This window comes from bacterium, from assembly GCA_037128595.1.
Lineage (GTDB): Bacteria > Verrucomicrobiota > Kiritimatiellia > CAIKKV01 > CAITUY01 > JAABPW01.
In genome coordinates, this window is the sequence record JBAXWB010000008.1 from 1 (window position 1) to 55,617 (window position 55,617).

At 55.8% G+C, this 55,617-nt stretch carries 65 protein-coding genes (1 of these 65 only partly in view); 11 read left to right on the forward strand and 54 right to left on the reverse strand.

Annotation, left to right across the window (positions count from 1 at the left end; all coding sequences use genetic code 11):
- Window positions 1-435: 435 nt before the first annotated feature.
- Window positions 436-1,446, reverse strand: coding sequence for a transposase (locus WCS52_06220; GenBank protein MEI6166771.1), 1,011 nt, complete (start codon window positions 1,444-1,446; stop codon window positions 436-438).
- A 517-nt stretch (window positions 1,447-1,963) separates the two neighbouring features.
- Here WCS52_06220 and WCS52_06225 point away from each other — a divergent pair.
- Window positions 1,964-2,245 carry a hypothetical protein gene (locus WCS52_06225; protein MEI6166772.1) on the forward strand — a complete coding sequence of 94 codons (282 nt, stop codon included), beginning with the start codon at window positions 1,964-1,966 and terminating at the stop codon, window positions 2,243-2,245.
- Complete coding sequence (locus WCS52_06230; protein ID MEI6166773.1) at window positions 2,242-2,499, forward strand: type II toxin-antitoxin system RelE/ParE family toxin; 258 nt, start codon at window positions 2,242-2,244, stop codon at window positions 2,497-2,499. The genes WCS52_06225 and WCS52_06230 overlap by 4 nt, the downstream gene beginning before the upstream one ends.
- Before the next feature lie 364 nt (window positions 2,500-2,863).
- On the opposite strand, the gene WCS52_06235 is transcribed toward WCS52_06230, so the two are convergent.
- Window positions 2,864-3,208, reverse strand: coding sequence for a hypothetical protein (locus tag WCS52_06235; GenBank protein MEI6166774.1), 345 nt, complete (start codon window positions 3,206-3,208; stop codon window positions 2,864-2,866).
- A 130-nt stretch (window positions 3,209-3,338) separates the two neighbouring features.
- On the reverse strand, window positions 3,339-3,542 hold the full coding sequence (locus tag WCS52_06240) for a hypothetical protein (GenBank protein ID MEI6166775.1): 204 nt from the start codon (window positions 3,540-3,542) through the stop codon (window positions 3,339-3,341).
- A gap of 137 nt (window positions 3,543-3,679) precedes the next feature.
- Between WCS52_06240 and WCS52_06245 the strand changes: the two genes are divergently transcribed.
- Window positions 3,680-4,045 carry a helix-turn-helix transcriptional regulator gene (locus WCS52_06245; protein ID MEI6166776.1) on the forward strand — a complete coding sequence of 122 codons (366 nt, stop codon included), beginning with the start codon at window positions 3,680-3,682 and terminating at the stop codon, window positions 4,043-4,045.
- A gap of 561 nt (window positions 4,046-4,606) precedes the next feature.
- On the opposite strand, the gene WCS52_06250 is transcribed toward WCS52_06245, so the two are convergent.
- The 6 genes from WCS52_06250 to WCS52_06275 all read right to left on the reverse strand — a co-directional run bounded on the left by WCS52_06250 (window position 4,607) and on the right by WCS52_06275 (window position 9,763).
- Window positions 4,607-5,200, reverse strand: coding sequence for a PEP-CTERM sorting domain-containing protein (locus WCS52_06250; protein MEI6166777.1), 594 nt, complete (start codon window positions 5,198-5,200; stop codon window positions 4,607-4,609).
- Window positions 5,201-5,285: 85 nt separating this feature from the next.
- The gene (locus WCS52_06255; GenBank protein ID MEI6166778.1) at window positions 5,286-6,023 is read right to left on the reverse strand and encodes a hypothetical protein; all 738 of its coding nucleotides are present in this window, start codon (window positions 6,021-6,023) and stop codon (window positions 5,286-5,288) included.
- A gap of 242 nt (window positions 6,024-6,265) precedes the next feature.
- Window positions 6,266-6,673: a four helix bundle protein gene (locus WCS52_06260; GenBank protein MEI6166779.1), complete on the reverse strand. Its 408-nt coding sequence runs from the start codon at window positions 6,671-6,673 to the stop codon at window positions 6,266-6,268.
- Between the two features lie 129 nt (window positions 6,674-6,802).
- The gene (locus WCS52_06265) at window positions 6,803-7,363 is read right to left on the reverse strand and encodes a hypothetical protein (GenBank protein MEI6166780.1); all 561 of its coding nucleotides are present in this window, start codon (window positions 7,361-7,363) and stop codon (window positions 6,803-6,805) included.
- Between the two features lie 934 nt (window positions 7,364-8,297).
- A complete protein-coding gene (locus WCS52_06270) occupies window positions 8,298-8,909 on the reverse strand; it encodes a hypothetical protein (GenBank protein MEI6166781.1) in 612 nt (203 codons plus the stop codon).
- Window positions 8,906-9,763 (reverse strand): nucleotidyl transferase AbiEii/AbiGii toxin family protein, encoded by an 858-nt coding sequence (locus WCS52_06275; protein ID MEI6166782.1) that lies wholly within the window; start codon window positions 9,761-9,763, stop codon window positions 8,906-8,908. The genes WCS52_06270 and WCS52_06275 overlap by 4 nt, the downstream gene beginning before the upstream one ends.
- 360 nt (window positions 9,764-10,123) lie before the next feature.
- Here WCS52_06275 and WCS52_06280 point away from each other — a divergent pair, with 360 nt between their 5' ends.
- Window positions 10,124-11,875, forward strand: a complete 1,752-nt coding sequence (locus WCS52_06280) for an extracellular solute-binding protein (GenBank protein MEI6166783.1) — start codon at window positions 10,124-10,126, stop codon at window positions 11,873-11,875.
- A 197-nt stretch (window positions 11,876-12,072) separates the two neighbouring features.
- On the opposite strand, the gene WCS52_06285 is transcribed toward WCS52_06280, so the two are convergent.
- Window positions 12,073-13,014 (reverse strand): DUF975 family protein, encoded by a 942-nt coding sequence (locus WCS52_06285; GenBank protein ID MEI6166784.1) that lies wholly within the window; start codon window positions 13,012-13,014, stop codon window positions 12,073-12,075.
- 558 nt (window positions 13,015-13,572) lie between these two features.
- Here WCS52_06285 and WCS52_06290 point away from each other — a divergent pair.
- On the forward strand, window positions 13,573-14,940 hold the full coding sequence (locus tag WCS52_06290) for a UDP-glucose 6-dehydrogenase (GenBank protein MEI6166785.1): 1,368 nt from the start codon (window positions 13,573-13,575) through the stop codon (window positions 14,938-14,940).
- A 338-nt stretch (window positions 14,941-15,278) separates the two neighbouring features.
- Window positions 15,279-16,241 carry a L,D-transpeptidase family protein gene (locus WCS52_06295; GenBank protein MEI6166786.1) on the forward strand — a complete coding sequence of 321 codons (963 nt, stop codon included), beginning with the start codon at window positions 15,279-15,281 and terminating at the stop codon, window positions 16,239-16,241.
- Between the two features lie 173 nt (window positions 16,242-16,414).
- Here WCS52_06295 and WCS52_06300 read toward each other — a convergent pair whose 3' ends face one another.
- Window positions 16,415-16,831, reverse strand: a complete 417-nt coding sequence (locus tag WCS52_06300) for a GxxExxY protein (protein ID MEI6166787.1) — start codon at window positions 16,829-16,831, stop codon at window positions 16,415-16,417.
- Window positions 16,832-17,122: 291 nt separating this feature from the next.
- On the opposite strand from WCS52_06300, the gene crcB reads away from it, so the two are divergent.
- From crcB to cobU, 4 genes are all read left to right on the forward strand, one after another.
- On the forward strand, window positions 17,123-17,503 hold the full coding sequence (gene crcB, locus WCS52_06305) for a fluoride efflux transporter CrcB (protein ID MEI6166788.1): 381 nt from the start codon (window positions 17,123-17,125) through the stop codon (window positions 17,501-17,503).
- 11 nt (window positions 17,504-17,514) lie between these two features.
- Window positions 17,515-17,856, forward strand: coding sequence for a DUF190 domain-containing protein (locus WCS52_06310; protein ID MEI6166789.1), 342 nt, complete (start codon window positions 17,515-17,517; stop codon window positions 17,854-17,856).
- Window positions 17,853-18,656 carry a cobamide remodeling phosphodiesterase CbiR gene (gene cbiR / locus WCS52_06315; protein MEI6166790.1) on the forward strand — a complete coding sequence of 268 codons (804 nt, stop codon included), beginning with the start codon at window positions 17,853-17,855 and terminating at the stop codon, window positions 18,654-18,656. Before WCS52_06310 ends, cbiR begins: the two co-directional genes overlap by 4 nt.
- A 270-nt stretch (window positions 18,657-18,926) precedes the next feature.
- On the forward strand, window positions 18,927-19,439 hold the full coding sequence (gene cobU, locus WCS52_06320) for a bifunctional adenosylcobinamide kinase/adenosylcobinamide-phosphate guanylyltransferase (protein MEI6166791.1): 513 nt from the start codon (window positions 18,927-18,929) through the stop codon (window positions 19,437-19,439).
- Between the two features lie 72 nt (window positions 19,440-19,511).
- Here the strand turns inward: cobU and WCS52_06325 are convergent, their stop codons facing one another.
- The 5 genes from WCS52_06325 to WCS52_06345 all read right to left on the reverse strand — a co-directional run bounded on the left by WCS52_06325 (window position 19,512) and on the right by WCS52_06345 (window position 24,103).
- A complete protein-coding gene (locus WCS52_06325) occupies window positions 19,512-20,207 on the reverse strand; it encodes a glycosyltransferase family 2 protein (GenBank protein ID MEI6166792.1) in 696 nt (231 codons plus the stop codon).
- Between the two features lie 282 nt (window positions 20,208-20,489).
- A complete protein-coding gene (locus tag WCS52_06330; GenBank protein MEI6166793.1) occupies window positions 20,490-21,371 on the reverse strand; it encodes a lysophospholipid acyltransferase family protein in 882 nt (293 codons plus the stop codon).
- Window positions 21,364-22,266, reverse strand: a complete 903-nt coding sequence (lipA, locus tag WCS52_06335; GenBank protein ID MEI6166794.1) for a lipoyl synthase — start codon at window positions 22,264-22,266, stop codon at window positions 21,364-21,366. Before lipA ends, WCS52_06330 begins: the two co-directional genes overlap by 8 nt.
- A gap of 30 nt (window positions 22,267-22,296) precedes the next feature.
- On the reverse strand, window positions 22,297-22,866 hold the full coding sequence (locus tag WCS52_06340) for an SIS domain-containing protein (protein MEI6166795.1): 570 nt from the start codon (window positions 22,864-22,866) through the stop codon (window positions 22,297-22,299).
- 16 nt (window positions 22,867-22,882) lie between these two features.
- Window positions 22,883-24,103, reverse strand: a complete 1,221-nt coding sequence (locus tag WCS52_06345; protein MEI6166796.1) for an LL-diaminopimelate aminotransferase — start codon at window positions 24,101-24,103, stop codon at window positions 22,883-22,885.
- 263 nt (window positions 24,104-24,366) lie between these two features.
- Here WCS52_06345 and WCS52_06350 point away from each other — a divergent pair, with 263 nt between their 5' ends.
- Window positions 24,367-25,323, forward strand: coding sequence for a histone deacetylase (locus WCS52_06350; GenBank protein MEI6166797.1), 957 nt, complete (start codon window positions 24,367-24,369; stop codon window positions 25,321-25,323).
- On the opposite strand, the gene WCS52_06355 is transcribed toward WCS52_06350, so the two are convergent.
- From WCS52_06355 to rpoB, 38 genes are all read right to left on the reverse strand, one after another.
- Window positions 25,292-27,610: an inverse autotransporter beta domain-containing protein gene (locus tag WCS52_06355; GenBank protein MEI6166798.1), complete on the reverse strand. Its 2,319-nt coding sequence runs from the start codon at window positions 27,608-27,610 to the stop codon at window positions 25,292-25,294. The genes WCS52_06350 and WCS52_06355 overlap by 32 nt on opposite strands.
- A 12-nt stretch (window positions 27,611-27,622) precedes the next feature.
- Window positions 27,623-28,759: a carboxynorspermidine decarboxylase gene (nspC, locus tag WCS52_06360; protein MEI6166799.1), complete on the reverse strand. Its 1,137-nt coding sequence runs from the start codon at window positions 28,757-28,759 to the stop codon at window positions 27,623-27,625.
- Between the two features lie 19 nt (window positions 28,760-28,778).
- Window positions 28,779-29,306, reverse strand: a complete 528-nt coding sequence (locus WCS52_06365) for a transcription termination/antitermination NusG family protein (GenBank protein MEI6166800.1) — start codon at window positions 29,304-29,306, stop codon at window positions 28,779-28,781.
- A 99-nt stretch (window positions 29,307-29,405) separates the two neighbouring features.
- Window positions 29,406-29,870, reverse strand: a complete 465-nt coding sequence (gene rplQ, locus WCS52_06370) for a 50S ribosomal protein L17 (protein ID MEI6166801.1) — start codon at window positions 29,868-29,870, stop codon at window positions 29,406-29,408.
- Between the two features lie 92 nt (window positions 29,871-29,962).
- The gene (locus WCS52_06375) at window positions 29,963-30,985 is read right to left on the reverse strand and encodes a DNA-directed RNA polymerase subunit alpha (protein ID MEI6166802.1); all 1,023 of its coding nucleotides are present in this window, start codon (window positions 30,983-30,985) and stop codon (window positions 29,963-29,965) included.
- A 51-nt stretch (window positions 30,986-31,036) separates the two neighbouring features.
- A complete protein-coding gene (gene rpsD / locus WCS52_06380) occupies window positions 31,037-31,660 on the reverse strand; it encodes a 30S ribosomal protein S4 (protein ID MEI6166803.1) in 624 nt (207 codons plus the stop codon).
- Window positions 31,661-31,692: 32 nt separating this feature from the next.
- Window positions 31,693-32,181 carry a 30S ribosomal protein S11 gene (gene rpsK, locus WCS52_06385; protein ID MEI6166804.1) on the reverse strand — a complete coding sequence of 163 codons (489 nt, stop codon included), beginning with the start codon at window positions 32,179-32,181 and terminating at the stop codon, window positions 31,693-31,695.
- A gap of 34 nt (window positions 32,182-32,215) precedes the next feature.
- Window positions 32,216-32,611 (reverse strand): 30S ribosomal protein S13, encoded by a 396-nt coding sequence (gene rpsM, locus WCS52_06390; GenBank protein MEI6166805.1) that lies wholly within the window; start codon window positions 32,609-32,611, stop codon window positions 32,216-32,218.
- Window positions 32,612-32,623: 12 nt separating this feature from the next.
- Window positions 32,624-32,737, reverse strand: coding sequence for a 50S ribosomal protein L36 (gene rpmJ / locus WCS52_06395; GenBank protein MEI6166806.1), 114 nt, complete (start codon window positions 32,735-32,737; stop codon window positions 32,624-32,626).
- Between the two features lie 87 nt (window positions 32,738-32,824).
- Entirely contained in the window at window positions 32,825-33,571 is a 747-nt protein-coding gene (gene map, locus WCS52_06400) for a type I methionyl aminopeptidase (GenBank protein ID MEI6166807.1), read from the reverse strand.
- Entirely contained in the window at window positions 33,568-34,227 is a 660-nt protein-coding gene (locus tag WCS52_06405; protein ID MEI6166808.1) for an adenylate kinase, read from the reverse strand. The genes map and WCS52_06405 overlap by 4 nt, the downstream gene beginning before the upstream one ends.
- A gap of 26 nt (window positions 34,228-34,253) precedes the next feature.
- Entirely contained in the window at window positions 34,254-35,609 is a 1,356-nt protein-coding gene (gene secY / locus WCS52_06410) for a preprotein translocase subunit SecY (GenBank protein MEI6166809.1), read from the reverse strand.
- An 18-nt stretch (window positions 35,610-35,627) separates the two neighbouring features.
- The gene (gene rplO, locus WCS52_06415) at window positions 35,628-36,071 is read right to left on the reverse strand and encodes a 50S ribosomal protein L15 (protein ID MEI6166810.1); all 444 of its coding nucleotides are present in this window, start codon (window positions 36,069-36,071) and stop codon (window positions 35,628-35,630) included.
- Window positions 36,072-36,106: 35 nt separating this feature from the next.
- Complete coding sequence (gene rpsE / locus WCS52_06420; protein ID MEI6166811.1) at window positions 36,107-36,604, reverse strand: 30S ribosomal protein S5; 498 nt, start codon at window positions 36,602-36,604, stop codon at window positions 36,107-36,109.
- 25 nt (window positions 36,605-36,629) lie between these two features.
- Complete coding sequence (gene rplR, locus WCS52_06425; GenBank protein ID MEI6166812.1) at window positions 36,630-36,983, reverse strand: 50S ribosomal protein L18; 354 nt, start codon at window positions 36,981-36,983, stop codon at window positions 36,630-36,632.
- A gap of 3 nt (window positions 36,984-36,986) precedes the next feature.
- Entirely contained in the window at window positions 36,987-37,520 is a 534-nt protein-coding gene (rplF, locus tag WCS52_06430) for a 50S ribosomal protein L6 (GenBank protein MEI6166813.1), read from the reverse strand.
- A 68-nt stretch (window positions 37,521-37,588) separates the two neighbouring features.
- The gene (rpsH, locus tag WCS52_06435) at window positions 37,589-37,987 is read right to left on the reverse strand and encodes a 30S ribosomal protein S8 (GenBank protein MEI6166814.1); all 399 of its coding nucleotides are present in this window, start codon (window positions 37,985-37,987) and stop codon (window positions 37,589-37,591) included.
- Window positions 37,988-37,999: 12 nt separating this feature from the next.
- Window positions 38,000-38,185 (reverse strand): type Z 30S ribosomal protein S14, encoded by a 186-nt coding sequence (locus WCS52_06440; GenBank protein ID MEI6166815.1) that lies wholly within the window; start codon window positions 38,183-38,185, stop codon window positions 38,000-38,002.
- Window positions 38,186-38,208: 23 nt separating this feature from the next.
- Window positions 38,209-38,754, reverse strand: a complete 546-nt coding sequence (gene rplE, locus WCS52_06445) for a 50S ribosomal protein L5 (protein MEI6166816.1) — start codon at window positions 38,752-38,754, stop codon at window positions 38,209-38,211.
- An 8-nt stretch (window positions 38,755-38,762) separates the two neighbouring features.
- Window positions 38,763-39,074 carry a 50S ribosomal protein L24 gene (gene rplX / locus WCS52_06450; protein ID MEI6166817.1) on the reverse strand — a complete coding sequence of 104 codons (312 nt, stop codon included), beginning with the start codon at window positions 39,072-39,074 and terminating at the stop codon, window positions 38,763-38,765.
- Window positions 39,075-39,086: 12 nt separating this feature from the next.
- The gene (gene rplN, locus WCS52_06455) at window positions 39,087-39,449 is read right to left on the reverse strand and encodes a 50S ribosomal protein L14 (protein MEI6166818.1); all 363 of its coding nucleotides are present in this window, start codon (window positions 39,447-39,449) and stop codon (window positions 39,087-39,089) included.
- 14 nt (window positions 39,450-39,463) lie between these two features.
- A complete protein-coding gene (gene rpsQ, locus WCS52_06460; protein MEI6166819.1) occupies window positions 39,464-39,745 on the reverse strand; it encodes a 30S ribosomal protein S17 in 282 nt (93 codons plus the stop codon).
- Window positions 39,745-39,942 (reverse strand): 50S ribosomal protein L29, encoded by a 198-nt coding sequence (gene rpmC, locus WCS52_06465; GenBank protein ID MEI6166820.1) that lies wholly within the window; start codon window positions 39,940-39,942, stop codon window positions 39,745-39,747. Before rpmC ends, rpsQ begins: the two co-directional genes overlap by 1 nt.
- 32 nt (window positions 39,943-39,974) lie before the next feature.
- Window positions 39,975-40,388 carry a 50S ribosomal protein L16 gene (gene rplP, locus WCS52_06470; protein MEI6166821.1) on the reverse strand — a complete coding sequence of 138 codons (414 nt, stop codon included), beginning with the start codon at window positions 40,386-40,388 and terminating at the stop codon, window positions 39,975-39,977.
- On the reverse strand, window positions 40,372-41,040 hold the full coding sequence (rpsC, locus tag WCS52_06475) for a 30S ribosomal protein S3 (GenBank protein ID MEI6166822.1): 669 nt from the start codon (window positions 41,038-41,040) through the stop codon (window positions 40,372-40,374). Before rpsC ends, rplP begins: the two co-directional genes overlap by 17 nt.
- Before the next feature lie 36 nt (window positions 41,041-41,076).
- Entirely contained in the window at window positions 41,077-41,412 is a 336-nt protein-coding gene (gene rplV / locus WCS52_06480; protein MEI6166823.1) for a 50S ribosomal protein L22, read from the reverse strand.
- A 10-nt stretch (window positions 41,413-41,422) separates the two neighbouring features.
- Window positions 41,423-41,929 carry a hypothetical protein gene (locus WCS52_06485; GenBank protein ID MEI6166824.1) on the reverse strand — a complete coding sequence of 169 codons (507 nt, stop codon included), beginning with the start codon at window positions 41,927-41,929 and terminating at the stop codon, window positions 41,423-41,425.
- Window positions 41,930-41,932: 3 nt separating this feature from the next.
- Window positions 41,933-42,214 (reverse strand): 30S ribosomal protein S19, encoded by a 282-nt coding sequence (rpsS, locus tag WCS52_06490; protein ID MEI6166825.1) that lies wholly within the window; start codon window positions 42,212-42,214, stop codon window positions 41,933-41,935.
- 3 nt (window positions 42,215-42,217) lie between these two features.
- Entirely contained in the window at window positions 42,218-43,042 is an 825-nt protein-coding gene (rplB, locus tag WCS52_06495; GenBank protein ID MEI6166826.1) for a 50S ribosomal protein L2, read from the reverse strand.
- A 10-nt stretch (window positions 43,043-43,052) separates the two neighbouring features.
- Entirely contained in the window at window positions 43,053-43,334 is a 282-nt protein-coding gene (gene rplW, locus WCS52_06500) for a 50S ribosomal protein L23 (protein MEI6166827.1), read from the reverse strand.
- Window positions 43,331-43,972, reverse strand: a complete 642-nt coding sequence (rplD, locus tag WCS52_06505; GenBank protein ID MEI6166828.1) for a 50S ribosomal protein L4 — start codon at window positions 43,970-43,972, stop codon at window positions 43,331-43,333. Before rplD ends, rplW begins: the two co-directional genes overlap by 4 nt.
- Window positions 43,969-44,616, reverse strand: a complete 648-nt coding sequence (gene rplC, locus WCS52_06510; protein ID MEI6166829.1) for a 50S ribosomal protein L3 — start codon at window positions 44,614-44,616, stop codon at window positions 43,969-43,971. Before rplC ends, rplD begins: the two co-directional genes overlap by 4 nt.
- A gap of 10 nt (window positions 44,617-44,626) precedes the next feature.
- Complete coding sequence (gene rpsJ, locus WCS52_06515; GenBank protein MEI6166830.1) at window positions 44,627-44,935, reverse strand: 30S ribosomal protein S10; 309 nt, start codon at window positions 44,933-44,935, stop codon at window positions 44,627-44,629.
- A 7-nt stretch (window positions 44,936-44,942) separates the two neighbouring features.
- Window positions 44,943-47,066 carry an elongation factor G gene (fusA, locus tag WCS52_06520; protein MEI6166831.1) on the reverse strand — a complete coding sequence of 708 codons (2,124 nt, stop codon included), beginning with the start codon at window positions 47,064-47,066 and terminating at the stop codon, window positions 44,943-44,945.
- A 77-nt stretch (window positions 47,067-47,143) separates the two neighbouring features.
- Window positions 47,144-47,617 carry a 30S ribosomal protein S7 gene (gene rpsG / locus WCS52_06525; protein MEI6166832.1) on the reverse strand — a complete coding sequence of 158 codons (474 nt, stop codon included), beginning with the start codon at window positions 47,615-47,617 and terminating at the stop codon, window positions 47,144-47,146.
- Window positions 47,618-47,631: 14 nt separating this feature from the next.
- Window positions 47,632-48,009, reverse strand: coding sequence for a 30S ribosomal protein S12 (rpsL, locus tag WCS52_06530; GenBank protein MEI6166833.1), 378 nt, complete (start codon window positions 48,007-48,009; stop codon window positions 47,632-47,634).
- A 68-nt stretch (window positions 48,010-48,077) separates the two neighbouring features.
- Window positions 48,078-52,211 carry a DNA-directed RNA polymerase subunit beta' gene (gene rpoC / locus WCS52_06535; GenBank protein MEI6166834.1) on the reverse strand — a complete coding sequence of 1,378 codons (4,134 nt, stop codon included), beginning with the start codon at window positions 52,209-52,211 and terminating at the stop codon, window positions 48,078-48,080.
- A 76-nt stretch (window positions 52,212-52,287) separates the two neighbouring features.
- Window positions 52,288-55,617, reverse strand: partial view of a DNA-directed RNA polymerase subunit beta gene (gene rpoB / locus WCS52_06540; protein MEI6166835.1) — the 3' portion only. The gene runs 498 nt beyond the window's last position; 3,330 of the gene's 3,828 nt are visible here — the last part of the coding sequence; its start codon lies beyond the right edge, outside the window; its stop codon occupies window positions 52,288-52,290.

A 55,617-nucleotide genomic window follows, 5' to 3' on the forward strand; every position in this document is an offset into this window, starting at 1 on the left:
AAGGTGGTGCACTTTCCGAATGCCGACTGGTGCACTTTCCGAGTGCCGCGGCCAGCTTAACAGTTTAAGCAACCCATCGAAGTCAGGCCATGGACTCGCCACAAACCCGCTAGCGGCCTGCTTTTATTGACACTATCAATCCATTCTGGCCCCTTGTCAGAGCGAGAGATTCTCAAAGGGAATCCAGGGAATCCAGGGACAGCCTAATAGAGTAGCCTCACCACTCAGCGCCTTCGTATTGGTTGTTTGAATTCTTACTCGCGTTATCCCTGATGCCCGTTTATCGAGAATCAAGCCACTCCACCCTCGCCAGATCCACTTATCAGCTCGAAATCCCGTGAAAGCAGACCATATTGCCGCAGTGCGGACAATACCCGAACAGTCCGGCATTGCACCGGCATCGGCTCATCCCCTCAATTCCTCAGAATAAATCCTTTAGGCAGGTTCTGGATCGCCCATCACATTCACCCGCAACTTCCGGGCGGTAAATAAATCGCCCCAATCCCCACCCTTCATCGTCCGCGCACCCGCTTCCCGCTTGGCGCTGAAATGCTGCCGGTGCCGCCGAAACGCATCCTCAACAAAGGCATGACTCCCAAAGATCACACCATCCGTAAAGTATCGAACCCGACAGCGTAGCATCTCATTCATCGGCAATTTCCCCTTCAGTGCCACAACCTGTTCGACCGCGTCCATACTAAAGCCGGGTCGAATCGGCTTCCCAACGGCTGTCACGCCTCGAGTTTCCCCTTTTACATACAGTAATTGACGGTACCGCCCGGCTACCTCACTCCAGACGCCAGGCTCGCCAAGTGCCACTCCAAGCCCCACCTGCGCCAGCTTCGAACCGCCCATCGCCTCCCCATAGCCAGTAAAACGATAATCCTTAGGATCACCCACCAACCCTGCTCTTACGGGATTCAAATCAATGTATGCCGCCACTGCACTTAACCCGCCAGGCGAGCCATCCACTAAAACGCTCTTATATCGCTCCTCCCACAACGTCCCCACGCGGGCATGTCGCCGATTATAAGAAATACTCACCCGCTGCTTAAGGGCCTTCATAAACTCCGCCAGGTCATACATCCGTCGAACGTAGGGCGCTTTCACCAGCTCCGCCTCCTCCTGACGCCCACCCTGCCGCAATCCAGCGATATGCGTCAGGAGATTCTCCACCACCGTCTTGTCGTAGAGGAACGACAGCCGCCTCCCAAACTCGCCATCTTCAACCGTTTGCCGTTCCGGAACATACAACAAGGCATGATAGTGGTTGGAAAGAATGGCAAAGGTCAATATCTGCACGCCAGAATACCCTTCTACAGCCCGAAGAATCTTCCTGAACCGCTCCCGCTCTGTATCATCATGGAAAACAAAGGCTCGCCCTACCACCCGCGAGATTACATGATAATAGGCTGCCCCCTCCTCAACTATCCTGGCTGTACGCATAGTCTTTCTCCCTGGGATTATTGCCCCAACTACGCATACTTCTATACTGTATTAGTTAGTTTGTAAATAACTAGCTTACTATTAGCCTGTCCCTGGAGTTTCTACAATTTGCGCCGCCCCATAGCTCACTCGCATCAGCCGGCAGGGACTCTACTACGTAGCGAAGGTCCGCTACTTCGAAGATTAGTAACGCCGGCTGCCACCAGTGCTCAACGCTCACTATCATCCGCCAAGGTGGCATTCGACGTCCTCGGCGAATGCATAAGCCCAGATCGGGCCGAAATTTCAAGGAAATGGGAACTATTTGTGTGTCCCTATTGAGTTATTAGCCTGATCCCTTGAGTTTTTTGTGGGAGGCGCGCTACGCGCGGCGATTCTTGTCCGGCTCAGACACCCCTGTGAGCCTGTCGCGGCGCGTAGCGCCCCTCCCACATGCGGATGGTCTGGGACTGTCCCTGTCGTCTTCTGTGCATTAGCTAAATATAGGACATTGACATACCGTAAGCAAAGTTGTATATTGAAGAATAATCATTTAGAGAAATTTATGACAACGCTTACGTTAAATCATCCAGGGCGGGAATTTGAAATAGCCCTCCACAAAGTCTCTTCAGGACATGAATCCGTCGTGCTGAAACGGGGCCGGAAAACGATTGCAGTCATGATGCCGCCTGATATTCTCGAAGCGATGGAAGACCTCAAGGATATACGTGACGCTGAAGCCATCTATGCGCAGCACCTAAAAGATACGACCCAATCGGTGACATTGGTCCAGGCAAAGCGCAATGCCGGATTGGCATGAAATACACCGTTATTTTAGAGAGGTCTGCGGAAAAATCCTTTCAAGGTCTTGACCGCTCACTCAAGCTTCGTATCCTGCATCAACTTGAAGCCCTTGCCGACAATCCGCGACCGCCGGGTGTTAAAAAGCTCAAAGGCCAGCATGAATACTGGAGAGTTCGGGTGGGTAATTATAGAATCATATACCACATCCATGACATGGAAGTGATTGTTTTGATCCTGAAAATCGGCCATCGCCGCGAAGTGTATCGATAACTTCGCGCCCATGGTTCCAGGGGTTTCACCCCTGGCTTTCGAATTCAACCCTTTCATGGTTGGGAAGAATCTGATTAGGGACTGGCCCAGGCGACCCGTCCTGAACGAACCCGACCACCGGCGCATCAGCCAAGGTGGCATTCGACGTCCCCGGCGTATGCATGCACCCAGATCAGACCGAAATTTCACGGAAATGGGAACTATTTGTGTGTCCCTATTGAGTTATTAGCCCGTCCCTGGAGTTTTTGTGGGAGGCGCGCTACGCGCGGCGATTCTTGTCCGGCTCAGATACCCCTGTGAGCCTGTCGCGGCGCGTAGCGCCCCTCCCACATGCGGATGGTCAGGGACTGTCCTTGGCGACTCGTTATTTCACCACGGAAGGCGCTGGCAACCTGCGGACAGGCAAAATGGTTTTCACGCCACGCTCTCTGGCGCCGATGAGAACCATCTGCAATGCAGGCGGAGAGAAATTACCACCGAGCTTCTCATACTCGGCCGGCGAGGATGCCCGCCAGTTCACGCGATGAGGATCCAGGCTATACCCATCTCCCAATTCAGCCGCCAGAGCGCGCAGGAAGACCTGATTTAAGAATTTCTTGCTGCCCGATACCTTCTTAACAGCATCCGCATTCAAAACCGCCAAGGCGTGATCAGAGTCGGCAAGAATCATGCTATCCGTCTTCTTGAGCGAAACGACCGCAATCACCATCGCATCATTTTCCGAGCGTGCCTTGGCAACGGCCTGGAAAACCGCATCTAACGACGTCTGGGAGGATAATGAGACCACTCGAACCCGGCAACGTCGCATCAGTCCGCAGGGACGCCGGCCTTACGATCTATTAGCCTGTCCCTGGAGTTTTATAGTGGTTGGAAAGAATGGCAAAGGTCAATATCTGCACGCCGGAATACCCTTCTACAGCCCGAAGAATCTTCCTGAACCGCTCCCGCTCTGTATCATCATGGAAAACAAAGGCTCGCCCTACCACCCGCGAGATTACATGATAATAGGCTGCCCCCTCCTCAACTATCCTGGCTGTACGCATAGTCTTTCTCCCTGGGATTATTGCCCCAACTACGCATACTTCTATACTGTATTAGTTAGTTTGTAAATAACTAGCTTACTATTAGCCTGTCCCTGGAGTTTCGTGGGAAAAGAACACAATCGAAATCGAGGTGTATTATGTTGGCAGTCGTGAAAAAGCCCCATATTGAAATGGCCCTTAGCGGCGAGAATCCGATTGAATTACTGAATTGGATCCAACGCAAATTTGAGGTGAATATCTTAACCCCCCATCACGACGCAAGCCTCCCCATTGATAAAACCGAATTTTGGCGAGAAATGAACCCGAACCGGACCGGCCATCTCCTGGCTGGTGCCAGACTCAAGGCAGAAATGACCCAGTCGGAACTAGCCGGGAAGGTTGGCATCCGCCAGAATATGGTAAGTGAATATGAGAGTGGAAAACGGGCATTGACCCGCGCCATGGCAAGGCGATTTGCGCAAGCCCTGAATACCGATTTGGAGCGGCTCATCACGGAGGAGTGATCCCCGTGAAGGCTTCAGGGACTGGCCCTGACAAACTGTCTGGGCGACTGTTGTGGGAGGCGCGCTACGCGCGGCGATTCTTGTCCGGCTCAGATACCCCTGTGAGCCTGTCGCGGCGCATAGCGCCCCTCCCACATGCGGATGGTCAGGGACTGTCCCCCCCGGCACCACTTTTATTTCACCACAGGAGGCGCTGGCAACCTGCGGACAGGCAAAATGGTTTTCACGCCACGCTCCCTAGCGCCGATGAGAACCATTTGCAATGCAGGTGGCGAGAAATTACCACCGAGCTTCTCATATTCAGCCGCTGTTGATGCCCGCCAGTTCACGCAATGAGGGTCCAGGCTATACCCAACACTTAATTCAGACGCCAAAGCGCGCAGGAACACCTGATTTAAGAAATTCTTGCTACACGATACCTTCTTGACGATCCGCTATTTACCTAACGTTTTCTAGTTAGTTTACTATTTGCCTGTCCCTGGAGTTTTCCTGCCGGGCGCCAAATTAAAAAGGCTCTTGGGTTTCCCCAAGAGCCTTTCACGAAGCAAATAAGTTTCAGGATTATTTGCGTAACTTACGCCGTAACGCCAGCACACCCAAGCCCAAGGCAAACAAGGCCACAGAGGAGGGTTCGGGGACGACTGTCATAGTTTGCGTAGCTGCAGTCTGCGATACTGATGAAATGTTATAGTTAATTACTGATGATGGATCCAAAGCTGAGTACGAGGTCAACGTCCCAGGCACCGAAGCACTATACACCGACTCAAAGTATTTTGTTGAACTAACCACTGTTGATGAACCAAATACTCGAGCGAAAATATAACCCGAATTAATATCTTGCGATCCTGAATACTGAGCACTGGTAGAATACACCGCAGCAGCATCCATATCAGTAAGTGACTTCCCGTATGCTAATGCCGTAGAACTCCACAACAGGTACTCCCCCGTAGCTAAATAATCTGTTGTCCCAAAAATTGCCGACGACACAGGCGCATCCTTAGACCATATCAATTGAACCAAGCGATCTGAAGTAGACCAAGGTGTAACAGTCCCATTATCAACGTTTCCGGTAAGCGTTAGGTTAATCGAAATACTCGCCATTGCAATACCGGACAAAAAAATCGACATACCAAACAGTATTATTTTTTTCATCATATAAGCCCTCTGAGTTCAATTATATTATCGACATTCCAAACAGTGTTATTTTTTTCATCATATAAGCTATCTGAGTTCAATCATATTACGGAAGAGAATATGGCGCAGATTCATTCCAGATAATGCCAGAAGCACTTGCTTCGCGACTATACCAAAAGCCCTCTCCTGTTTTCAATACCAGATTCAGATCGGACCAATTTGTTGACAGAGTAAAGAATGGAGGACCAGAATCAGACACTTGATAGTTATGAACGCCATACCCAGAACCATTCCAAACATACAGCCGATCACCAACAACGGCCTGCTTTGAAAGGGAGGTATTAGTCCAGACCGTATCAACAGGATAGGAATACCCGATCATATTTAATCCAGGTGCTACCGGAACTGAATTCGACGGCTGTCGCGCATTACCAGGCACTTCACCTGCTATCACAAAATCATACGCCGATTGCGGAGCACTCGCGGGCAATCTGACCCAAAAAGCAGAACCAGGCTTTAGTTCATTCGTACCAACTGACCAATTCGTTGACAAAGTAAAAAACGGAGGACCAGAATCTGCCGAAGAATACGTATCAATCTGATATCCCGAGCCATTCCAGAAGTACAATTGGGTACCTACAGGCAATGTATTGCCAAGCACGTTGCTTACGTTCATAACCCCACTTCCAACCGGAAGAAAATCACAACGAACCAACGACAATGAACCAGTAGCAGCCGAATACTTTTGATACCCCACCACATTAACACTCGTCACTGGTTCCGCGGCCATTACAGCCCCCGCTACCAAACTCATACCCACTAGAATTGCGCTTAGCTTTTTCATGGTAATTCTCCCCGTTAAATTTATCGCTGTTCCTTCTTGCACATACTATACGATGCCCTCTTCGAAGCATCAACTACTTTTTTCACTCTTTTTGTTTTTTTATCTCACTCAATCCAGTCAGTATATTAATCCTTTAGCCCGCTTCAAACAACTCGAATTATTTACGAGAGGAAGGAATGGAGTGCCGCATAACACTTCTATGAGGATTCCTCTTTATCGTAATCGTAATCATAATCGTAATCTTAATCGACTGATTCCGTGTTTCCTGTGCTGTAGGTCGCTTGAGTCTCATAGACGCGGCTGGGCGAAGTACTGCGAATGAGCCCCACGAGCATGGATACAATTCTTACCAAAATCGACTTGCCATCGTCGACATCCACGAGCTGTTTTCTAGTGACGAGCACGTCCAGGCAAGCGGCACACTCCAATGCAGACCCACGCGCAATATCAAAAAAACGACACCGATCCGCTGCCGTGTACTTGCCGTTACCTTCCGCAATATTCAGGGGGATGGACGTCGATGCTCTGTCTAACTGGTTATGTGCCGCAAGGTTTCTGGGAATACGTTCCAGAAGTTCATCAGCCCAGGCTACAAATGCAATCGCCTCTCGGTAAACGTCCAGCCGCTCGTGATCAAAGTTTGTTTTCATGGCGGAAGACGTTAGCGTCGTCAGCAGTTCATGACAAGAAAATCGCGGCGGAAAATCGATTATGATTACGATTAGGATTACGATTAGGATTAGGATTGAGGAGGGGGATCCCCCACATTGAAGAAAAAGCTACTCCACGCTAGGCAGAACACCCTCTTCGACTAACTTCGCATCCATCTCCGGCGTCAATGCCATTGGTAACGGCGGGCCTTTTTTGCCACCGGCACGAATCAAGTCCATCTGATAGTTTTTTAAATGTTCCTTGAGCGCCTCGCCCGTCAAACGAGGCTTATCAGGCTGCGCCGGCCCAGGTGCTGCTAGCGCAGGCGGAGGCGCCATCGTACGCCGGGCGAACCCGCCGCCGGGCGCAGGGCTCACCACCGGCGTCGCAGAAGCCACGATCGCGGTCATATCCATCCAGACCTCTTCGGCGCCTTTGCGCACCAGCGCTTTTTCGCCTTCGTAGTCGGCCTTCACCAGCTCCATTCCATCTTCTGTATCGCCCTCGTAGAGGAAATAGTTTTTCTTGGTGAGGGTGTTGACAATGCCGACTTGCACTTTTCCATTGAAGCGGTTGCGGGTGATAGCGCACATCTTGAGGGGCTTGACGAAACTGTCGACCGCCGGCTGATTCGCGGTGGCGGTGGCCGCGGCCAGGGCGGCGGCTGCGGTCTCGTCGCCAAAGGGCATGCGGGTGACGATGACCGCGTAGCGGGCGAAATCAGTGGGCAGTGGGGAGGGGGAGTCAGTAGGCAGTGTGGAATCAGTGGGCAGTGGGCGGTTGGCAGCAGGCAGCGAGGAGGGGGAGTCAGTAGGCAGTGGGCGGTTGGCAGCGGGCAGCGAGGAGGCGGGGCGGCCTTGTGGGAGCCGCGCGGGCTCGGTGATGGCAAGGGAGGGGAGGGAGAGTAGGCAGAGGGCAGTAGACAGTAGGCAGTGGGCAGTGGGCAGTGAGCAGTGGGCAGATGACAGAAGACGGAAGACAGAGGACGGAAGACGGACGAAAGTCGGCCGCTTCCAGAGTGAATGATGGAGATGATGGCTCATATCTGGCGGGCATTATGGTAGGGGATGGGGCTGGAGGGCAAGAGAGAAGTGGGGGAGGTTCCTGCGGGGATCCTGCGGATTGAAATCATGAAAATATCATGTGTTTTCACAATGGAGGGATGCGCTCCGTCGCATCCGCAGCTTCAAAATAGGCCAAAATATAGGCCCTGGGCGGCCATGCTGGCGGCTATGCAATCGGCATCGTTCGCCGGGACGTCGAACGCCACCTGTGCTTCGCGCATTCTATGGATTCACGGGGACCATGGGGCTTTCAGGTGGCAGCCGACGTCCTCGGCGGCTGAAGGCCTGTAAAGTTCCCTTAACGAGCCAATATCGTTCGCCGGGACGCCGAACGCCACCTGTGCTTCGCGCATTCTATGGATTCACGGGAGCTATTGGGCTTTCAGGTGGCTGATTCGAGGCATACCGGCGGGACGCCGGTTACTACAGAAGAGGTTTTGACAGCTCGTGCTTCGTAGCGAAGGAAGTTTTCGCTGACTTCGCAGAGTAGCAAGCAAAACCCTCCATTAAAGAGGATGGAGATCGCCACCTGAGCTGCGCGCAGTCTTTAGATGCAGGTTTAAGTCGTTTCCAGCCACAACCTGAATCGTTCAGCTACCATGTTTCTGCGCGCAAGAAAAGGAATGCGAGCGATCATCTGCTGTGCCCGGAGCACATCAAATCCGTCAGGCCGCTCCACCTCCGGAAGATGGCAAAACAGACGGGTGCGAGTGGGGGCCAGATAGAACACATCCAGCAAGGCCTTTTCTGGTTGTGCCATCCGAATCCCCTTTTCCCCCAGGGTTTCAAACCCGAAAAAGAAATCCGGCGACACGTGATGAATTGAGACGGCCCCGAGCGGGGTAGTGTAACGGCGGGTGCGCGCCAGGGAGACCGCATACATTGAGGCGGGAATCTGTGAAATCATACCATGGTGATAGAGCGCGCTTTGAAGGGATACGTAAGACGGTTGCGGGGCAGTAAGTCGCCCGGGAGCCGCCATCAGTTCCAGTCGCCCCGGGAATGCCCACACCCCACGCCTCAGTGCTAAAAGTTGCCCGGCCCTCGCAAGCCGTTCGAGCATTTTGCTTGCATGCGCCTTACTGAGCCCCAGCATCACCGCCGCGTCGCCAGTCTCGACTACGGCCTGATCGAGCCCCTGAAGCACGCCTAACGCATCAACGAGTCTCACGACGTCGCTCCATTCAGGGCCTCCACCACACGAAGGACCATCGCATCCCATATTTCGGGACGGTCATATTGTGCCTGGTAATCCGGCGCCAAGTACGAAACCACCTGGCTTTTGAAAACGGAATAGGAGAGCCCCAATGCATTTTGCTGCGCGTCGCGCCAATGGGGTGGCAGAACCAGCCCCTGAGACGAACCGCCTGACCGGATCAAATGATCGAGATCGAACACATCCCGGGCCTGAGTTTGGGAGCGATGAATCAAGGCATTCACTTTTTGAAGGAAGGCGGATTCGGAAGGATAATGATTGGCGAGAATAGGCGTCAGCTGATAATCCCGGATAAGGAGACTGTCAATAGGCCCAAAAACGACGGGGTCTGTAATCCCTCGTCGAGAGAACTCGATTTTTGTATGCAGGGGTAATTCTGAGCCTTGCACGGAAAGGGCTAATTTCCAGCGCTGGGTCGTCTCTGTTTGCTTGGGGGCGGAACAATGCGTGATCGCCATCCCCCGAGCCTGCAATATCCTCGCCAACGACACCCCCGTAAGGATCTGATTCACACGATCCTGCAGCACGTTCACGGGAATCAACTGGACATCGAGGTCAATATCTTCGGAATAGCGAATGCTTTTGAGGAAAAACCGGAGATTACAGCCCCCTTTAAGGGCATAATGGCGCTTATCGAGCTTCCGGCCTAGTTGATCAAGAAACAACAGGTGAAACTGTTCCACACAGGCAATGGAATCTGTCAGGCTTGTCATGAATACATAATGCGCGAAGTAGACGCCTATGTCAATAATACGTATTGTATTGGCATAAGTCTGGTAGGCGCCGAACGCCACCTGTGCTTCGCGCATTCTATGGATTCACAGGGACCATGGGGCTTTCAGGTGGCAGCCGACGTCCTCGGCGGCTGAAGGCCTGTAAAGTTCGCTTAACGAGCCAAATCGTTCGCCGGGACGTCGAACGCCACCTGTGCTTCGCGCATTCCATAACTTCGCGCATTCCGGGGATTCACAGAAAACCGTTTTGCGATTTTTAATGGCTGGCGTGCGCCAGACATAAAAATCGCAAAACATTTATTTCTATTCGCGGCTTCGCGGCTTCGCGTGAAACCCCCTCTTCTCTTGATTTCCCCCATTTCTTCAATTAGTGGTGAAGTCTTCGTTTTCTTCTGATATTTTCGAGAAAAGAGAGTTCTCCAGGAGAAAAACCCTATGCGCTCACGTTTTATCAGTTTGATTCTAACCGCCCTTGCCACCACCTCCCTCCATGCCGAGGAACTGTTTCCCAAGCCGGACTGGCAGGAAAAGCCCAATCCCATCGCCTCGCCTGACGCCGTGCCGGGCGGCAGTATCTCCGTTTTCGGCTTTCAATACCCGAAAAGCTTCAACCTCTATCTCGACAACAACACCTTTACCTCCGACCTCTTTTCCTCCCTCTATGAATCGCTGCTGACCATGAACCCGCTGACACCGAGCCAGGAACCGGGGCTGGCCGAGCGCTGGGCGATCTCGGACGACAAGCGCACCTTCACCTTCTGGCTCAATCCCAAGGCCCGCTGGAGCGATGGCCAGCCCATCACCGCCCAGGATGTCAAATGGACCTTCGATGCCATCCGAAATCCGGCGAACCTCACCGGCGCCCACAAGGTCGGCTTCGAAAGCTTTGAGTCCGTCACCGTCGTCGACGACCATTGCGTCCGGTTCGCGGTCAAGGAGGTCCATTGGCGCAACCTCCTGACCGCCGGCGGCTTTGCCATCCTGCCGAAGCATGCCTTCGAGAAGCTGGACTTCAATAAGATCAATTTCGAGTTCCCGGTGGTCTCCGGCCCCTACCGGCTGGGCGAGGTCAAGGAGGGCATTTCAGCCACCTTGGAGCGGCGCGCGGACTGGTGGAATCGCCAGGCCCCCAGCCAGCGCGGGCTCTGCAACTTCCAGTCCATCAAGTTCAAGTTCTTCGCCTCGACCGAGACCGGGTTTGAGGCTTTCATGAAGGGTGAGATCGACCTCTTTGCCGTCTATTCCGCCCGGCTCTGGATGAACGAGACCAGCACAGAGAAGTTTGCCCGGAACTGGATCGTGCGCCAGAAGGTGTTCAATTATGAGCCTACCGGCTTCCAGGGCTTTGCCATGAATCTGCGGCGTCCGCCCTTCAACGACAAGCGGGTGCGGCAGGCCATGGCCCTGCTGCTGAACCGCGAGCGGATGAACAGCGCCCTGATGTATAATCAGTACGCCCTGTCGCGGTCCTATTATACGGATCTTTATGACGCCGCCCATCCCTGCCCTAACGGCCCGTTCACCTTTGACAAGGAGCGGGCGCGCCGGTTGCTGGCCGAGGCGGGCTGGAAAGCCAATCCCAAGACCGGCCTGTTGGAGAAGGACGGCCAGCATTTCGAATTCCGCTTCCTTGAGCGGGAATCGGTGGCCGACAAGTTCCTGGCGATCTATGCCGAGGATCTGCGCGATGTGGGGATTTTGATGCAGACCGACTCCAAGGATTCCTCCGCCTGGACCCGGGACATGGATGAATTCAATTTCGATATGACCTGGGGCGGCTTTTCGTCAAGCCTGTACAAGGATCCCGAGGGGCTCTGGGCGTCGAAGGAGGCCGACCGCAAGATGAGCGCGAACATCACGGGGTTCAAAAACGCGACGGTGGATGAACTGATCGAGAAGCAGAAGTCGATGTTTGATGTGGCGGCCCGCCATGAGCTGTGCCGCCAGATTGACGGGATCCTGTATGAGGAGTGTCCCTATGTCCTGCTGTGGGGGATCAATTACAAGCGGCTGGTGTATTGGAACAAGTTCGGCACCCCGGCCACGGTGCTGGACAAATACAGCAGCGAAAGCAGTGCCTACTGGCTCTGGTGGTACGATGCCGATGCCGCCGCCGATCTCAAGGAAGCCATGAAGAGCCAACTTCCGCTGCCGCCGAGGGCGGCCGAGGTGACCTTCAAAGAGTAAAAAGGACTTCACCACTGATTTAAGAAATGGAAGAAATTTGAATGTTGCGGGATTTGTATGCGGCGGGTACTCCGCATAAAAATCCCGCAACGGTTCTTCGGAAAATTCGAGCCCTGAAGAGGCGTTACGCGATTTTTGGCAGTGCGTATTCCGCACTGGCGAAAATCGCGTAACATTTATTTCTTCCATTTCTTAAATCAGTGGTGAAGTCCTTCTTTCACGTCGTCGTAGAAGGCGGCCATGCTGACGGTCATGTAGGGAAGGAGCCAGAGGAAGCCGATGCCAAGGGTGGGAATGCAGAGCAGGGCCCAGCCGATGAAACGGCACTGCAGGCAGAACAGCTTCCACTTGTTGCCGACCATCATCTGGGTGCTGCGCTGGATCGCGACGAGCGGGCCAATGCCCGGGACATCATTGAGCAGGTAATAGGTCTGCGAATAACGGAACTGGGCGATGATCGCCGGAATCAGCGCCAAAAAAACAAGCGGAACCAGCACGACCACCCACCCCAGGGCGGCAAGATCGCCCGCCACCGCGCCCTTCACGCCGGCCATGACCAACCCGATACCCACCGCGATGCCCACCACCACGGCAGGGAGGGACCAGGCCAGGATGAGCAGCATGATCAAGAGATAGGCAACGAACGCGTTACCGAACAGCTTAAAGCCGTCAAACAGTTGACTGATCGCCGCCGGCTTCTGACGGGCGAGGTTCAGGTAGAACAACGTCACACCCACCATCAGGGGCCCGCTGATCATAAAACTGATCACACTGCCCAGCACCGGGATAAAGGCCAGCACGACGAGGATCAGCGCGTACACGAGCAGGCCGCCGATGGCCTTGCCCCAGTTGCCATCCAAGGCCGTCCGGGCCCGGGCGTTCAGTTCGCGATTGGGGGTGGCGCTTTTAAAGGTGGCGGTATCGGACCATTCAGGGATGGCCTCGACGTCTCCGGGCAGGCCCGGGGGCTGTGCCTCGAACAGGTCTGGCACGAAGCCCGCCTTGGTCCATTGGTTGCCCATGGAGGCATTCCACACGAGATCGCCGGGCTTCAAGCGGCCATTACGCGCCAGCTCGACCAATTGCTCAAATTCGACCGGCCCCTGTTGCTTCCCGTTTTCGGCATAAAACCATTGCATAATGATGTGCTCCTGATTGAGGGGAATAGGAATAGCCATTCCCGGGGGAATAATCAAGTTGTTCGGATTGATACCTAGCTCGAATAACCCGAAGAAAAGAGGACCTCACGCGAAGGCACGAAGACGCTAAAAAACGGTAAAAGATAAACCAAAATAATTCCTTTCGTGACTTCGCGACTCCTAAGTAACTGAAGATGTAACCTGCACGAAAGCCGGAAAGATTTTGGACAGAATAAACAAAATGGCCAGAATGGGGAGGAGGAAATCAACTTCAGATTTCTCTGCCATTACGAAAATGTTTCACGAATTTATCATAGGGCATGGTCTCTGTCGGGGAGATCATACGGGCTATGATGCAGCCCCTGCCCTATGAGAAATTCGTGAAACGTATTCATGGGAGAAAGGGAGCCTACAGCACGCCGACCAGACCGAATTCATTTTGTTTCATTCTGTAAATTCTGTCAAAGAATCGCCTGCAATCCCGGTATTGCCATAAAGGTTGCCTGATACCCTGCTTTTGATAACATTCGGGGTTTTAGCGACTAGGGAGTAATTACTATGAAAACAATTCTGTGTATTGGGGCGGGGTATGTGGGCGGACCGACGATGGCGATGATTGCCAGGAAGTGTCCGGACTACAAGGTCATTGTGGTGGATATCGACGCCGCCCGCATCAAGGCCTGGCAATCGGACCGCCTCCCCATCTATGAACCCGGTCTCCAGGAACTGGTCCAGAAATCGCTCAACAAAAACCTGATCTTCTCGACCGATGTGGCGCAGGGGATCCGTGACGCCGACATCATCTTCGTGAGCGTCAATACCCCCACCAAGACTTTCGGCCAGGGGGCAGGCCGGGCCGCCGATCTCCAGTACTGGGAGAAAACCGCGCGGGAGATCAAGGCCAACTCCACCTCCAACAAAATCGTGGTTGAAAAGAGCACCCTGCCGGTGCGGACGGCTGAAGCCATGGAGCGCATCCTGCACTCGGGCAACAAGACCGTGCATTTCGAGGTGCTCTCGAACCCCGAATTCCTGGCGGAAGGAACCGCGGTCAAGGATCTTGAAAACCCCGACCGCGTGCTCATCGGCGGGCACGCCACGGAGTCCGGTCGCAAGGCCCAGGCGGCCCTGGCGGATGTCTATGCCCACTGGGTGCCCCGTGACCGGATCCTGACCACCAGCGTCTGGTCCAGCGAATTATCGAAACTGGCGGCCAATGCCTTCCTGGCCCAGCGCATCAGCTCCATCAACAGTCTCTCGGCCTTGTGCGAGCGGACGGAGGCGGATGTGACCGAGGTGGCCCGGGCCATCGGCATGGATGCCCGGATCGGGTCGCGCTTCCTGAATGCGAGCGTCGGCTTTGGCGGCTCGTGCTTCAAGAAGGATATCCTGAACCTGGTCTACCTCTGCCAGCATTACGGTCTCAGCGAAGTGGCCGCCTACTGGGAGCAGGTGGTGACCATGAATGAATATCAGGAAGACCGGTTTGTGCGGAACATGATTGCCACGATGTTCAACACCGTGGCAGGCAAGCGGATCGCGATCCTGGGATTCGCCTTCAAGGCCGATACCGGTGACACCCGCGAGAGTCCGGCGATCCGCGTCTCCCGCTTCCTGGTGGATGAGCGGGCGGCGGTGGTGGTTACGGATCCCGAGGCGCTGGGCAATGCCAAAAAGGATCTGGCGGACCTGGGCCCCCAGATCAGCTATGAGCCGGATCCCTACAAGGCCGCCGAGGGCGCGCATGCGCTGGCGATCACCACCGACTGGGCCGAGTACAAGACGCTGGATTACCACAAGATCTACGCCAGCATGGTGAAGCCGGCCTTTATCTTCGATGGCCGCAATTGCCTGAATCACCAGGAACTCTTTGAAATCGGCTTCAACGTGTACCCCATCGGGAAGGTACCGTTGAGTCATCTCTGAAAAAAAGGGACTTCACCACTGATTTAAGAAACGGAAGAAATCCAGAAAAGAAAAGAGAATGTTGCGGGATTTGTATGCGGCGAGTACACCGCATAAAAATCCCGCAACGGTTCTTCCGGGAATCCAAGAACATGAGCGAAGTATCTGATCGGGGCACCGTCTCTTCATTATCCCTAATTCCCCGAGAGGGCGTTTCGCGATTTTTGGCAGTGCGTATTCCGCACTGGCGAAAATCGCGAAACATTTTCTCCTTCGCGAGCCCGCATACAGGACTCAAACTCTTCTCTAGATTTCCTCCGTTTCTTAAATTAGTGGTGAAGTCCTCTTTCCTGATATTAGTGAGCGGGTACGCCCTGGCGACGCCGGTCGCGATGCCTGTCAAGGTGTCTACGGGGGTGGTGAGCCGGGTGGGCCAGCCGGGCCGTCCCAAGGTCGAGCCGGCCTCGTTGTTGCAGATGGCGACGCTGCAGGCGGCCCTGGACCGGAACGGGTTCGGGGTCGGCCTGATCGATGGCCGCGAAGGCTCGAAAACGGTGCAGGCCCTCAAGGATTATGCCAGCAGTTACAACCTGACCATCAGCCAGGCGCGCAAGGCCCTGCTGACCACGCTCGAACCGGCCACCCTCACCCACCCCCTGTCCGAGGAGGAACTGGCCCGGGTGGGCGCGGCCCCGACCGATTACCTTGAAGCGTCCGCCCTGCCCGCGATGGCCTGCGAGAGTCTTGAGGAAGTGCTCTCGGAGCAATTCCACGTCTCGCCCGTTTACCTGAAACATCTGAATCCTGGCATTACCAATTGGACCGAGGTGGCGGCGGGAACCCTCCTGACCCTTCCCAATAGCCGGCCGCCCGACTGGTCGGTCCCGGCCGCCCGGCTGGAGGTGGACTGCGATCAGTTCCGGGTCCGCGCCTTTGACACCAACCACGTCATCATCGCCTCGTTCCCCTGCTCGATTGCCAAACAGCTGCACAAGGTACCGGTGGGCGACCTGACCCTGGTCAGCTTTGCCCCCCACCCGAACTACACCTTTGATCCCGCCAATTTCCCGGAATCCCCGCGGGCGCGGGAGATCGGACGGAAGCTCATTATTCCACCGGGCCCCAATAATCCGGTGGGCGTCTACTGGTTGACCCTGAGTGCTGCCGGGTTCGGAATGCATGGCACGCCGCATCCGGAAACCATCGGGCGCCGCGAGTCGCACGGGTGTTTCCGCCTGACGAACTGGGACATCACCACCCTTGCCACCATGGTCAAGGAAGGCACCCCGGTGACGGTTAAACTCACCAAAGAAGAACCGTAAGGGCGTGACAAATTCCTGATAATGCCCGAAAATCCATATTATCATGGCGCCCTATATATTCAGGCACCTACCCTTGCAGCAAGAAAATGCAAAGAGGTTTTCACACCCGCTTCGCTCAAGTCGCGAAGAACGCAAAGGTGTCTGCGGCGAAGACGCCGCAGCCTTGGGTGGAGCTAGAAATCAACATCTTCAGAATCGGCACCATGTAAAATTAATCGGCAAATTCCACCTTTAAGAACTACAGAATGGAAGTTGATTAAAAGCCCCAAAGGAGCGTTCATTAATTTCATGTAAGAAAGGAGTTGTGCCTTATGAATGGGGAGGAGCCGTTCGACCGCCTTGATTTCAATAATCAGACAATCATCAACAATCATGTCGAGTCGTAAAGAATGATCAAGTAGTTTGCCTTTGTATTCAAGGGGAACCAAGACTTGATTGGCGACCTGAATTTTACGGTCTTCGAATTCGCATATCAGACATTTTTCATATATATCCTCAAGGAGTCCCGGTCCCTTTTGCCGGTGAACTTCAATGGCGGCACCAATTACTGCCTCGCTCCATGTGTTTGCCCTGGTATAATCTTTGTGCATGCAAGCGATTAACCTTATTTTATCGCTATACGCAAGCTAAATATTATTTAGTTTAGCTGCGGCGTCTCCCGCCTGCATCGCTATGCGAAGCATTGCGGGCAGGTCGCCGCAGCTAACTTTGCGATCTTTGCGATCTTCTGTTCAAACTCTTGATTTCGGTTCCGGTTATGCCGGGTTAGGACACGGAGACTCCCGCGGCAAGAGTTTTGTCGTGCGCCCGTACCGTAAAGCGCGAATTTAACGGTCTTGTTGTTTTCCAAAGACTCTAATAATCTCCTTTTAATGAACGGGATGATGCCATTTGTGTGGGTGGGGGTGGGCGGACTGGTGGGAAGTCTGTGTCGGTATGGCTTTACCCTGAGCCTGAGTCATCCTGCCGCCAGCCTGCCCTGGGGGACGCTGGCATCCAACCTCGCAGGCTGCCTGGTGATTGGCATGGTCAGCCAGCTGGCCGCCGACACCGAGCTGCTGTCGCCCGCGACCCGGCTCTTTCTCGCCACCGGCTTCTGCGGCGGCTTCACCACGCTTTCCTCGCTGATTTATGAACTGATCCAGATGGTGCGGGATGGCGAATGGCTGCATGCCATCCTCTACCTGAACGGCACCTTTTTCGGCGCCACCGTGGCCTTTCTGCTGGGAATGATGCTGGTGAAAAGAGTCCTGAGTCCGTAAGGAGGGTCGTTATGCAACCGGAGAATGAAGCGAAATTGCTACGTGTGTTTATTGGCGAAGGCGACCGGCATCACCACTCGTCGCTCCATGAGGTGATTGTGCTCAAGGCCCAGGAGGCAGGGCTGGCGGGCGCCACGGTATTGCGGGGCCTGATGTCGTATGGCACCTCCGGAAAACTCCGATCCACCCGCATCCTGGATTTGTCGGCGGATCTCCCGGTGGTGGTCGAAATCGTGGATCAGGCCGGGCGCATCACCGCCTTTCTACCGCTGCTGAATCGCCTGCTCGACGAGGCTGGCTGCGGCGGACTGGTGACGCTGGAGACCGTCCAGATTCAATGGCGTTCAAAATGAGCGAATTTCCACCCCTTCCCCTGCTTGCCAAGCCCCGCCGTTTCCGGCTCGGGCTCACCTCCTATGTCTATCCCGCCGACCTGATCACGAATGTCCGGCAACTGGCGCCTTATGCGGACGACATTGAGATTGTTTTCTTCGAGTCGAAGGAGTCCTCCAATTTTCCGGATCCGGCGGAGGTGGAGGAGTTGCGCCAACTGGCTGAACAGCACCAGCTGAGTTATACCATCCATTTCCCGATTGATAAGGCCTTGGGCAGTGCCAACCGCGAGGAACGGGAGCAGTTCCTGAGTACCGCCCTGCGGATTATTGAACTCTGCCGCCCGCTGAAGCCCTACGGGTGGATCCTGCACCTGGAGGGGATCGAGGCCACCGCCTCGCAAGCCCGGATCAACACCTGGCGCCATGACCTGGCGCCGCTGTTGCGGATCCTGGCAGGCATCGTGGATGACCCCACCCGCCTCTGTGTAGAGAATCTGGGTTACCCCTTCGCCTGGTGCGAGCCCCTGCTGCTTGACCACCCCTTCAGCATCTGCCTCGACCTGGGGCATCTGCTCCAGATGGGTTATGACTGGCGCCAGCACGTCTCCCAGTGGCTGCCCCGCACCCGGATCGTCCACCTGTATGGCTCGAACACCACCTCCCGGCATTACTCGCTGGAGATGACCCCCAAGCCGCTGGTGCAGGAATTTTTGACGTCCCTTAAGTCATACACCGGGGTCCTGACCCTGGAGACCTTTGGGTTTGAGGATACCGCCCCCTCCCTCACCCGGTTGCAAGAATGCCTGGGCAACTCATAATCGTAATCGCAATCTTAATCTTAATCGTAATCTGTTTTTCAGGTAATCATGCAGGGGCTATTAATTTGACCCTCCGGCACTGGTTTCGACGGAGCGAAACCCTCCATTAATGATTGAAATCATGAAAATATCATGTGTTTTCCCAATGGAGGGATGCGCTCCGTCGCATCCGCAGCGACAAAACAAGCCCAAACAAAAGCCCCTGCATTATCGCCAGAGATTAAGATTACGATTAAGATTACGATAAAGGCTGAAATATTGGAGAATGAAATGAACATTACACTGATACTCGGGGGAGCCCGGAGCGGGAAGAGCACTCATGCCCAGAAACTGGCCGAACAGGGGTGGCAGCATCCGCTGTATCTGGCGACCGCAGAAACGCTCGACCAGGAAATGATGGAGCGGGTGAAGTTGCACCGCCAGCAGCGGGGGCCGAAGTGGGGCTGTGTGGAGGAACCCCTGGACCTGGCCCGGGTGATCCAGTCCCACACACCGAAACGCGACGGCATATTGATCGACTGCGCCACCTTATGGCTGACCAATGTGCTGCTGAAGGAGGGCGAGCCCGCCGTGCAGGCGCGAAAGCAGGAGCTGATTAAGGCGCTCACCGCCAGTCCCTGCGATGTGATCATCGTCAGCAATGAGGTCGGAATGGGCATCGTGCCGGACTCGGCGCTCGGCCGCACCTTCCGGGACTTGCAGGGCTGGCTGAACCAGGACCTGGCGGCTGTTGCCGACACCGTGCTCTTCGTGATCGCCGGCATCCCGATGAAGATCAAGTGAGCCGTGGTCAGTAGGCAGTGAGCAGTAGGCAGTTGGCAGAAAGGCCCGTGGCTACTGCCCACTGCCTACTGCTCACTGCCTACTGCGGAAGTGGTGGAGCATTTTTAAAAACAGGATGGCATCTTTGATGGGATGGATCTTGCTCTGCTCGGAGCCGTAGATCGTGGCAATGGGGACGGATCCGATCTTGACGCCCCGCCGGCTTAACTCCATGAGGATTTCCGATTCGGCGGCAAACCGCCGGGATTGGGCGGATAGTTCCGGCACCACGGCCAGGACATAGAGCCGGTACCCACATTGGGTGTCGGGCACCCGCTGCCCCATCTCGCGGCTCAACAGCCAGCTCATGAAGCGGTTGGTCAGGCGCCGCACCCAGGGCATGCTCCGGGTATCCGACATCCGGGTCCCAATGAGAACGGGCGTCCCCGACTTCCTGAATTCCTGAATAAACGCCGGGAGATCCGATGGGGCATGCTGGCCGTCCCCATCCAGGGTGATGGCGAACTCAAAGCCCCGCTCCCGTGCGCTGCGGAAGCCGGTTTCGAGCGCCGCCCCCTTCCCGCAATTGGTCTCATGCCGGATCACGATGGCCCCGGCCCGCTCCGCCTGGCCGGCGGTTTCGTCGGGTGACCCGTCATCCACCACGAGCACATCAGGAACAAAGGCGCGGACGCCCTCCACCACGGCCCCGATGCGGCCGGCTTCCCGGTAGGCGGGGATAATCACACACCCTCTGGGGTCCGGCCTGGATGTTGTTAGTGGATTCATCTAGAACAAAAATTACTAAACTTTATCTAAAACCGCAATGAGACACATCGGGGAGCCCATGGCAGCAATCTAAATATCCAGCAGAATCAAGATAATCAGACAGAATTCACGAAATGTTTATAATGGTGGTGGGTGCCTCCCTTTGTTGTGCCGCCCTCTGTGGGGCGGATGTCCCCATCCGCCTTGTTGCCAGTTGGACCCTCAGACAGGCGGATGGGGACATCCGCCCCACAACTCAGATTAGATGAGTCTTCCCTGTCGTGGGGCCCAGGGGCAGCAACCTTACTTTCCGGAGGCGCCGTAGCTGAGGCCGCCCCAGACGGGCTGGAACATGAACCACTGGTGGGGATAGGCGCCAATCGCGTCTTCCAGCGCGGCACTGATCTGCTCCTGAAGGGCCTCCTGGGACATGCCCGGCAAGGGGATGATCGGCGGATACATCTTCATCAGAAACGTATCATCCTCGTTGCGCAACACGAACCCCGGCAGGATCACGGCGCCGGTCTTGGCGGCCAGCCAGGAGGCGCCCCGCGGCATATAGGCCGGAGCGCCGCACAGCAGGGTGGTCTCATGATGCTCCGAGTAATCCCGGTCGGCCAGCAGGGCTATAAATTCCTTGCGTCGCAAGGCGCCCACCAACCGCTTGACCGAGGAGCCCAACGGCACCACCACCATGCCCCGTTTGCGCCGGTGCTTCTGAAAGAAATCATTCAATTTGGCCGAGGGCTGTTTCAACGCCACCACATTGATGGGGTACCCCATTCCCGCCAGTACCGCCCCGCCAATCTCCCAGTTCCCCAGATGGGCCGTCACCGCGATGACTCCCTTGCCCATCTGCCAAGCCTGCTCAATGTACTCCGGATGCTCAATGGTCACCAACCGCTTGATATCCGCTTCGCTCAGCCGCTGAAACCGGAAAAAATCAACCAGATATTTTCCAAAAAACTGGAACGTGGTGCGGGTGGTCAACTTGAGCTCCCGCTCCGTGGGGTGCTGTCCCCGGAAGGCCATCACCTGCCGCAGATTGGCGGTGACCGCCGCGCGGCCCCGCCGCTCGAAAAAGAAGTACCCATCAGAAATCCGCAGACTGAGCCAATAGGCAAAATGCAAGGGGATGGTGCGGCATAAAAACCCGGCGACCCAATAGGCGGCATATTCAACCACAGGGGCCTCCCGCCTTTTCCCCGCCATGAAATTGATGTTCGGCCCTATAGGAGGAACGGACCATCGGGGCGGACGCCACGTTACGGAACCCGAGGGCCTGACCGTGCCGGGCATAGTCCTCAAATTGCGCGGGCGTCACATAGCGCGTGACCGGAGCATGCGCCGTCGAGGGCGCCAGATACTGCCCGATCGTCAGCAAGGCCACCCCGGCCCGCCTCAAATCGCCCATCGCCTCATAGACCTCCTCGTCCGTCTCGCCCAGTCCGACCATCAGGCCGGATTTCACATCCGTGCGCCCCCCCCGCTGCGCCGCATAGGCCAGTACCGCCAGGGAGCACTCATAGCTGGCTGCGGGACGGATCGTCTTCTGCAATGAGCGGACCGTCTCCAGATTATGGTTGAAGACATCGGGTCCGGCCTCCAACACCACGTCGATATCCCGTTCCACGCCTTTGAAATCCGGCGTCAACACCTCCACGGTGGCCTCCGGCAACTGGCTCCGGATGGCCTGGATGGTGGCGGCAAAATGATGGGCGCCGCCATCGACGAGATCATCGCGGGTGACACTCGTGACCACGACGTGCCTGAGTTTGAGCCGGGCCACCGCCTCGGCCAGGCGGCGGGGTTCATCCGGATCGACCGCCGGGGGCTGGCCTGACTGGACGGCACAGAAGCGGCAGTCGCGGGTGCAGGTATCCCCGAGGATCATGAAGGTGGCGACGCCGCGACTGAAACACTCGTGCTGATTGGGACACCGCGCGCCCTGGCAGACCGTATGCAGGTCACTGGCCTTGAGCAGCTGGTTCACCGCGTCCTGAGTACCGTGTCCTGAATACCGGATCCGGATCCAGGGCGGGAGGCGCGGGCCCTGATTGTGTTTTTCAGCGCCAGTCATATAGGCCCTTCCTGTTGGACCGGAAAAGAATTAGGAGAACTCGCTCTCAACCGCGTCCAGGATCAGGTGCAACAGCACCTGGTGCGCTTCCTGGATACGCTCAGTGGCCTTGCCCTTGACAATGATTTCAAGGTCGCATCTTCCCGCCAGCGGGCCACCGTCTTTGCCCAGGAGCCCGATCACTTTCATGCCTTTGGCCTGGGCCGCCTCGAGGGCCAACCGGAGATTCACCGCCGCCCCACTGGTGCTGAAGAGCACCAGGATGTCGCCGGACTGACCGAGTCCTTCAATCTGCCGGCTGAAAAGCTGATCGTAGCCAAAGTCGTTGGCGATGCAGGTGAGGGCCGTGCCATCGGCCATCAGGGCCAGCCCCGGCAGGGAGCGTCGATTGCCACGGAAACGGCCCAGCAGTTCCTCGGCCATATGCATGGCCTCCGCGGCACTGCCGCCATTCCCCGCCGTCAGCACCTTGTTCCCGTTTTTAAGCGAGGCCACCACCAGCCGGCAGATGGCGTCCAGCGTCTGGACCTGATCCACCAGTGTGCCCACCGTCCGTGCGCTCTCTTCAATCCCGCTCAATAGTCTGGCTATTTCCGACATCGCTGTCCTCCCCGGATTAGAATCGCAAGTTGGCCTTCATCAGCCGCTCAGACAACTCGGCAATCACGCGGTCATCATCGGCTTTGTCCTTCGATTCAAAGGTGGCCGAGAACCGCAGGAAGGGGCCCACATCATCCCAGGGCACCGTGGAGATGGAGCATTCACGGATCAGATATTGCGAGGCATCTTCCGCCGTGAGGAACGTCTGGACGCCCGCCCCCTTGGGGGCCGGAACGTACAGGTAGAACGTCCCGCCGGGCATTTTCGCCTTGAAGCCCACCGCCTTGAGCACCTTGACGATTTTCTTCAAGCGGCGCTCATAATGTTTCTTGATCTTATCGGCCAGCTTCCGGTCGGCAATCCCAGCGCACGCCGCCAGTTGAATGGCCTTGAATTGACCCGAGTCCACATTGTCCTTCACTTCCGCATAGGCCTGCACGATACGCGCGGCCCCAGCCACAAAGCCAAGGCGCCAGCCGGTCATGTTGTAGCTCTTGCTCATGGAGTGGAGTTCGATGGCCACGTCCTTCCCGCCCGGCCGGCTCAGGATCGATAACGGCTGGCCGTACACGAGCGTCGCATAGGCCGCATCCTGCACAATGAGGATGTTGTGCTTCTGGGCAAAGGCGATCAACTGGTCGAAGAGCTCCTCGGTGGGCGCCGCGCCCGTCGGGTTGTTCGGATAATTGACATAGAACAGCTTGGTACGGGCCAGGACGGCCGGATCAATACTGTCGAGATCGGGGTAAAACTGGTTTTCCTTTTTCAAAGGGACCTTCACGACTTCGCCGCCGAGGTAACGGGTGTGGGTCGCCAGCACCGGATAGCCGGGCACCGTGACCAGGGCCACATCGCCGGGATTGATGAAGCAGAGGGGCAACATTGCCAGAGCCGGCTTTGAGCCGATGCTGTGGCAGATATCGGTGTCGGGGTTCAAATCGGTGACCCCGAAGAACGTGCTCATGTACTCCGCGGCCGCCAGCTTGAACTCGCGGATGCCATTATCGGCATAGCCCCGGTTGGCAGGATTATCCACGGCGACCTTGAGTGCCTTGCGAATCGGGGCCGGCGCCATCTGATCCGGCTCCCCCACCCCGAAATCGAGCAGTTCCACGGTAGGCCGGGCCGCACGGGCCGCCGCCTTGGCTCGCTTGATCTTTTCGAATTTGTAAATCTCGTTGGTGGTTCCAAACGCACTGCCACCAATCCGGTCCGCAAACATCTTCTGAACGTCCATAAGCCATCTCCTCTGTTTTAAAAACGGATTCCAAGATACCTGTCTCAGGGAAGGGAATCAAGGGAGATTCGATTTGATCCAACGAGAGGGTGGCGTTCGACGTCCTCGGCGAACGATCCCGCGTGCTTCGTCATCCATCAGCCGCCGGGGACGGCGGCTGCCACCTTATTCTTTACGCACGGCTTGATCTTACTTGTATTTTATTCTTTGTGCCTCCGTGTCTCCGTGGTAAATCTTCACCTCCCTTTTATCAGGACGTTACCATGCTTAAGACGGCTTTTCTCTATGACCCGGTTTTCCTCAAGCATCACCCTGGCTGGGCGCATCCGGACAAGCGCCAACGGCTGACCGCCATTCTGGATCAGTTGAAGAAAACCGGGCTGTGGGACCAGCTGCGGCACCTCCCCCCGCAGCCCGCGCCCATCGCCGCCCTCACCGCCGTTCATACCGCAGACTATGTGGAGCACCTCCGGCTCGCCAGTAGCGGGGGGGGGCTTTTCAAACCTGACGACGTGACCATCGGGTCCCCTGGAACCTATGACGCCGCCGTGATGGCGGCCGGGGCGGTGCTCACCGCCCTGGATGCGGTGATGCAACAGCAGGCCCGGAATGCCTTCTGCGCCGTACGGCCCCCGGGGCATCACGCCCTGCCGGACCGCGCCATGGGCTTCTGCTTTTTCAACAACGTCGCCATCGGCGCCCGCTATCTTCAACACCGGTACGGCCTGAAAAAGATCGCCATCATCGACTGGGATATCCACCACGGAAACGGCACCCAGCACATTTTTTATAGCGATCCATCCGTATTCTATTTCAGCCTTCACCAGGCCTCACTCTACCCCCCGGGAAGTGGCCAGGCCGCCGAGACAGGAGCAGGCCCGGGAACAGGATATACCCGTAACGTCCCCATGCCCCCTGGCGCGACTGACGCGGATTACCAACAGGCGCTGGCACAGGAGCTGATCCCCGCGATGGCGACCTTTCAGCCGGAATTCATTCTCATTTCGGCCGGATTTGACGGACACCGTGACGACCCGCTGGCCTGCGCCTCCCTCACGGAGAACGGGTTCGCCGGCTTCACGCGCCTGGTCATGACTCTGGCCCGGACCCATTGCGGGAATCGCCTGGTTTCAGTGCTGGAAGGCGGCTACAGCCTGACAGGGCTTGCGGCCTCGGTTGAAACGCATATCAGGGGGCTGGCAGGGCCGGGGCCGCAATAATCGTCCCGCCCCCGACGGCCTGATAGTCCACATGATCCACCGGCGCCGGGGTCCCCCACCAGTTTCCCGCGGCAGAGGCCATGCCTAACCCGTCAAACATCATCTGGAAGGCGCCGTTGCCATAGAAGGCGTTCAGGCCATAATCGGTGGCCTGGCCAAAATCGTAAACGCTATCCCATGGGGCCAACGTCTGCAGATGCACCCCGTTGGCCCCGTTACGGGAGAGGTCATTGCCGCGGGCCACCACGAAGGAATCAAGCCCGGAGTCAAGATCCAGGAATACGCCGTCCGTGCTATTCCCGGTGAGCCGGCTATTCACCAGAGAAACCTGAACCGAACCACCGGCCGCCAGCACTGCATGAAGCCCGTCCGAATGATTATTTGCAGCCTCAAGCGTATCAAACGCGACCTGAACTGAACGGTAGCCATACACATCCAGGAAGACGCCATTCCCGCCATTGGCATTGGCCGCAAGGGAAGCCCCTTCCACCCGGGCTTCCTGTGTAAAGGCCTGAAGGGCCAGACCGTCGCCGCCGTTCCCGGAATAATTCCCCGAAACGTACAGGTGGAACACATCACAGTCGATGGCCGAAATGCGGGCCCCATCCCCGCTATTACCGGAAACGGTGTTCTGGTCCAACGTCAGCTCCACGAGAGGCACGGTTGCCAGGTCGATATTGATCCCCGTCCCTGCGACCCCCGAGATCCGGTTATCGCGAATGGTCGCGGCAACGACCGGGATATGGACCGCCTGCAATTGAATGCCAGCCACCGCAGATCCATTTCCCTGGATGATATTATGGCTGATCGTGACGCCGGATACATCCTCTCCAAAAATCACCGGACTGGCGAGGGGGGTGCCAGCCGGCTGCACGAGCTCAAATCCAGTGACCCGGGTCTCATTGGCAAGCGTGATGACCGGCCCCTTTCCGCCCCCATTCACAACCGGGAAGACGGTCCCCTGAAAGACGCCATGAGGGCCCTGCAGCGGGGCCCCGCTGCCCCAGAGTGTGAGCCCTTTGCGCAACACGACATTCTCATCGTACGGCCGGGCGGCCTCACTCACATATACCAGGGCGCCAATGGCATTCTGCACGCCGGCATTAATCTGCCGATAGGGATTCTCCCAGGTTCCCGCTTCCAGCCCGGTCCGGTTATCGGCATCCACGAACGTGACGTCGGAGGCCAATATATCCGTCATGTCTTTACGCTCGTGCGAGACTAATGTTTTCTCAATAATCCGGCGGTCCCCGACGACTTCCGTGGGAGCCGAGACCTCGGTCCGGATATGCAAGTCACGCATGACCATCTCCGTTAATCGGGAGGCGAAAGGACTATGCAGGCCTCCCGGCCTGAATCCGGCCAGTGCGCCGGCAAAGGGATTCCGGCCCCGACTTAAGCGCGCCAGATCAAACGGGACGGCCGCCCGGACCCCCACCGAGCCCTGCGCGCCGGATTCGACCGCATCCTCCACCCAGCCGGCATCCAGATACAGTGCGGGTAGCGGCCGGATTTCAACACGCGCCTTCAGCCCTGAAACCCCCGAGCCATACGCCGCAGAATACTGATAAAAGCCCACGAACGCCTTGATGTCGGCGTAGTGCCTCAAAACCGGAAGAGGCAGAAGCGAGCCCAGTTCAGCATCAAAGCCATCCCTGGCCTGCTCCGTGGTCCGGTAATGCTGGAGGGTATTGATCGTGTAGGAGTCCGTCATCTCATAGCCATACTGACTGATGACATGACCTTGGGCGGATGGCGCATACCAGTACTCGGCATGCTCCTGCAGGGTGCCCGGGGTCACCACATAGTCATCCGCGCTTTTTTCGCCCTGTTCCGGGAAATAAAAATTCGCCCGGGCATCCACCCACTGACTGAGCCACTCCAGCCCGAAGCCCGCCTGATTAAAGGTGTTGTCGAGCGAGGACTCACGCCGGTCATAGTAAAGATTCGCGCCGACAATGATGTTTCTATCAGGAAAGAGATGCCGCCCCCCCAGCCCGATACTGAATTCACGGGACTGCTCGTCATTCCAGGTGCCACGCGGATTGATAAAGAGAAGCTCCGTGGGCCGCTGATAGACCGGAACCAGCATATCCCCGAAGGAGTCAACCTGCTGGCCGCTCCATTGAACCCCCACACTCAACTGAGCGGGCGGGAGGGACGGCTCCGGGGAAGGCAGGGACGCGAGGGGATCACCGGGTTCCGCACCCCCGGCAACTAGGACGAGGGCGGCCAGAAAGGTCCCTCCCGCCAGTCGCAGTCCCCTTGCCGCCTGTGAGCAACGCATGAATCGTCCTCCTTACGACAAACGGTTCCGGTAATCCTCATAGCCAAAACGACGGATCACCTCGATCGACTCGCGATCCGGGTGATAGATAGCGATGGAGGGCAGGCCGACCCCGTTAAACGTATTATTTTTAACCATCGTATAATGGGCCATATCGGTAAAGATCAGTTTATCCCCGACCGCCAGCGGAGCGGGGAAAGAATAATCCCCCACCACATCCCCCGCAAGACACGTCATACCGCCCAGGCGGTACGTATACGGATGCTCCCCGGGACGGCCGGCCCCCACAATTCCCGGGCGATAAGGCATCTCCAGGACATCCGGCATGTGGGCGGCGGCAGAGGTGTCAAGAATGGCCACATCCATGGCATTGTGCACGATATCCAGAACGGAGGTGACCAGCACCCCTGTGTTCAAGGCGATGGCTTCGCCCGGTTCCAGATAGACCTCCAGATGGGGGTGACGTGCGCGAAACCCCTGAATGACCTGGCAGAGCAGATCAACCTCATAATCCGCCCGCGTAATGTGATGCCCCCCCCCGAAATTAACCCAGCTCAACCCGCCGAAATAGCGACCGAACTTTTCCTCGACCACCGGCAGGGTTCGCGCCAGGGCATCCGCGTTCAATTCACACAACGTATGAAAATGAAGCCCTGACACACCGGACAGATCCTGCCCTTCGAACTGATCACAGGTGATCCCCAGCCGGGATCCCGGCGCACAAGGATCATAGAGCGGTACCTTGACCTCGGAATGTTGCGGATTCACCCGCAGGCCGCAGCGGACGGGCTTGCGGGAGCGGGCGACCTGCTCCTTATAGAGGTGCCATTGGGCAAAGGAATTAAAGACCAGGTGATGCGCGTAGTTCAGGATCTCTTCAAATTCATCCGGCCGGAAGGCCGGGGCATACACATGCACTTCGCGCTTGAACTCCTCGAATCCGAGCCGGGCCTCATTCAAGGAACTGGCGGCCGTTCCCTGCAGCACCCTGGCGATTTGGGGAAAGGTGCTGAACATGGAAAAGCCTTTCAGGGCGAGCAGGATTTTGCAGCCGGTCCGCCGCTGAACCTCATCCAGGCGCGCCAAATTGGCCGCCAATTTCGACTCATCCACCACATAGCACGGGGTTACCAGTTTACTTATATCCATGAATCCGCTCCTGACACCCTTACTCCACCGGTTCCAGCAATTCCATACCGACTTCGACCGCAATCGCGCGGCCGATGATATCCACATTCAAAACCACTTTGGTCCGGCCTTTCACCACCTGCACGACCCCCTCCACGCCCTCAAAGGGTCCGCTCTTGATCAGCACCCGCCGGCCCGCCTGGAATGCCGCAGAGGCATCAAGGGTGGGATCGATCGCCAAGGCCTGGCGGATCTGCATTAATTCCTTGGAAAACTGGGCCTGATGATCCACCGGAAGAATCCGGACCACCAGATTACTTTTCAGCACTGTCAGCTTATCCTCATCCGGGAAACGGAGGAACACATAGCCGGGAAAAACCGGCTTATACACGGTCACCTTCCGCCGCTGATAGGTCTTGGTTTCTTCGCGGAGCGGGAGTTCACACTCCACCCCATGAACCTCGCAATACCCCGCCATCTTCTTCTCACAACGCGGCTTGACATACAATACATGCCAGAGCGATTCGCCCGGAGCCTCCCGACCCTCACCCGTCTGTGCATCCATCATGAACTCCCTTCCAAAAAAAAGACGCCGACATTGCTATCGGCGTCTTCTGATGTGAGGACGGGCTCCGGAGAGACCTCGCCTCGCAATGAAACAAAGGGATCAGGATTCCTTTTTGGTTTCCCCTGTAACCGGCTCATCATTGCCCGCCGCAGCCGCTTTGGCCTTGCGTCCTTTTTTCACCATTGCCAGATCAACCCACTCCAGGATCGCCATCTCGGAGCTATCGCTCCCCCGACGACCGACCTTGGTGATGCGGGTATAGCCGCCCAAACGGTCCTTGTACTGGGGCGCAATCGTATCAAAAAGCTTAATCATCGGCTTCCGGTGGCGGAGAAACGCCAGGGCTTTCCGCTTGGCTTGCAACATTTTCTCCGGCTTGCCCGACGCGATGGCCCGCTTCGCCACCGTCACCATCTTCTCTGCCAACGCACGGGTTAACCTGGCCTTGGGCAAGGTTGTCTTGATCCGCTGTTCTTCAATAAGACTGCCGACCATTGACATCATCAGCGCCTTACGCGCTTCTGCAGGCCGACCCAATTTCACCATTTTCTTTTTGTGACGCATTGCTGACTCCCGACATCCCTACGCCGTGCCAGGGCGTTAGCCCATGACCCCGGTCGTTAACTTTCAACCCTCGCCGCGAATTCCAGACAGGATTATTCGCTGTCTTTATTGGTCTCAAGCCCTCTCATGGCCTTGACCAGATCGTCGTCGAATTTCATCCCAAGGCTCAGCCCGAGATCCGTTAATTTCGCCTTGATTTCATTCAAGGACTTCTTGCCGAAATTCCGGTATTTCAGCATTTCCGCCTCGGACTTCTGAGCCAGATGCCCGACCGTCGTGATATTGGCGTTGTTCAGACAATTCGCCGCCCGCACGCTCAGCTCGATTTCATTGACGCTCATATTGAGGGTCTTGAGCATCTGATCGCGCTCAAGATCGACCTTGGCTTCAACATCCTCGAACTCGACCACATTCTTATCATAGTCGACGAACACATCCAGATGGTGGCGCAACACTGCCGCCGACACCGTCAAGGCATCATCGGGAGAGATCCGGCCATCCGACGTCACTTCGATGACGAGTTTGTCATAATCCGTGCGCTGCCCGACGCGGGTGTTTTCAATTGAAAAATTCACGCGCTTGACCGGGGAGAAAATCGAATCAATCGGAATCCGTCCAATATCCTGATTTTCCTTCTTGTTCAGCTCGGCCGGGCAGAAGCCACGACCGACCCGGATCTCCAGGGTCATATCCAACACGCCATCCGCCGCCAAGGTCGCTATGTGCTGATTAGGGTTCAGCACCTCGATGGTTCCATCGGTCTGAATGTCGCTGGCCTTGACTTCACGCGGGCCCTTGACCTTCAGATGCAACAGACGCGACTCGCGGGACTGCGCCTTGAGCAGCACCTTCTTAAGGTTCAAGATGATATCCGTCACGTCTTCCACCACCCCCGGAAGGGCGCAGAACTCATGAGGGGCACCCTCGATACGCACAGATGAAATGGCTGCTCCCTCCAGGGAGGACAGCAATACCCGGCGCAAGGAGTTGCCGATGGTGCGTCCGTAGCCTACTTCCAGCGGTTCAGCAACAAACCGCGCAAACGTCGGCGTGGCTGTGGCTTCATCCTTTACTAACCGCTTGGGCATTTCGAATTTGCTCAGTCTGATTGGCATGATACGATCCTTCCCCGGAAACGGCTTCCCCGTTTCCCGGCACGAATATCTTTACTTAGAGTACAACTCAACGATCAACTGTTCATTGACCAACGGCGCGATTTCCTCACGTGTGGGAATGCGGAGCACTTCCCCCTTGAGCGCAACCTTGTCCACGGTCAACCAGGAAGAGGCTTCATGCCCTTTCGCGTCTACAACCCGCTTCACGGCTTCCTGACTCTGTTTGCGACCCTTGACTTCGATCTTGTCGCCCACTTTCAGCGTCATGGAAGGCACATCGGCGCGCCGTCCGTTGACCGTTAAATGTCCATGCAACACAAGCTGCCGTGCGGCACGACGGGAGGCCCCGAATCCGAGACGGAAGGCCAGATTGTCGAGCCGCATTTCCAGCAACTGCAACAACATTTCACCCGTGACACCACGCTTGCTGGCGGCCCGTTCGAAGAACAGTTTGAACTGCCCTTCCTGCAAGCCATAGGAACGACGCAAGCGTTGTTTTTCACGCAACTGCACACAATAGTCCGTCTTCTTGGAAGGACGCGCACCGTGCATGCCCGGAGCCGGACGCCCGGTTTCAATAGGACACTTTGCCATGCGGCAACGATCCCCCTTCAAAAACAGCTTCATACCTTCACGGCGACAAAGCCTGCATGCTGGTCCAGTATATCTACCCATTCGAATTCTCCTGTTCTCTACAAAATCTGCCTTTAGACGCGGCGACGTTTGCGAGGCCGGCAACCGTTATGCGGCATAGGCGTCACATCTTTGATCATGGTGAGGTTCAATCCGGCAGACTGCAATGCGCGAATCGCTGATTCACGACCTGCCCCCGGCCCCTGAACACGTACTTCTACTTCCTGCATGCCGCGGGCGACCGCCTGTCGCGCCACTTCCTGCGCCACCACACTGGCGGCAAAGGCGGTGCTCTTACGGGATCCCTTGAATCCCGCACGACCTGATGTGCTCCACGCAATCACGCCACCTTTACTATCCGAAACCGAAATAATCGTATTGTTGAATGTGGCCCGGATATGGACGATCCCAAACGGAACCACACGCCCTGTACGGACGCGCTGCTGCCGAACCGGACGAGCTGCCCCTTCGGGGCCTCCCGCCAAAGCGTCCGGACCCGGAGCTGCCGCAGCCTCCGGCTTGGCGCCATTCTTTTCTTCAACTTTTTCTTTAACGTCTGCCATTGCGAACCCGTGCCTCTTTTATCACTGCTGTTTGTTACTGCTTCGCGGCCGCCCGCGCTTCTTTTCCGCGAACCGCACCCACTGTGCGCCGCGGTCCCTTGCGGGTACGCGCATTCGTACTTGTGCGCTGGCCCCGAACAGGGAGTCCGCGCTTATGACGAATACCCCGGTAACTTCCGATACTGATCAGACGTCGAATGTTCTGTGCCACTTCGCGGCGCAAATCACCCTCGATCCGGTAAGTATTTTGGATCACATTAATAATTCTGGCCAACTCTTCATCCGTGAGATCATCGGCTTTTTTCACCGGGTCGATCTTGGCCTCGTCAATCACTTGACGGGCGTTAGTTGGTCCAATTCCATAAAGATAGCGCAACGAATACTCAATGCACTTCTTACCTGGTATATCCACACCTAATATTCTGGGCATCCCAAATTCTCCTTAACCTTGACGCTGCTTATGACGTGAATTGGTGCAAATCACTCGCACCACACCCCGGCGGCGCACAATCTTGCAGCGCTCACAAATCCGCTTGACTGAACTTCTGACCTTCATCCTCTGGCTCCATTCCAAAAATAGTCGGCCAATTTATCAATGGCCTATCCTGTTGTCCACACCAAAATACTAAATCCAAACAACGGATCATACCGCTGTCAAAATTTCAGGGCCATCCTCACAGATCGCCACCGTATGCTCAAAATGCGCCGATGGCCTGCCATCTGCCGTACAGACGGTCCATCCATCACCCAGCACATTCACGGCGCTGCCTCCCATATTCACCATGGGCTCAATTGCCAGCGTCATGCCAACCTTCAATTTCGGCCCCGCTCCTGCGGTTCCGAAATTCGGAATTTGCGGATCTTCGTGAAGCTTCCGCCCCACCCCATGTCCGACAAAATCCCGCACCACCGAAAACCCCGACTGCACCACGGTCGCTTCCACCGCATGGGAGATATCTCCCAGCCGTTTCCCGGCGCGGGCCTTCTCGATCCCCGCCGCCAGGGCCTGCTCGGTAGCCCGAACCAACCGAATGATATCCGGATCCGTTACCCCGACCATGACCGTTGTGGCGGTGTCACCAATAAACCCACCAAACATCACCCCGACATCCAGACTGACAATCTGACCGATTTCAATCCGGCGATCACCGGGAATCCCGTGAACCACTTCCGAGTCGATCGAAATACACACATTCCCGGGATAGCCGCGATACCCTAAAAACGCGCTTTTCGCACCCATGGCCGCAATCAACTGGGCGGCCTTGGCATCCAATTCCCGGGTCGTGATTCCCGGCGATACCAGCCGGGCCAGTTCCTCCCGGATGCATGCCGCGATACGGCCACTTTCCCGCATCTTGCGAATCTCATCCCGATTCTTGAGAATGATCATGAAGCAATGAGCGGTTTCGCAACCGCCAGGATCTCCGCCACCGTCGCCTGCCGCTGCCTGGCGGAATCGACACGGACGAGCACGCCTTTTTTCTCGTAATAAGAAATAAGACTTTCCGTCTGCTTCGTATATACCTCTAAACGGTTCAAAATGGTGGACTCGCTGTCATCGGCCCGCTGATACAACTCGCCGCCGCAGAGATCGCAAATGCCTTCTTTTTTCGGCGGAATATTGATGACGTGGTAGCTCTGGCCGCATTTGCGGCATACCCGACGCCCCGTCAGGCGGGCCAGCAACAGGTCGCGGGGTGCATCCAGCAGAAATACCTTGTCGACTTTCGAAGCGTACCGGGCCAGCGTCTCATCCAGCAACCGCGCCTGATCAAGGGTTCGCGGAAATCCATCAAACATATAGGCCAGGTCCCGCGCCCCCCGCTCCAGACGCTCCCCGACAATGCCGACAATGACATCATCCGGCACCAATTCGCCCCGTTTCATGTAGCCTTCGGCCTGACGTCCGACAACGGTCCCGTTCTTGACGGCTTCCCGCAGCATATCGCCGGTGGACACATGGATAAACGCGCTCTCATTGCGTATCCCTTCAGCAATGGTCCCCTTGCCTGCGCCCGGCGCCCCAAGTAAAATAATTGTCTTCATTGTCGTGGTCGCTCCAAAATCCGCTGTTATCGCCGGCCGTGCAGTTTGCCCTTATGCAGGAATCCGTCGTAATGCCGCATGAGTAGATGCGATTCAACCTGACGCATGGTGTCCAACATCACGCCCACGGTAATCAGCAAACTCGTTCCGCCGAAAAAGGAGGATACCAGCCAGGGGACGCCAAACTGCCGGTTCATTACGGAAGGAATCACCGCAATAATCGTCAGAAAAATCGCACCCGCCAAGGTAATCTTCGTCATGGTCATATCCAGGAATTCAGCGGTTGGCCCGCCCGGACGGACGCCCGGCACATAGCCGCCATATTTCTTCAAATCATCCGCAATCTGCACCGGATTAAACTGGGTGGCCACCCAGAAATAGGAGAAAAAGAGAATCATGATGCCATACAGCAGCATATACAGCCCCGTGTCCATCGTCAGACTGTCTGCCATCTTTTGGGCAAAATCACCAGGGATGCGCCGCAACAGAATCGCGGGGAACATCAGGATCGACTGGGCGAAGATAATGGGCATCACCCCCGAGTAATTAATCCGCAACGGCATGAAGGTGCTTTGTCCGCCATAGACCTTGCGTCCCACCACCCGCTTGGCATACTGAATCGGGATCTTGCGTTGCCCCTGTGTCAGCATAATCGTGCCAGCGACGACTCCGAAGAGAGCGAACACCATCACGACGAGGAATACCGGATTGAATTGACGGAGGCCATCCTCGCCCACGTGAAACATCTGAATGACATAGGCCACCGCCGCAGGGAGGCGGCTGACGATCCCCTGGGTGATGATCAGCGATATCCCATTCCCGATCCCGCGCTGCGTGATCTGCTCGCCCAACCACATGATAAAGATGGTCCCGGTCGTCATCGTGACAATGGTCATCAGCTTAAAGCCAATCCCGGGATTTAATACGAGGTTGACTCCTTCCGGGAGCCCGAGCATCGCGGGATTTTCAAGCGTCGCGCCCATAAACCAGCCTTGGATGACGCACAAAAACACCGTCAGCATACGGGTATACTGCGTCAGCTTCTGACGTCCGGTGTCCCCTTCCAGCTTCAAGCGTCCCAGCACCGGAACAACCGCGCTAAGCAACTGCAGGATGATGGAGGCGCTGATGTAGGGCATAATCCCCAGCGCGCCCACCGCGCAATTACTCAATGCCCCACCGCTAAACATATCAAGCAAGCCCAGGACGCCCCCGCCCGAGCTTTTTTCGATATCAGCAACGACACGCTGCAATGCGACTGCGTCCACCCCGGGAGTCGGGACATGAGCCACCAGGCGGCAAATGAAAATCAGTCCCATCGTAAATAAAATACGGGACCTCAACTCAGGAATCTTGAAGCTATTCGTGAACGCAGAAAGCATGTCGCAGTCTCATTTCCCTTACGTGACGATCTCACAGGCTCCGCCGGCAGCCTCAATTTTCGCTTTGGCATCGGCGCTGAACGCGTGAGCCTTGACGATCAGTTTCTTCGTGATCGACCCATTACCCAGGATCTTAATCCCATCCGCCAGCCCGTTGGCCATGCCCTTCGCCTTCATCAGCTCAGGAGTCACCTCAGTACCGGCCTCAAACACGCTCAACGCAGATACGTTCACGGGCAGGAATTCCTTCCGCGAGATATTCGTAAAGCCCCGTTTCGGGATACGCCGGATCAGGCGCATCTGACCGCCTTCAAAGCCCAGCTTGTGCTTGTGCCCTGAACGCGCAAATTGTCCCTTGTGACCCCGGCCGGATGTCTTTCCCAGTCCGGAACCCACGCCCCGTCCAAGACGCTTTCTTGTCGATTTCGCGCCTGTCGTATTTTTCAATGAATGCAAGTTCATCGTATGTTTTACCTATCGGATCAAATGATTAGTGATTAGTTCTGCCGAGCCGCCATGATCTCATCCCGAGATCGCAGGGACTCCAACGCGTTGATGGTCGCCTTAACCACGTTAACCTTGTTTCCGCTGCCCAGAGATTTACCCAGGATATCATGAATCCCGGAGAGCTCCAGCACCGCGCGCATCCCGCCACCGGCAATAACACCGGTACCCTGGGAGGCGGGCTTCAACAAAATATAACCGCCATCACACTGCCCCGTAACCTCATGCGGAATAGTGCGGTCCTTGAGCGTCACGTGGATCATGCTCCGGCGGGCGATTTCGCCGCCCTTACGGATCGCGTCCGCCACTTCGTTGGCTTTCCCGAATCCATATCCGACCATTCCATTGCGGTTGCCGACCACGACAATCGCGCTAAAGCTAAACCGGCGTCCGCCCTTAACCACTTTTGCACAGCGGTTGACAAACACCACACGCTCCTCGACTTCGCCGGAGGAGTCCGAATTATTATCCGCCCTTGTTCGTTCTTTCATCACAGTGTGCTCTTGCTTTCTAGGGCTAGAATTTAAACCCTGCCTCACGTACGGCATCGGCAATCGCCTTAACCCGGCCATGATACTTATATCCACCGCGGTCAAACACGACGTTTTTGACGCCCATTTCCGTGGCAATTTCTGCCAAACGTTTTCCAAGCAACTTGGCGCCTTCGGTGTTTTTCTTGCCGACACCATCTTTACCAGATGATGACACCGAGGCCAACGTCACTCCCTTATCATCATCCACAAGCTGCACATAGATATGCTTGTTGGAGACCATCACACACAAGCGAGCGCGTTCCGCCGTCCCGGCGATATGCTTGCGAATCCGTGTGTGCCTGCGTGCACGATTTTCTTTTCTGTCGACTGTTTTCATACGTTAGGCCACCGTCTTGCCGGCCTTACGCCGGACATGTTCGCCCTTATAACGGATTCCCTTGCCCTTATAGGGCTCGGGCGGATAATAGGAGCGAATACGCGCTGCAACATCACCCACGAGCTGCTTATCCGCGCCCCCAACCGTTATCACACTATCCTTAACTGCCACTGTAATACCCGCGGGCGCCTCGTGCACCACCGGGCTTGAATAACCAATATTCATCGTCAGCTTGCTGCCCTGCACGGCCGCACGGAAACCGACGCCCTGAAGTTCAAGTTCAATCGAATACCCCTTGTCCACGCCCAGGACCATATTCGCCACCAGACTCCGACCCAGTCCATGGAAGCTATGCCCCCGGACTGTGTCTTCGACCGTACTCACGATGATATTTGCATCCTTCACTTCCGCCTTGATGGACGGAGGAAGTTTCGTCACCAAGTCACCCTTAGGACCCTTAGCCGATACCGTCCCGCCACTCACGAGGACCGTTACGCCCTTCGGGATAGCTATCGGTTTTTTGCCGATTCTAGACATTCTCTTCCCCTATTTAAATTTTGTTACCTGCCGCCCGTTAAGCGGCAGTTATTTCAGAAACGCCTGGTTTACCAGATTTGACAGAGCAACTCTCCGCCCACGCGCTTCCGCCGTGCTTCGTTATCCGTCACAATACCGGACGGGGTGCTCAAAATTGATACCCCCATGCCGCCCAACACCAAGGGGATTTCATCGAAACCCACGTAGCGCCTGAGCCCCGGTTTGCTAACCCGGCGTAACCCCCTGATGGTCGGGTTGCGGCTGGCATCATATTTCAATACCACTCTCAACACTTTTTCGCGACCCTGTCCCTCGACGGTGACGTCGCGGACATAGCCTTCCTTCTTCAAAATAACCGCAATCTCGCCCTTCATCTTAGAATGGCTGATGTCAGTCGTTTTCAAACCCGCACCCGATGCATTCCGGATGCGATTCAACATGTCACTGATAGGATCCGACAAACTCATAGGCTCTCCAATTTACCAGCTCGCCTTAATTACTCCGGGGATCATCCCCGTTGATGCCAGTTCCCGGAAGCAAATACGGCATACCTGGAACTTGCGCATAAAAGCATGTCGTCGCCCGCAGCGTTTACAGCGGTTGTAGCGGCGAGTGCTAAACTTCGGCGTGCGGCTCGCCTTGACTTCCTGTGATTTCTTAGCCAAAAGAACGTCCTCCCTGCCGTGTTCTACTTATTCGACTTCATGAATGGAATACCGACCATCGTGAGCAGTTCACGAGCCCGCGCATCCGTTGACGCCGATGTGACAATCGTCACGTTCATTCCCTGCACCTTTTTAACAACATCCGGGTCAATTTCAGGAAAAATTGACTGTTCCTGAAGACCGAAGGTGTAGCTTCCCCGTCCATCAAACCCTTTTGCCGGCAACCCGCGAAAATCGCGTATGCGGGGTAAAGCGGCATGAATGAGTCGCTCCATGAATTCATACATCCGGTTGCCGCGAAGGGTCACCTTCGCACCGACCGGCATCCCCTGGCGCAACTTGAAATTCGAGATACTCTTACGCGCTTTTGTGATGACCGGCTTCTGCCCTGAGATCGTTCCCAAGTCATCAGAAATGGCGCGAATCTGATCTTTGTCAACCGTGGAGTTGAAGCCCATATTAATGGTGACCTTCAGCATGCGCGGAACATCCATCACATTCTTGCAGCCCAGCGATTTCATCAACGCGGGCACAACTTCTTCTTTATATTTCGTCTTAAGTCCCGTCATAGACCACCTTACGAGTCAAATGCTTGGCCGCATTTTTTGCACTTGCGGATCCGCTTGTCACCCTCGGCCACACGCTTTACGCGGACCGCCTTCTTACACTGCGGGCAGTAGACCATCAGGTTGGCAAGCGCAATGGAAGATTCCTTCTGCACGATGCCCCCCTTCGGATTGTCCTGGGACTTCCGAAGATGTTTGGTCACCATGCAAAGTCCCTCAACAATCGCACGATGCTTCCCAGTCACAATCTGAAGCACCTTTCCCTGCTTACCCTTGTCACGGCCCCGTGTGGCCACAACGATATCGTTTCGTCGGATATTCATATATTCCTCTTCTTACAACACTTCGGGGGCGAGTGAGACAATTTTCATATACTTCTCACGAAGCTCACGCGCTACCGGTCCGAAAATACGGGTCCCGATGGGGTTAAGCTTCTCGTCCACAAGCACCACGGCGTTGTTGTCAAACCGAAGGGCCGAACCATCAGAACGGCGGATCGGCTGGCATGTCCGGACAATAATTGCCCGGCAAACCTGCCCTTTTTTTACCAATCCCGTCGGCTGGGCCTCTTGGACCGCAACCCGGATCAAATCACCGATGTGAGCATACATCTTACGCTGCCCGATGATCCGGAAGCAACGCACGCGCCGCGCTCCGGTATTATCTGCAACATCAAGGTTTGTTTCTTCTTGAATCATGGTCGTTCACCCAGTTACTGGCGTTTAGCCGTTTCCACAATTTCGAGGAGACGCCACCGTTTAAGTTTGCTCAACGGACGCGTCTCAACGATCCGTACCTTATCGCCAACTTTGGCTTTGTTCTCTTCGTCATGCGCATGATACTTCTTGGCCTGCGTCATCTCTTTCCCGTAGAGGGGATGACGGGTCGTCCGTTCCACGCGCACCACAATGGTCTTTTGCATCGCCGAGCTGACAACAATGCCAGTACGTTCTTTGCGAAGCGCTCGATTGGTTTCCGTGTCTGCCATAATCATCAACCTTGCTGGCGACGCCGTTCGCTCATCACCGTCTGCGCACGGGCAATATCCCGACGCAAACTCTTGATACGCGACGGCTGCTCGATCTGGCTCGCCGATTTACGAATTTTCAACGTGCGCAATTCCTTCTCCATGTCGGAGCATTGCTGCACGAGTTCTTCTTTGTTATTTTCTCTCAGTTTAGCGGCCTTCATAGCGTCCGCACCCCTGTCCTGTTTGGCCCGTATTAGTGGTGCCGTTTAACAAACATTGTCCGAATCGGCAACTTTGCCGCCGCCAGACGCAACGATTCTTTAGCCAACTGCTCCGAAACACCGTCCACTTCGAACATCATGGTTCCGGGCAAAATCACAGCGACCCAAAACTCAGGATCACCTTTCCCCTTACCCTGCCGGGTCTCAAGAGGCTTCTTACTCACCGGTTTGTCCGGGAAGATGCGCAACCACACCTTGCCACGCCGCTTCATATTGCGATTCATGGCCACGCGACAGGCTTCGATCTGGTTGGCTTTAACCCAAGCCCGATCAAGCGCCTTCAACCCGTACTCACCAAAGGCGAGAGAATTCCCTGATTGCGCGTTTCCCTTGCGGGATCCCCTGTGCACCATGCGGTGCTTCACGCGTTTAGGCATAAGCGGCATTGGATCGTCCCCTTACTGCCTTTTCAGGCTCATCCTTCTCTTTGCAGATCCACGTTTTCACGCCAATTTTACCTGCGGTCGTCTGCGCTTCAGCAAAACCGTAGTCGATATTGGCACGCAGGGTATGCAGCGGGATCGTTCCCTCCTTATACCATTCCACGCGGGAAAGTTCGGCGCCACCCAGGCGGCCGGACACCTTGATCCGGATCCCCTTGACACCCAATTCCATCGCCATCTTGATGGCGCGCTTCATCGCCCGGCGGAACGACACGCGTCGTTCCATCTGCAGCGCCACGCTCTCAGCCACCAGCTGGGCATTGGTGTCAGGACTCCGGATCTCACGGATCTCGAGGTAGATTTCCTTGCCCGTCAACTTCGCGATTTCCTCGCGAATACGGTCCAAGTCCTGTCCTTTACGCCCGATGACAATACCCGGTCTGGCGGTACAAATCGTGACTCTAACACGATTCGCGTAGCGTTCAATAATGATCTCGGCAACCGCCGCTGCATCGAGACGTTTCTTTACAAGATCACGGATCGTCAGATCCTCATTCAGCAGGGTGCCGAACGTGCGCTTATCCGCAAACCAGCGCGACTTCCAAGCCTTGCTGACCGCAATCCTTAATCCAATCGGATTGATTTTCTGTCCCAAAACGATGCTCCTTTCACGTCATCCGGTATTTACCGGTCACTTACCATCCGACAACACGATTGTAATGTGGCTGGTTCGTTTCCGAATCCGGCTCACCATGCCACGCGAACGCGCCCAAAAACGCTTCATCGCAGGACCTTCACCAATCGTGGCCTCTTTTACTCTCAGGTCGTCAGCCAACAGCTTAGCATTGTTTTCAGCATTTGCGACAGCGGAACGAATTGTCTTCTCCAACTGCCTCGCTGCCTTACGCTCGCTGAACTCGACCGTCTTAATTGCATCAGCCACAGGCATGCCCTGAATCGCCCGCGCCATATCACGCGCTTTTCGCGGTGACAACCGAACATACTTGGTTATTGCTTTAACTTCCATTAACTCGCTCCTAGTTCTTCGATCCGGCAGCCAAAACCACCCGATCCTGAACTTTGGGTAACTCCCGGCCCACATTCTGAATTACGGCACCGGCGATGGCCGACCGAGAATCCACAACCCGAACCGTCGCCACGGACTTATCCCCACTTATCACATCAAACATCAGCCCGGGTTTGACCCCGTCCCGACGTCCTCCGTTGAGGATGACCATGCCCAACTCTTTGTTAACATCCAAAATCAGATATTTCTTATCCCTCAATATCGCCGATCCGCCCAGTCTTTCACTCGACGTCTCGTCCGCCTCATGGGCCCGGGTTTCCAACCGCGCCTTTAACCCATCACATTCCATTTTCGCCGAAACCAACGCCTCACTCAAGCTCTGCACCTGGCGTCTCAGGACCTTCACCTCTCCCACGTCCCGATCGTCCTCCGAGGCTGAACACGCCGCCACCAGTACCGCTACGAGTATGCCCGCACAGACCAGTCCAGAACTCCTATCCGGGCCGAGCGCGCTCATCCGTTACTTGGCAACAGTTTTATCCGTGTGCGTCCCGTGCTTGCGGAAGATCCGCGTGGGGGCGAACTCACCCAGGCGATGACCCACCATATACTCCGTAATATAGACCGGCATATGCAATTTGCCGTTATGAACAGCCAGCGTGTGCCCGACGAATTCGGGGGCAATCATGGAACGGCGTGACCACGTTTTAACAACGCGTTTCTCGCCTGCGCGGTTCATCTTCTCAACCCGCTCCAGCAGCTTTTCATCAACAAACGGCCCTTTTTTAAGTGAACGGCCCATGGTTTACTTTCTCCGACTAAGAATAAATTTTTTCGACGCCTTCCGTCTCGCCCGAGTCTTTTTGCCCTTCGTGAGCTGACCCCACGGCGTCACAGGGTGACCACCGCCAGACGTACGACCTTCACCACCACCCATCGGGTGATCCACCGGGTTCATCGCCACACCACGCACGGTCGGACGAATCCCCTTCCAGCGTTTGCGCCCGGCTTTGCCAAGCTTAACACCATTATGATCAATATTACCAACCTGACCAATCGTCGCCATGCAATTGGCGTTAATCAACCGGATCTCGCCGGACGGCAACTTCACACTGGCGTAGCCGGTTTCACGGGCCATCAACTGCGCCGTCTGTCCCGCACTGCGAACCAATTGCGCCCCGCCCCCGACCGTCAATTCAATATTATGGATCGGCAACCCGAGCGGAATTTTAGCCAGCGGCATCATGTTCCCCGTAACCGGCTCGACATCCGGACCCGACATGACAATCGCGCCGACTTCCAAGCCAGCCGGAGCCAGGATATAGCGTTTTTCCCCGTCCCGATAAGCTAACAGGGCGATATTGGCGGAACGATTCGGATCATATTCAATGGCCTGAACCTTGGCAGGAATGCCAATCTTATTCCGCTTAAAATCAATCAGACGGAACTTACGTTTATGTCCGCCCCCGCGGTGTCGGATGGTTACCCGGCCGGCGGAATTACGTCCCGCCTGTGATTTCTGGGCCCGCGTCAAAGACCGTTCGGGCTTGCTCTTCGTAATCTCATCAAACGCAGAGAGCTTGGTGTTACGCAAACTCGGCGTTGTAGGTTTGTAGCTTTTAAGCGCCATGTCGTGCTTCCTATTCCAAATCGATCTTATCGCCAGCCTTCAAGGTTACCACGGCCCGTTTCCAATCGGCTTTTTTGCCGTAATGAAGGGTCCGCTCACGGCGTTTCTTGCCATCGTAGTTCATGGTGTTGACCTTGACTACCTTAACCTTGAAAAAATCTTCAATCGCCAATTTAATCTCAAGTTTGTTGGCCGCCGGGTCCACCTTAAAGAGATACTTGTTCTGGGCAGCCAGCAACGATCCCTTTTCGGTAATGTGCAATCCCCGTACCGCTGAAAGCGCATTCTTCATGATTTACTCCCTGCTTCACCCTCAAGCCGCAAGCGCAGCCCGTCCATGCCGGCACGCGTCACCACCGTCACGGGATAGCGGATCAGCTGGAACGTGCTCACGTCTTTGGCCGTCGTCACTTCGACATTAGTTAAATTGCGGAGGGCGCACACCAGATTTTTGTCCATTACATCAACGACCACCAGCGCGCCTTTTGTCAGACCAAGGGATTTCAGCAAACCTGAAGCTATCTTGGTTTTCGGCTCTGCGAACGTCAGCTGATCCAGCACCCGGACGCGATCTTCGCGCACGAGATCACTGAACGCCCGGCGGAATGCCAGACGCGCCACCTTGACGGGTACCTTCTTGGCATAGCTCCGGGGATGCGGGCCATGCGCCACGCCACCACCACGCCACACCGGCGACTGACGATACCCTGCACGGGCACGTCCGGTTCCCTTTTGCTTCCAGGGCTTCTTGTTGCTACCCGCAACGTCACCCTTACCGAGCGTATTCGCGGTACCGGCACGGATACCGGCCTGATACGCGATCACCACATCATGGACCGCCTGTTGCCCCTTGGTCGTCAGCAACGCGTCGGGGAAGTCAACCTTCGCCAACGAGGATCCCTTCATATCATAGACTGAAAGCTTGCTCATTTAACCTGCCCTGCCTTCGTCTTTTTCAATGCTTTACGCACCTCAACCATCGCCCCCGAAGGCCCGGGAACGGCGCCTTTAACCAGAATCAGATTCTCGCCCGCCCGAAGCTGGACGACCTGCAAATTCTGCGTGGTGACCCGCACATTTCCCATGTGCCCGGGCATATGCTTGCCCTTATGAACACGACCGGGATACGAACGGCAGCCAATCGAACCGACACGACGTTTGGAATGACCACCATGGGTCATCGGTCCACCCGCCATCTTGAAACGACGGACCACACCTGCAAACCCTCGGCCCTTGGTCACCCCGACGACATCCACATACAGGGCGCCTTCAAGGATGGCGGCGGTAATCGTATCGCCCACCTTCGACTCATCCCCGGCGATTACGGGAAACTCCCGCAGGAACCGTTGCGGCTTCACTTTCGCAGCTGTAAACTGCCCATTATGGGGTTTATTCGCACGCGAGGCTTTCACCTCGTCAAACCCGAGCTTGAGCGCATCGTAGCCGTCGCAGCCTTTTGTCTTCCGCTGGACAACAACACACGGGCCCACCTCAATCACTGTAACAGGAGTCTGTTGGCCTTCAGAGCCGAAGACTCGTGTCATTCCAATTTTTTTTCCGAGTATCCCTTGCATGGCTACCTGCTTAAATCTTGATCGTTATATCTACGCCGGCCGGCATGTTGAGTTTTTTCAACTCATCCACCGTTCTTGCCGTCGGCTCCACAATGTCCAACAACCGTTTATGCGTGCGAACTTCAAATTGTTCCATCGATTTTTTGTCGACATGAACACTTCGGTTGACGCTATAACTCTCGATGCGCGTGGGCATGGGAATCGGTCCAACGACCCGGGCTCCCGTCCTTTTCGCCGTCTCCACAATATCCGATACGGACTGATCCAATACCCGATAGTCGTAGGCTTTCAAACGTATGCGTATTCGTTGCTTTTCCATCATTCACTCACCGTTCCAGAAGTTGCTTTTGTATCGCCTCCGGCACCACATCAAAACAGGCCGGCTCCATTGTGTAACTCGCACGCCCCCGGGTTAATGACCGGACCGCAGTAGAGTAACCGAAAAGTTCCGCCAACGGAACCCGCGCATGGATTACCTGCACAGTTTCTTTCCCAACCATATTCTGAACATGGCCGCGTCTGGCGCTCACATCGTTCAGCACATCACCCAGATGCTCCGCTGGAACTATAATTTCCAGGGACATGATAGGCTCCAGAATTGCCGGTTTAGCGGTTTTAACCGCCTCCCGCAATGCCATGACTCCCGCCGTCCGGAACGCCACTTCCGTGGATTCCTGATCGCGGAACTCTCCGCCCACCACTCGCACCTTTACATCCACCAACGAATAGTTGGCAAGGACACCTGTTGTCAGCCCATCACGGATTCCCTCTTCCACGCTGGCCCTGAAGGCCGAAGGGATCCGGTTCTGAGACACTTCAAATTCAATTTCAATACCCGCACCCCGCGCCGCCGGCTCGACATCAAGCACCACTTCGCCGAACTGTCGCTGCCCGCCGATTTCGCGATCAAACTGGTGCAGGCCATGCCCCGGGGCGGTGATGGTCTCACGATAGGAAACCATCGGGCGTCCGGCGTTGGCCTGGACTTTGTATTCCCGGAACATACGATCTTTCAAAATCTCAAGGTGCAACTCGCCCATCCCGCTCAGCAGGGTTTGACCTGAGTCAGGATCTTTGGTGACCACACAGGTCGGGTCTTCCGCCGCCAGCGCACTCAACGCGTCATTCAATTTGTCGCGATCCGCCTGGGACTTGGGCTCGATGGCCATCGAGATGACCGGCTCCGGAAAACGGATACGCTCAAGTTCCACCGGCGCATTTTCGACACACAGGGTATCCCCGGTCGTCACATTCTTCAGGCCGATAATCGCACCGATCTCACCGGCATGAATGACGTCCACATCTTTCCGGTCATCCGCATGCAAAAAGACCAGCTTCATCACCCGTTCACGCTTCTTGGTGCGGGGGTTGAACACATTCTGCCCCTGCTTAATCTGCCCGGAATACACACGGACAAACGCCATACGGCCCATGTAGGGGTCACTCATCAATTTGAAAACCAGCGCGCTCTGGGGCGCGGAATCGTCGGCCTCACGCGTCACCACTTCACGCGTTTTGGGATGTTCGCCCTGGATCGCGGGAACATCCAGCGGCGACGGCAGGAAATCAACGACGGCATCAAGCAAATGCTGGACGCCTTTATTACGCAACGACGACCCGCACAACACGGGCGTGATCGCCTGAGCCAGCGTGGCGCGGCGTATGCCGGCCTTGAGAATCGAGGCAGGCACATCCGGGCATTCCAGATAGGCCTCAAGCACCCGCTCGTCATGTTCTGCCAACGCCTCAATCATGGCCGCGCGTGCCCGTTCCGCTTCCACCGCAATCTCCTCCGGAATGGGCAGATATTTCAGCGTGGACCCGAAGGTGGTATCGTCAAACGAAACGGCCTGCATCGTGACCAGATCGACCAATCCGGTAAAACTATCTTCACTTCCCCAGGGAATCTGGATCGGAACCGGTTGGGCCCCGAGCCGGACCCGGATCTGTTCGACCACGGAAGCGAAATTCGCGCCGACGCGATCCATTTTGTTGATAAATGCAATGCGCGGAACATGGTAACGGTCAGCCTGATGCCAGACGGTTTCCGATTGGGGCTGCACCCCGCCCACGCCGCAGAACACCACTACCGCGCCATCCAGTACGCGAAGGGAGCGCTCCACTTCAACGGTAAAATCGACATGTCCGGGAGTATCGATCAGATTGATCTGATGATCGCGCCAGAAACACATGGTCGCGGCACTGGTGATCGTGATGCCGCGTTCTTTTTCCTGAGGCATCCAATCCATCACGGCGGTCCCGTCATGGACTTCGCCCATGCGGTGCACGCGACCGGCATAGAAGAGAATCCGTTCGCTGGTCGTGGTCTTGCCCGCATCAATGTGAGCAATGACCCCGATATTGCGAACAGCAGATAGAGGCCGGAGGCGATCCGCCGCTTCACGCGGGCGGGTCTCCCCTGCTGATCCACTATTTTTATTCTGTTCCAAAACCGTTTCCATTGTGGTCTGCAAACAAACAAGTCCCGTCGCCCGATAAGACGACGGGAATTGTAATCAAATCATCATTACCATCGATAATGCGCAAAGGCCTTGTTAGCCTGCGCCATCTTATGCGTTTCGTCGCGTTTCTTGATCGCATTGCCCTGTTCGGCATACGCATCCAAAATTTCCTGAGCTAACGCCCGACGCATCGGAACACCCTTCCGCGTCTTGGCGTACTGCATGATCCAGCGCATGGCCAGAGCGCCCTGACGATCAGGAGACACTTCCACAGGCACCTGATACGTCGCGCCACCCACACGGCGGGACTTGACTTCCACTTTCGGGCTCACATTGCTGATAGCCCGGAGGATAATCTCCAAAGGATCGCCATCAGGATGTTTTTCCTGAATAACTTTCAAGGCATCATACACAATATTAACCGAAACCGATTTTTTGCCCACCTTCATCAAGTGGTTGACAAGCCGGCCGACCAGCTCGCTGTTATACTTCGGATCCGGATCAACCGTCCGCCGCACTGCTCTTCGTCTTCGTCCCATAATCTTGCGCCGTCCTACGCTTTTTTCGGTGTTTTGACGCCATATTTAGAACGGCCCCTGTGCCGTCCCTCAACGCCCAATGTGTCCAACGTCCCACGAACAATGTGGTACCGGACACCGGGCAGGTCCTTGACACGCCCGCCACGGACCAGCACAACACTATGCTCCTGCAAATTGTGCCCTTCGCCCGGGATGTAAGCCGTTACTTCTTCGCCATTCGTCAGGCGAACACGTGCCACTTTACGTAGCGCCGAGTTCGGCTTTTTGGGCGTCTGCGTCTTAACTGAGAGACACACACCCCGGCGCTGAGGACAATTCTTCAGCGCGGGAGATTTACTTTTATAGCGGACCTGTTTACGTCCGTATTTCACAAGTTGATTGATCGTTGGCATAAATTTCGTTATCCCTTTTTAACGCAAAGCGTGTAAAGATGCCCGAAGCACCGTATTCCTGTCAAGCTTTATCCCAGCAGTTCTTTGGCTTTCTTTAACTCTTCGCTTTCCTGGCGCAGATCCTCTTCCGGAATCGGCTCAGCCAGAGGCACTAATTTGATATTCCGGAACATCGGGAAACCCGTCCCGCCCGGTATCAAATGTCCCATAATTACATTTTCCTTGAAACCATACAATGTGTCGATACGTCCCAGGGTCGCCGCTTCCGTGAGCACCCGGGTGGTGTCCTGGAATGAAGCCGCCGAAATGAAACTTTCCGTTTCCAGAGCCGCCTTGGTAATCCCCAGAAGCGCCGGAGACGCTTCCGCGGCACGCTTTCCTTCCGCCGATGCCTTGGCATTGACTTCCTGGAACGCCTGCTTTTCAACCTGCTCGCCCCAGAGGAAATCGGTATCGCCGGCGTCGGTAATCCGGACCTTGCGCAACATCTGCCGCACGATGATCTCAATGTGCTTGTCATTGATTTCAACGCCCTGCAGCCGATACACTTCCTGCACCTGATTGACCAGATACTCCTGAAGTTCTTGCGGTCCGCAAATCTCGAGAATTTCCTGAGGAACAATGGGGCCTTCCGTCAGCTGCTGGCCCTTCTGCACGTAGTCGCCCTTATAGACGACGATATGCTTGCCCATCGGAATCAGATGCTGCTCCTCGTCATTGGTGACCGAATCACGGATCAGCAAACAGCGCCGTCCGCGCTGATTGGCGCCGAAATCGACAATCCCGTCAATTTTGGCAATCTCTGCCGCATCTTTCGGGCGCCGGGCTTCGAACAATTCCGCCACACGGGGCAACCCGCCTGTAATATCCTTCGTCTTCGACTCCTTGCGAGGAGTTTTAGCTAGGACCTCACCGGCGGCGACTTTCTTACCGTCCTTGATCATGACGTGAGCGCCCGCGGGAATATTGTAAATGGAGGCCGGCTCATTGTTGCCATGGGAGACCACGATCTGCGGATGCAGATCTTCCTTGTGCTCCAGAACCACGGTCCCCATCAAACCGGTCGACTGATCGACATCCTTTTTGACGGTCACGTTCTCAATAAAGCCCTGGAAATGCACCACACCGGGCTTTTCCGCCAGAATCGGCACACTGTACGGATCCCACTCGATGAAGCTCTGCGTCTTTTTGACGTGACCGCCGTCGGCCACTGAAATGAGCGCCCCGATTGCGATCGAGTGGCGTTCCACCTCACGACCGGTGTCATCAAATACGCCCACCGATCCGTTTTTATTGAGGACAACAAAGCTTCCCTGATCATTCACGACCGTACGCATGTTCGTGTATTGAATCGTCCCGTCATGCTTCGCGATCACATGCGGCTGCTTGAATACCGCGCTGGCGGTACCACCAATATGGAACGTACGCATGGTTAACTGCGTGCCGGGCTCACCGATCGACTGGGCGGCAATGATGCCCACGGCCGTACCGATTTCCACAGGGCTGCCATTCGACAAATCCCGTCCATAACATTTGGCACAGATGCCGCGCTTGGATTCACAGGTCAGAACACTGCGAATACGGACTTTCTCGATATCGGCGTTCATGATCACTTCGGCCACGACTTCATCAATCAGCCCGCCCGCCGGAACAATCACCTCACGGGTTACCGGGTGGACGATGTCATTCAGAGCGGTACGCCCTTTCAGCCGATCCGCCAGAGACACGACGTTTTCGTCGCCCTCGCCGATCGCCTTGACTTCAATCCCGTTCAGGGTATTGCAATCCTGCTCGATGATTCTCACGTCCTGGGCCACATCCACCAACTTACGGGTCAAATACCCAGCGTCAGCGGTTTTAAGGGCGGTATCCGCCAACCCCTTACGTGCACCGTGCGTACTGATGAAATATTCCAGAACGCTCAAGCCTTCCCGGAAATTCGACACAATGGGACGCTCAATAATTTCACCTGACGGCTTGGCCATCAAACCGCGCATACCCGCCAACTGCCGGATCTGCTGGCGACTACCACGAGCCTTGGAGTCTACCATCATGAAAATCGGATTGGCTTCATCGCTATCCCCGTTTTCCTCAATGGCACGATACATGGCGTTAGAGGTCTCGTCCGTGGCCTGGGTCCAAATATCAACAATCTTGTTGTATCGTTCCCCGTCAGTGATGATACCGCGACGGTACTGGCTCTCAACTTCAGCCACCGACTTGTGAGCCTTGGCAATGATTTCTTCTTTTTCAGACGGAATAATCATGTCCGACAGACCGATGGAAATCCCGGCCAGGGTCGCATGCTCAAACCCGATGTTCTTCAGGCTGTCAAGCACACGCACGGTCACCGCGTTACCGCTCTGGCGGTAGCAGTGCCAGATCAATTTACCCAGGAATGATTTGTCGCAGCAGCGATTCACAAATCCGAGGGTGTCAGGCAGAATCTCGTTGAAAAACACGCGTCCCACGGTGGTTACCAACATCTTGGAATTGGTGTCACCAAACACGGTTGTCCGTTTGAGATCCGGGTTTTGGAAACGAATCCGGTGATGAATCTTCAAAGCTCCATCATCATAAGCCAACCGGACTTCACTGGCCTCGGAAAAGATGGGGAGGCGTTCCTGCTCCTGAGCCTTGCCTTCTTTTTTCCGGCGGACCTCTTTAATCCGGTCCTTCTGTGCGGAGGACGTCAGATAATAGATTCCCAGTGCGATATCCTGGGTGGGCGTCATCACGGGACGGCCACTGGAGGGTGAAAAGACGTTATGGGGCGACAGCATCAGCAACCGGGACTCAATCTGAGCCTCGATGGACAACGGCACGTGCACCGCCATCTGGTCACCGTCAAAGTCAGCATTATAAGCCGTACACACCAGCGGATGGACCTGAATGGCCTCCCCTTCAACCAGGGTAGGCTCGAATGACTGAATGCTCAAGCGATGCAAGGTGGGGGCACGATTCAGCATGACAGTCTTGTCACGCGTAATCTCCTCAAGGATCGCCCAGACCTCATCGGACTGTTTATCAATCAGTTTTTTAGCGGAACGGACGGTATGCGCAACCCCCATCTCCTTCAAACGCCGGATGATAAAAGGCTCAAACAGCACCAAGGCCATCTTTTTGGGCAGCCCGCACTGATGCAGCTTAAGTTCCGGTCCGACCACAATCACTGACCGTCCGGAATAATCCACACGTTTCCCCAGCAGATTCTGACGGAACCGGCCCCCTTTACCCTTCAGCATATCGCTCAGGGATTTCAGCGGCCGATTGCCGGCACCGGTGACCGCACGACCATGCCGGCCGTTATCGATCACCGCATCGACGGCTTCCTGCAACATCCGCTTTTCGTTCCGGATGATGACATCAGGCGTCTTGAGTTGCAGCAGGTTTTTCAACCGGTTATTCCGGTTGATGACGCGCCGGTAAAGATCATTGAGATCAGAGGTGGCAAAGCGCCCGCCCTCCAGAGGCACCAAAGGCCGCAAGTCCGGCGGGATCACGGGCAACACCTCGAAAATCATCCATTCCGGACGGGCGTTACTGGTCAAAAAGCCCTCAAGCACCTTCATCCGCTTGGAAATCTTTTTGCGGATCTGCTTGCTGCGCGTGGTTTCCATTTGCGCATCCAGCTCAACCATCGCCTTTTCGAGATCTAATTTTTTCATTAGATCACGTACCGCTTCGGCGCCGATTTTAGCGACGAAGGCATCGCTATATTTATCCTGAGCCTCCCGGTATTCCATCTCGCTCAGAAGCTGTTTTTCCTGAAGCGGGGTATCCCCCGGCTCAATCACCACGTAATCTTCATAATACAGGATCCGCTCAAGCGCACGCGCGGTCATGTCCAGCACCAGCCCAAGGCGGCTGGGAGTGCACTTGAAAAACCAGATATGCGAAACCGGCACCGCCAGATCAATATGACCCATGCGTTCACGACGCACCCGCGACTGGGTGATTTCAACGCCGCAACGGTCGCAGATCACGCCCTTGTGCTTGATGCGCTTGTACTTTCCGCAACTGCATTCCCAGTCCCGGGTGGGTCCGAAAATCCGTTCGCAGAACAAGCCGCCCTTTTCCGGCTTATAGGTCCGGTAATTGATCGTCTCGGGATTTTTAACCTCACCATGGCTCCACGCCCGGATTGTGTCCGGCGAGGCCAGGGAGATATTCACGGAATCAAACCCCTCCATCAGGGGCATTCCAAGCCGCTCACGGGCGGCAGAATTTGTAAAGGTACGTTCCGACATAGGTGACTCAGCGTTGCCGCCGCCTCCGTTAAACTCGTTTTTCCTTCGCTTCAGCCCGCACATCCAAACCAATAGCTCTCAGCTCATTGATCAAGACGTTGAACGACTCAGGGCGGTCCGCCTCAAGTACATTCTCACCTTTTACGATAGATTCGTAAATTCGTGTCCGTCCGGTGGTATCATCACTCTTGACGGTCAACAATTCCTGCAGAGCATAAGCGGCTCCATAAGCTTCCAGCGCCCACACTTCCATTTCACCGAGACGCTGGCCACCGTATTGCGCCTTACCACCCAGCGGCTGCTGAGTCACAAGGGAATAGGGACCCACGGCACGGGCATGAATCTTGTCGCTCACCAAATGATGCAACTTCAGCATGTAGATATAACCCACAACCACCCGCTGATCAAACGGTTCGCCCGTTCGCCCATCAAACAGTTGCGTCTTACCATCCGACGGAAGCTTCGCCTCATCCATCAAATCATGAATACGTTTCTCGGAAATACCATCGAAGACCGGGGTGCTCGCATAGAGCCCGAGAATCTTGCAGGCCCACCCCAGATGGGTTTCCAGCACCTGTCCGACGTTCATACGAGACGGCACACCCAGCGGGTTCAGCACGATATCCACCGGCGTTCCATCCGGCAGGAAAGGCATATCCGCCTCAGGCAGGATCCTGGCGACCACGCCCTTGTTACCATGGCGTCCGGCCATCTTGTCACCTACGGACAATTTCTTCTTGCTCGCGATATACACCCGGACTTGCTTGATAATCCCCTGGTCAACCTCGTCCCCGCTCTCCAGCCGGTCAATGGCGTTCTCGAACTCATGTTCAAGCTCGACAAATTTCTGCTGATGCTCGGCGATGATTTCCTGAATTTTGATCTGGATCGGGCTACTTTCGATCGCGATGTGAGCACTTTCGTTAGCCAGTTTCCGGAGCAATGTTTTGGTGATTTTGCGGTTCGCCGGGATAATGATTTCGCCTGAATCAATATTCAGCACATCCAGCGGAATCTTTTCTCCCAGGAGAATGTTGCTGAGGGCTTCAGTTAACTGATCAATCAGTTCCTGTTTCTTCCCCGCCTGCTCCTGCGTCACATTTTTGGCCTGACGCTTGCGTTCGGTCGGCGTCATCTTCTCGCGGGCGATATCCTTATGAGCAGACACCTTGACATCCATCACGATCCCGTAGGTACCGCTCGGAACCGTCAGGGAGGTATCCCTCACATCAGCGGCCTTTTCGCCGAAGATGGCCCGGAGCAATCGCTCTTCCGGCGCCAGCTCGGTTTCACTCTTGGGCGTGATCTTGCCCACCAGAATGTCATCCGGCTTCACTTCCGCACCGATGCGGATGACCCCGTCAGGGCCGAGATTGCGCAAGGCTTCTTCGCCGACGTTGGGAATATCCCGGGTGATTTCCTCAGGACCCAGCTTGGTATCCCGGGCGCCCACCTCAAACTCCTGAATGTGAACCGAGGTGAACACGTCCTCGCGGACGACTCGCTCGCTGATCAGAATGGCATCTTCGAAGTTGTAACCGCTCCAGGGCATAAACCCGACCAGCACATTCCGGCCAATCGACAACTCACCGTCACGGGTTGCAGGACCATCCGCCAGGACATCGCCCATCCGGACCTTCTGCCCGACGCTGACCACAGGCCTCTGGTTGACACAGGTTCCGGCATTGGAGCGCATGAACTTATTCAGGACATAGGTGCGATCCGCATCCTTTTTCTTGGCGGCCTTGTCGCTCGTGACCACGATTTTATTCGCGGACACGTAGGTCACCACGCCCGGCTCTTCAGCCAATGCGAGCACCCCCGAGTCACGGGCAATACGATTTTCCAATCCAGTCGCCACGAACGGACGCTCTGTTTCCATCAGAGGCACGGCCTGCCGCATCATGTTCGAGCCCATCAAGGCCCGGTTGGCATCATCGTGTTCCAAAAAGGGAATCAAGCCAGCCGCCACAGAAACGACCTGCTTAGGCGAGACGTCCATGAAGTCGACTTTTTCTTTAGGCACTTCAAGGAATTCACCCCGGTGACGAACGGCAATCGCCTCGCGGGACATCCGGCTCTTTGCATCCAACGGCGTGTTGGCCTGGGCAATGATGAATTTCTCCTCGCGATCGGCGCTAAGATACTCCACTTCATCAGACACGGTTCCGTTATTTACCTTGCGGTAGGGCGTCTCGATAAAGCCGTATTCATTGATCCGGGCGTAAATACCCAGAGACGAAATCAAACCGATATTCGGACCTTCAGGGGTTTCAATCGGGCAGATACGACCATAATGACTGCTATGAACGTCGCGGACTTCAAATCCGGCACGCTCACGGCTCAACCCGCCCGGGCCCAAGGCGCTTAACCGCCGCTTATGGGCGAGTTCCGACAGCGGATTGGTCTGATCCATGAACTGGCTCAACTGGCTCCGTCCAAAGAAATCCTTGACCACCGCCGACAGGGTTTTGGGATTGACCAGCCGCTGAGGCGTCAAGGTCCCGGTATTGGGATCAAATAACGTCATGCGCTCACGAACCAACCGCTCCGCACGGGCCAGGCCCACACGGCACTGATTCTCGATCAATTCCCCGATGGTGCGCAACCGACGGCTTCCCAGATGATCAATATCATCCACCATCCCTTGCCCATTCCGGATACTGATCAAATAACGGATCGCCGCGATCAAGTCGCTGCCATCAGGATTCAAGGTGCGCAGGCGCTCTTCATCGGTGACGGTGATAAAGGCATCCTTCTCCTTGGCATCCTTGCGCGCCATGATGGTATCAATCAGGCCGATGGCGTCATTGATTTCGCCATCCAATTTCTGATTGATCTTGTAACGGCCCACGCGGCCGAGATCATAGCGCCGGACGTCGAAGAACAACCGCTTCAGCAACTGACGGGCATTCGAGACCGTCGCAGGGTCGCCGGGGCGCAAACGCAAATAGATGTCCTTCAGGGCGTCATCCATTGAATGCGTCGGATCTTCCTTAATGCTCTTCAGCATGATTCCGGAATCCCAAGAGACGTCAACGACATCCACATCCTTGAAACCGGCGGCCTTCATCTGGGCCAGAACATTTTCAGACAGAGGCTCATAGCGCCGTGCCAGAACCGTCTGGGAGTCGACATCGATCACATCTTCGCGGAAGACCAGGTTCACCAGTTTTTCAGCAGTACTGGTTTCGCTCATCTTCAGCTTGCGGAAGGTGTAGAACAGTGACAACAGATCGTCATCCGATCCATAGCCCAACGCCCGCAAGAATGTCACCGCCAGGAACTTCCTGCGGCGATGCCGTCGATCCATATAGATCCACAGCAGATCGGAAGCATCAAACTGTACTTCAACCCA

Excerpts from the sequence above, each read along its gene's own strand:
- WCS52_06220 (MEI6166771.1), bottom strand. The coding sequence starts at position 1,446 with ATGCGTACAGCCAGGATAGTTGAGGAGGGGGCAGCCTATTATCATGTA.
- WCS52_06230 (MEI6166773.1), top strand. The coding sequence starts at position 2,242 with ATGAAATACACCGTTATTTTAGAGAGGTCTGCGGAAAAATCCTTTCAA.
- WCS52_06235 (MEI6166774.1), bottom strand. The coding sequence starts at position 3,208 with ATGGTGATTGCGGTCGTTTCGCTCAAGAAGACGGATAGCATGATTCTT.
- WCS52_06240 (MEI6166775.1), bottom strand. The coding sequence starts at position 3,542 with ATGCGTACAGCCAGGATAGTTGAGGAGGGGGCAGCCTATTATCATGTA.
- WCS52_06245 (MEI6166776.1), top strand. The coding sequence starts at position 3,680 with ATGTTGGCAGTCGTGAAAAAGCCCCATATTGAAATGGCCCTTAGCGGC.
- WCS52_06250 (MEI6166777.1), bottom strand. The coding sequence starts at position 5,200 with ATGATGAAAAAAATAATACTGTTTGGTATGTCGATTTTTTTGTCCGGT.
- WCS52_06255 (MEI6166778.1), bottom strand. The coding sequence starts at position 6,023 with ATGAAAAAGCTAAGCGCAATTCTAGTGGGTATGAGTTTGGTAGCGGGG.
- WCS52_06260 (MEI6166779.1), bottom strand. The coding sequence starts at position 6,673 with ATGAAAACAAACTTTGATCACGAGCGGCTGGACGTTTACCGAGAGGCG.
- WCS52_06265 (MEI6166780.1), bottom strand. The coding sequence starts at position 7,363 with ATGCCCTTTGGCGACGAGACCGCAGCCGCCGCCCTGGCCGCGGCCACC.
- WCS52_06275 (MEI6166782.1), bottom strand. The coding sequence starts at position 9,763 with ATGCGCGAAGCACAGGTGGCGTTCGGCGCCTACCAGACTTATGCCAAT.
- WCS52_06280 (MEI6166783.1), top strand. The coding sequence starts at position 10,124 with ATGCGCTCACGTTTTATCAGTTTGATTCTAACCGCCCTTGCCACCACC.
- WCS52_06285 (MEI6166784.1), bottom strand. The coding sequence starts at position 13,014 with ATGCAATGGTTTTATGCCGAAAACGGGAAGCAACAGGGGCCGGTCGAA.
- WCS52_06290 (MEI6166785.1), top strand. The coding sequence starts at position 13,573 with ATGAAAACAATTCTGTGTATTGGGGCGGGGTATGTGGGCGGACCGACG.
- WCS52_06300 (MEI6166787.1), bottom strand. The coding sequence starts at position 16,831 with ATGCACAAAGATTATACCAGGGCAAACACATGGAGCGAGGCAGTAATT.
- crcB (MEI6166788.1), top strand. The coding sequence starts at position 17,123 with ATGATGCCATTTGTGTGGGTGGGGGTGGGCGGACTGGTGGGAAGTCTG.
- WCS52_06310 (MEI6166789.1), top strand. The coding sequence starts at position 17,515 with ATGCAACCGGAGAATGAAGCGAAATTGCTACGTGTGTTTATTGGCGAA.
- cbiR (MEI6166790.1), top strand. The coding sequence starts at position 17,853 with ATGAGCGAATTTCCACCCCTTCCCCTGCTTGCCAAGCCCCGCCGTTTC.
- cobU (MEI6166791.1), top strand. The coding sequence starts at position 18,927 with ATGAACATTACACTGATACTCGGGGGAGCCCGGAGCGGGAAGAGCACT.
- WCS52_06325 (MEI6166792.1), bottom strand. The coding sequence starts at position 20,207 with ATGAATCCACTAACAACATCCAGGCCGGACCCCAGAGGGTGTGTGATT.
- lipA (MEI6166794.1), bottom strand. The coding sequence starts at position 22,266 with ATGACTGGCGCTGAAAAACACAATCAGGGCCCGCGCCTCCCGCCCTGG.
- WCS52_06340 (MEI6166795.1), bottom strand. The coding sequence starts at position 22,866 with ATGTCGGAAATAGCCAGACTATTGAGCGGGATTGAAGAGAGCGCACGG.
- WCS52_06345 (MEI6166796.1), bottom strand. The coding sequence starts at position 24,103 with ATGGACGTTCAGAAGATGTTTGCGGACCGGATTGGTGGCAGTGCGTTT.
- WCS52_06350 (MEI6166797.1), top strand. The coding sequence starts at position 24,367 with ATGCTTAAGACGGCTTTTCTCTATGACCCGGTTTTCCTCAAGCATCAC.
- WCS52_06355 (MEI6166798.1), bottom strand. The coding sequence starts at position 27,610 with ATGCGTTGCTCACAGGCGGCAAGGGGACTGCGACTGGCGGGAGGGACC.
- nspC (MEI6166799.1), bottom strand. The coding sequence starts at position 28,759 with ATGGATATAAGTAAACTGGTAACCCCGTGCTATGTGGTGGATGAGTCG.
- WCS52_06365 (MEI6166800.1), bottom strand. The coding sequence starts at position 29,306 with ATGATGGATGCACAGACGGGTGAGGGTCGGGAGGCTCCGGGCGAATCG.
- rplQ (MEI6166801.1), bottom strand. The coding sequence starts at position 29,870 with ATGCGTCACAAAAAGAAAATGGTGAAATTGGGTCGGCCTGCAGAAGCG.
- WCS52_06375 (MEI6166802.1), bottom strand. The coding sequence starts at position 30,985 with ATGCCAATCAGACTGAGCAAATTCGAAATGCCCAAGCGGTTAGTAAAG.
- rpsD (MEI6166803.1), bottom strand. The coding sequence starts at position 31,660 with ATGGGTAGATATACTGGACCAGCATGCAGGCTTTGTCGCCGTGAAGGT.
- rpsK (MEI6166804.1), bottom strand. The coding sequence starts at position 32,181 with ATGGCAGACGTTAAAGAAAAAGTTGAAGAAAAGAATGGCGCCAAGCCG.
- rpsM (MEI6166805.1), bottom strand. The coding sequence starts at position 32,611 with ATGCCCAGAATATTAGGTGTGGATATACCAGGTAAGAAGTGCATTGAG.
- rpmJ (MEI6166806.1), bottom strand. The coding sequence starts at position 32,737 with ATGAAGGTCAGAAGTTCAGTCAAGCGGATTTGTGAGCGCTGCAAGATT.
- map (MEI6166807.1), bottom strand. The coding sequence starts at position 33,571 with ATGATCATTCTCAAGAATCGGGATGAGATTCGCAAGATGCGGGAAAGT.
- WCS52_06405 (MEI6166808.1), bottom strand. The coding sequence starts at position 34,227 with ATGAAGACAATTATTTTACTTGGGGCGCCGGGCGCAGGCAAGGGGACC.
- secY (MEI6166809.1), bottom strand. The coding sequence starts at position 35,609 with ATGCTTTCTGCGTTCACGAATAGCTTCAAGATTCCTGAGTTGAGGTCC.
- rplO (MEI6166810.1), bottom strand. The coding sequence starts at position 36,071 with ATGAACTTGCATTCATTGAAAAATACGACAGGCGCGAAATCGACAAGA.
- rpsE (MEI6166811.1), bottom strand. The coding sequence starts at position 36,604 with ATGAAAGAACGAACAAGGGCGGATAATAATTCGGACTCCTCCGGCGAA.
- rplR (MEI6166812.1), bottom strand. The coding sequence starts at position 36,983 with ATGAAAACAGTCGACAGAAAAGAAAATCGTGCACGCAGGCACACACGG.
- rplF (MEI6166813.1), bottom strand. The coding sequence starts at position 37,520 with ATGTCTAGAATCGGCAAAAAACCGATAGCTATCCCGAAGGGCGTAACG.
- rpsH (MEI6166814.1), bottom strand. The coding sequence starts at position 37,987 with ATGAGTTTGTCGGATCCTATCAGTGACATGTTGAATCGCATCCGGAAT.
- rplE (MEI6166816.1), bottom strand. The coding sequence starts at position 38,754 with ATGACGGGACTTAAGACGAAATATAAAGAAGAAGTTGTGCCCGCGTTG.
- rplX (MEI6166817.1), bottom strand. The coding sequence starts at position 39,074 with ATGAATATCCGACGAAACGATATCGTTGTGGCCACACGGGGCCGTGAC.
- rplN (MEI6166818.1), bottom strand. The coding sequence starts at position 39,449 with ATGATTCAAGAAGAAACAAACCTTGATGTTGCAGATAATACCGGAGCG.
- rpsQ (MEI6166819.1), bottom strand. The coding sequence starts at position 39,745 with ATGATTATGGCAGACACGGAAACCAATCGAGCGCTTCGCAAAGAACGT.
- rpmC (MEI6166820.1), bottom strand. The coding sequence starts at position 39,942 with ATGAAGGCCGCTAAACTGAGAGAAAATAACAAAGAAGAACTCGTGCAG.
- rplP (MEI6166821.1), bottom strand. The coding sequence starts at position 40,388 with ATGCCGCTTATGCCTAAACGCGTGAAGCACCGCATGGTGCACAGGGGA.
- rplV (MEI6166823.1), bottom strand. The coding sequence starts at position 41,412 with ATGGAAGTTAAAGCAATAACCAAGTATGTTCGGTTGTCACCGCGAAAA.
- WCS52_06485 (MEI6166824.1), bottom strand. The coding sequence starts at position 41,929 with ATGAGCGCGCTCGGCCCGGATAGGAGTTCTGGACTGGTCTGTGCGGGC.
- rpsS (MEI6166825.1), bottom strand. The coding sequence starts at position 42,214 with ATGGGCCGTTCACTTAAAAAAGGGCCGTTTGTTGATGAAAAGCTGCTG.
- rplB (MEI6166826.1), bottom strand. The coding sequence starts at position 43,042 with ATGGCGCTTAAAAGCTACAAACCTACAACGCCGAGTTTGCGTAACACC.
- rplW (MEI6166827.1), bottom strand. The coding sequence starts at position 43,334 with ATGAAGAATGCGCTTTCAGCGGTACGGGGATTGCACATTACCGAAAAG.
- rplD (MEI6166828.1), bottom strand. The coding sequence starts at position 43,972 with ATGAGCAAGCTTTCAGTCTATGATATGAAGGGATCCTCGTTGGCGAAG.
- rplC (MEI6166829.1), bottom strand. The coding sequence starts at position 44,616 with ATGCAAGGGATACTCGGAAAAAAAATTGGAATGACACGAGTCTTCGGC.
- rpsJ (MEI6166830.1), bottom strand. The coding sequence starts at position 44,935 with ATGGAAAAGCAACGAATACGCATACGTTTGAAAGCCTACGACTATCGG.
- rpsG (MEI6166832.1), bottom strand. The coding sequence starts at position 47,617 with ATGGGACGAAGACGAAGAGCAGTGCGGCGGACGGTTGATCCGGATCCG.
- rpsL (MEI6166833.1), bottom strand. The coding sequence starts at position 48,009 with ATGCCAACGATCAATCAACTTGTGAAATACGGACGTAAACAGGTCCGC.
- rpoC (MEI6166834.1), bottom strand. The coding sequence starts at position 52,211 with ATGCCCCTGATGGAGGGGTTTGATTCCGTGAATATCTCCCTGGCCTCG.